The organism is Pseudomonas sp. PDM02 (assembly GCF_014852285.1).
Classification (GTDB): Bacteria; Pseudomonadota; Gammaproteobacteria; order Pseudomonadales; family Pseudomonadaceae; genus Aquipseudomonas; species Aquipseudomonas migulae.
Genome location: NZ_JACVBL010000023.1, coordinates 1 through 48779, shown reverse-complemented (window position 1 = coordinate 48779; position 48779 = coordinate 1). Strand labels below are relative to the sequence as shown.

Sequence of the window (48779 nt, the reverse complement as noted above, 5' to 3'; positions counted from 1 at the left end):
CCTCCACTCGGCCTCTCGAGGGGGCGCTCAGATCAAAAGCTGAAGGCGAGCTAACGCTCGGCCTGATGAGTGGTGGAAATCAAAAGCAAACGCGATTCCCTGTAGGAGCGAGGCTTGCCCGCGAAAAGCGTCGGGACAACGCGTTCATTCAGACAGCCCGCGTTATCGTTGGCGCCCATCGCCAGCAAGCTGGCTCCTACAATTTTGAATCGTGTGAACCCAATCCATTGTAGGAGCCGGCTTGCTGGCGACAGCGGTGGGTCAGTCGACGCATTTATTATTGGCGGGACGGACGCCATCGCCAGCAAGCCGGCTCCTACAGGGGTTTGGTGTACATGTCCGAAATGAGTGAACGCATCAGAGAAGGACAACGCGGACAGCTGAAGAGCCAGGTCGGCTTTCAGGCCGCCTCGGCGGCTGTGGCGGTAGTCGCCCCCTCGAGAGGCCGAGTGGAGGTTCTGCGCAGTGGGCAACCCGGCCAAGGATGGCCGATGGCGGCGGGCCCACGGAGCAGGACCGGAGCGAGGGCATGGCGAGCATTAGCGAGCCACCGAACGAAAGGGGCAAAAGCGCTTGGTTACTTGGCGCTTTTCCAAGTGACTCGCCGTAAGGGCGAAACCAATAGCCGCCATCACCGCAGAAACGGATACACACACGCCCCTAAAACAATACCTATCAGCGAGCACCCTGCGGCTTATACCCCAACCGCAAACCACCCCAATGCCGCCCCTTGAGCATGATCGGCACCGAAAGATCGTGCATCAACTCCCCCGTGTCCCGCGTATAGGTTTGCAACAAAACAGCCTGTTGATGGCTGCCACAACGAATCCCGGTACGGTCGGCAAATTTGCGTTTGGTGCGGTTTTGCAGCGTATCGACCTGCGCATCACCAGTCAGTGGCTGACTGAAAACCTTGTTATGGGTCGGCACATAACCTTGCTGCGTGCAGGCGATGGCAAACACCAGGCCTTCATGGCGCGGCAGCAACGGTTCCTGAATCGCCGGCAAAACCTTATCGGTGTAGCGGTCGAAACGGGTCTGGTACTTGGCCGGACTGGTGTCAGGAATGGCCTGATAACCGCGGTCGAACAAGTCATCGAGACTGACAAGCCCCTGGTCGATATCCGCCTCAAAGCGTGCCGTAATCTGACGCGCGCCTTCGCGGGCCAGGTCATAAATCCGCTGGTGATAGTCATCCAGTCCGACCTCGGCCAGACGCTCGCTGATGGTTTCGGCCTGACCTTCCATTTGCACCGCGGCTTGCGCCAGACGCTGAGTCTGTTGATCGCTGATCGCCAGATCGCTGCGCATCTGCTCGATGGCGTGAAACAGGCTGTCGAGTTGTTCGCGGTTGGTGTCGGCGCCCTTGGCAATATCGCCGACCTGACTTTCGACGCCTGCCGCCAGGCGGGCAATGTTTTCCAGGTGCTGGCCGGTGTGTTCCACCTGCTGGACACCGATGTCGAGGTCGCTGGACAGCTGCCGGATCTGCTCCACCACTTGCGCGGTGCGTTGCTGGATATCGGCGACCATCTCGCCGACTTCGCCGGTCGCCGTCGCTGTGCGCGCAGCCAGGCCGCGGACCTCGTCGGCGACCACCGCGAACCCGCGACCGTGCTCCCCGGCCCGGGCCGCTTCGATGGCCGCGTTCAATGCCAGCAGATTGGTCTGGCTGGCAATGGACTGGATCACCAGCGTGACCCGCTGGATATCGTCGCTGCGCAGGCTCAGGGCTTCGATCAGCTCACGGCTGTTGCTGGCGCGCTGACTGAGTTGATGCATGCGGGTGATGGATTCGACCAGCTCCGTGCGCCCTGCCGCGCTGCTCTGATGCGCTTCGCTGGCGGCACTGAGGGCCGTTCGACTGAGTGTCGAGGTGGCTTGTTCGGTGGCGATCATCACTTCAGCGTTGCTGACAATCTGTGCCGCGGCACCGAGTTGCGATTGCAGTTTGTCGGCCAGTTGCTTGACCGAAAAGGCCACGCCGGCGGCCGACAAGGCGTTGTGACTGGTGGTGTAGGAAAGATCGCGAGTCAGTTCGGCGATGGCGCTGGAGTTGTCGGCAGATGGTTCTAAGGGAATGGCACGAGAACGTAGCCGAGGTAGCCAGATAATCAGGACGGCCAACGGCAAGCCAACGTAAAGCGGCCAGCCACCCAGCGTCATGCCGCACAGCAAGAGCATCAGGGCGATGCTTTGCAGCGTCGGCGTCAGCCAGCGGGTCTTCGGTGCAAACACTGGTGCAGGCAATGCCCCAACCAGAGATCCGTCTCTCGTCATCTTCGTCACCCCATGCGTCTTCTAATTGTTGTGACTGCATTAAACGCCACTAGAGGGCGATTATCCATGGTCCATTAGTAGTGGTCGTTGCAGCAGATCAATAGAAGTGCGCGAGGTTTTTCGCAGACGAAAAAAAGCATCGCGGGCAAGCCTTGCTCCTTCAGGAGTGAGGCTTGCCCGCGATGCGGGGCGCTACGAAATCAGGCCTGACGCTGGTGCTTGTCGATCTGTTCGTGACGCTCTTGCGCTTCGATGCAGTACTTGGTGGTCGGACTGATCAGCAGACGCTTCAGGCCAATGGCCTCGCCGCTGTCGTCGCACCAGCCGAAGCTGTCTTCCTTGATGCGCTCCAGCGCCTGTTCCAACTGAGGCAGCATGCGCTGGTCGCGATCGATCGCGTTCACCAGCCAGGTGCGCTCTTCTTCGACAGAAGCTGCGTCAGCCGGATCGGCCGGGGTGTCCAGGCTCTCGATGGCGATGCGATTCTGTTCGATGCGCTCATGGGTTTCGACTTTCATGTTCTGCAACAGCTCAGAGAAAAAAGCATGTTGCTCGGCATTCATGTAGTCATCCGCCGGCATGGCCAGCAACTTGTCCTTTGTCATTGATATCTCTATAAAAAAACGTGCATTAAGGCGAATTAGGGAGCGTTCCGGCGGACCTGGTCTGGCCATCGGAAAGGCGCCGTTTATTCCAAGCGCCACCCGGCACTCAATTTACGAGGGGCGGCAGTCTAAGGCCGACTTGAGGCCTCAGCAACTGAAAAGACAGCGAATTTGTCCGACAAAGCCCCGAAAGTGCTCTATGTCAGCCTTTACGGTGGTTATCGGAGTGCGTTTATAGCAAGAAATTCAACCGAGCGGCTGTATATAGAAGACAAATGGCCTCAACGGTGGTGTTTACCGAGCACATTTGCAGGGCAATGAACCTCAGCTAAGGTTGTCCTCCCGAAATGGCAAATCTTGAGGAGAGGTTCAATGAAGCTGATCGGCATGCTGGATTCGCCCTACGTGCGACGCGTTGCCATTTCCGCCAAACGCCTGGGCATCGACCTCGAACATCAGTCGGTTTCGGTGTTTCGGCACTTCGAGCAGTTCCAGCAGATCAACCCGGTGGTCAAGGCGCCGACGCTGGTGCTGGATGACGGCGAGGTGTTGATCGACTCGACGTTGATCATCGATTACCTGGAGGCACTGGCCGGACCGGGTAACAGCCTGATGCCAGAGGACCTGAACCAACGCCTGCGCTCGTTACGCTTGATCGGCCTGGCGTTGGCAGCCTGCGAGAAGTCGGTGCAACTTTATTACGAGCGCAACCTGCGGCCCGCGGAAATTCAGTTCGAGCCGTGGGTGGAACGGGTCGAGGGGCAATTGGCGGCCGCGTATTCGGCACTGGAACGGGAGCTGGAACTGCGACCGTTGAAGACTGACGGTTCGATTGATCAGGACGGGATTACATTGGCGGTGGCCTGGAGCTTTACCCGTCTGGTGGTGCCGGATCAGGTGGATGCCTGGCAGTTTCCGCTGATCAGTGCGTTTACCGACTATGCCGAGGGGCTTGAGGCATTTATGAGTACACCGATTGAATAGTGTTGCACCTGACAGCAGGAGAACGCGGTTTACTGTAGGAGCGAGCCTGCTCGCGATTTTTTATGCATTGCAGATGAGCTACTTGCGCTTGTAGCTCTTGTTGCCGCTGGGTGTCAGGCAATACACCCCGCCTCGTGGGCCGGTGCAAAACGAACCTGAGCCGCAGGTGCAACCATCGGAGCTCTTCAATAAGGTTTGCGGGCGAGCCTGGCTTGAACCGCCATAAAGTGCCGAGCAGCTTTTCTTCGAGGCGCTGATAGAGCCGTCATTACACAGAAACAGGTCGCCATCACAACGATCGATACCGCCCTTCTTCCCCGAACACGGAGTGTTTCCCGCCAAGGCACTCCCGCTGATGACACACAGCAACAACACAACAATCGACATCCCGCCACGGCGAATCAAAGTGCGCACAGTCGAACTCCCTTTCAAGGTTGTGGCCAGATGATATCAATGTTCCGGGCCGCTCCATGAGCCACATGAAAGTTAATTTAAAAAGTCGCCGGCATTTCTTGGCAGAATGCCCACACACTTGCCTTGAACTGACTATCAGGTCCGCCCTATGACCCGCATCTTGACCATCGAAGACGACGCCGTGACCGCCCGGGAGATCGTCGCCGAACTGAGCAGCCACGGCCTCGACGTGGATTGGGTCGACAATGGCCGTGAAGGTCTGGAGCGCGCGGTCAACGGCAACTATGACTTGATCACCCTCGACCGCATGTTGCCCGAGCTCGATGGCCTGGCGATTGTCACGACGCTGCGGACCATGGGCGTGGCGACGCCGATCCTGATGATCAGCGCCCTCTCCGATGTCGATGAACGCGTGCGCGGTTTGCGTGCCGGCGGTGACGATTACCTGACCAAACCGTTTGCCACCGATGAAATGGCCGCCCGTGTCGAAGTGCTGCTGCGCCGGCAGAACACCGTGACCGCCCAGGCCACCACGCTGCGGGTCGCGGACCTGGAACTGAACCTGATCAGCCACGAAGCCAGCCGCGACGGCCAGTTGCTGACGCTGTTGCCCACCGAGTACAAGTTGCTGGAATTCCTGATGCGCAACACCGGGCAGATTCTGTCGCGGATGATGATTTTCGAAGAGGTCTGGGGTTATCACTTCGACCCCGGCACCAACCTGATCGACGTGCACATCGGCCGCCTGCGCAAGAAGATCGACCCGCCCGGCAATGTCCCACTGATTCGGACCGTGCGAGGCTCGGGTTATGTCATTGCCGAACCCCTCTAAAGGCTGGCGCTCTTCCAGCAGCCGGTTGCTGGCGCTCTACAGTTCGCTGTTCGTGCTCTGGAGCGGGATTCTCATGGGGGTCATGTATTACGAGGTGTCCGCCTACCTGGACAACCTGGCCAAGCACTCGCTGATGCAACGTCAGCATTTGTTTTCACGCTTTTCCGGCGAGCAACTGCTGGACGCCCTCGCCGTCAGCATGACCTTCGATATTCGCGGCATCGATGCCTACGGCCTGTTCGATGCCGAGCATCGCTACCTCAACGGTGCCCTGCGCCACATTCCTAAAGGTTTGCCGCTGGACGGCAAGATCCACATGCTCAGCGACTGCGCCGACTCCGATGACCCGACGCTGCCCGCCGACAGTTGCGACGCCGTGGCGACCCAGACACGGGACGGTCGCTGGCTGATTCTGGTGCGCGACAACGGTTCGCTGTTCGCCGTGACCCGCATCATTCTGCACGCGCTTTTCTGGGGTGTGACCCTGACTATTTTGCCGGGCATCGTCGGATGGCACCTGTTGCGCCGTCGACCGTTGCGACGCATTCGTGGGATTCAGGCCAGCGCCGAAGCGATTGTTGCCGGTGACCTGACCCGACGTTTGCCGCTGTCCAATCGCCGCGACGAACTGGACATGCTCGCCGCCATCGTCAACGCCATGCTCGAACGCATCGAGCGTTTGATGAACGAGGTCAAGGGCGTGTGCGACAACATCGCCCACGACTTGCGCACGCCGCTGACCCGCTTGCGGGCGCAGTTGTACCGCATGCAGCAACAGGCTGGCGAAGGGTCGGCAGAAGCGACACAACTCGATTCGGTGCTCGCCGAAGCGGATACGCTGATGGCGCGTTTTCGCGGGTTGCTGCGAATTTCCGAGCTGGAGGATCGCCAGCGGCGTTCCGGTTTTGTGCAGCTGGATCCGGTGCCCTTGTTGCAGGAGCTGCACGACTTTTATCTGCCGTTGGCGGAAGAAGGCGAACTGACGTTCAAGCTGCAATTGCCTGGCACCCTGCCGCCGCTGAACGGCGACCGGGCGTTGTTGTTTGAGGCGGTGGCCAACCTGTTGAGTAACTCGATCAAATTCACGCCGCCGGGGGGCGAGGTGATTTTGCGTGGGATCAACGAAGGTCGGCATACGCGGATCGAAGTGCTCGACTCCGGCCCCGGCATTGCGCTGGCCGAGCGCGAGGCGGTGTTTCAGCGCTTCTATCGCGCCGAGGGCGGCAATCAGCAAAGCGGCTTCGGGCTGGGCTTGTCGATCGTCGCGGCGATTGTCAGCCTGCATGGGTTTACGCTTGAAGTGGCTGACAGCGAATCGGGCGGCGCACGGTTGGTGCTCGATTGCCGACAGAGCCTGATTGCCCAGACTTGACACAGCCCCCCCTGTAGGAGCCGGCTTGCCGGCGATGGCGATCTTGCGGACGCCATCGCCGGCAAGCCTGGCTCCTACAGAATTGGGGGGATGTTCGAGATGTTGGGTTAACACAAAACCTGTAGGAGCCGGCTTGCTGGCGATGGCGATTTTGCGGGCGCTATCGCCAGCAAGCCTGGCTCCTACAGAATTGGGGGGATGTTCGGGATATTGGGTTAACACAAAACCTGTAGGAGCCGGCTCGCTGGCGATGGCGATTTTGCGGGCGCTATCGCCAGCAAGCTGGCTCCTACAGGATCGGGGGATGTTCGGGATGTTGGGTTAACACAAAACCTGTAGGAGCCGGCTTGCCGGCGATGGCGATTTTGCAGACGCCATCGTCGGAACGCCGCCCGCAGCAAGCCGGCTCCTACAGGGGATCGGGTTTACACGGGGTAGTTGGCCCGCAGGGCTTGGAGGCCACCCTGGTAAATTCCGGCAAACAACGCCGCCACTTCATCTTCGGTCACACCGACCGGTGCAAACCGCCCCGACCAGGTCACCCGGGCGCCCTCGCCCTGCGCTTCAACGCGGATCGTCGCCAGGTAATCCGTCGCCGGAAACGGTGCCTGCAAAATCGAGTAGCTATACGTCTTCCCGGCGTTATCAAACGACTCAAGCCGTTCCACCACTACCGCGCCATCGGCGGTTTGCAGACTGCGCACCCGCCCGCCTTCGCTCAGTTCGCTTTTGGGAATAAACGGCAGCCAGTCCGGCAACGAGTTGAAGCCGCCGATCAATTGCCAAACCTTGTCGGCCGAAGCCGGGATGTCGATAAACGCTGATGCAGTTGCCATGCAGTCCTCTCTCCTCAATAAAAAAATTCAGATCGCCAGGCTGTCGACGACACCGCCGTCGACTCGAAGGGCGGCACCGGTCGTGGCCGATGACAGCGGTGAAGCGATGTAAGCCACCAGGTTGGCGACTTCCTCGACGTCTGCCACGCGCTGGATGATCGACGTCGGCCGGGCCTTGCGCACGAACGCATCGGCTTCTTCGCGCACACTGCGCCCCGATTCAGCCGTGGCTTCCTTGAGCATCTGCTCCAGGCCATCGGTCAACGTCGGGCCTGGCAGGATCGCATTCACCGTCACGCCCGTGCCCGCCAGCCGTTTGGCCAGGCCATGAGACACCGCGAGGTTGGCGCTTTTGGTCACGCCGTAGTTGAGCATGTCCGCCGGGATTGCAATCCCGGATTCCGAGGACAGGAAAATCACCCGGCCCCAGCCCTGCTTGACCATGTCCGGCACGTAATGCCGCGACAGGCGCACACCGGAGATCACGTTGACCTCATAGAACCGCGTCCACTCGCTGTCCGGCGTGTCGAAGAAATCCACCTCGTTAAAGATCCCGAGGTTGTTCACCAGAATGTCTGCTCGCGGCTCGGCGGCGAACAACTGCTCGGCACCTTCGGCGGTGCCGAGGTCGGCGGTCAGGCCACGCAGTTGCGCGCCCGGCACACTCTGGCGGATGCTCGCCAGCGCCTGCTCGACCTTGGCCGTCTCGCGGCCGATCACCACCACCGTCGCACCGGACTCGGCCAGTGCCTTGCTGATGCCCAGGCCAATGCCGGCGGTGCTGCCGCTGACGATGGCGAGTTTTCCAGTCAGATCGATCTTCATGCTCAAACTCCTGCGAGGGGTAATGGAGCGCGTTCGGACACCAGTTTCGCGTCGCGCATGGCTTGCCAGAATGCAGCGGGAATGGCGGCTGACAACGCAGCCACATCTTCAGCAATCCGGTCCGGACGGCTGGAACCTGGAATCACGGCGGCAACGGCCGGGTTAGCGAGGGAGAACTGCAATGCAGCGGCCTTGATGTCGACGCCATGAGCCGCCGCGATACGTTTGATCTGCTCGACTTTATGGATGATCGCCGGGCTGGCCTTCTGGTATTCGAAGTGCGCGCCGCCGGCCAGAATCCCCGAGCTGTAGGGACCACCGACCACGATCTCGACGTTCTGCGCCAGCGCGGCATCCATCAGGCGTTGCAGGGCACGGTCGTGATCAAGCAGCGTGTAGCGGCCCGCCAACAGAAAACCGTCCGGCTGGGCTTCGGTCAAGTCGAGGGTCAGCTCACACGGTTCGACCTTGTTCACGCCCAGGCCCCACCCCTTGATCACGCCTTCTTCGCGCAAACGGGTCAACACTTTGAACGCGCCGGTGCGGGCCTGGTTGAAGTATTCCAGCCATTGATCACCGTAGAAGTCCTGCGCGATGTCGTGGACCCAGACGATGTCCAGACGATCGGTTTGCAGGCGCTTGAGGCTGTCTTCGATGGAACGCATCGTCGCGTCGGCGCTGTAATCGTTGACGATCTTGTTCGGGCGGCCGTGTTCGAACACGCCGCTCTTCTCACCCAGATCACGGGCGGCTGCGTCTTCGACTTCATCCAGAATCACCCGCCCGACCTTGCTGCTCAGCACATAATCGTCGCGGTTGTATTGGGACAGCGCGGCGCCCAAGCGAATTTCCGACAGGCCCGAACCGTAAAACGGTGCGGTGTCGAAGTAACGCACGCCGGCATCCCAGGCCGCGTGCACGGTGGCCAGCGCTTCTTCTTCAGGGATGGCGCGGAACATATTGCCCAATGGGGCGGTACCGAAACCCAGCGCGCCGGACAGTTTGTCTTTCAAACTCATGAAAAAATCCTCTCGAATGTCTCGTAAACCTGTAGGAGCCGGCTTGCTGCGGGCGGCGTTCCGACGATGGCGTCCTGTCAGGCACACCTCGTCGCTTCAATCGCCAGCAAGCCGGCTCCTACAAAGAGCGGTGTTTGCTTTACCGTTGAGCCAATCCTAGATTGCGAGGATCGGACCGTCCAAGACATAATGCGCAGCACTTGAGTCCCTATAGGTCTGACATGATCGACATCCGCCAATTGCGCTACTTCGTCGCCGTCGCCGAAGAAGAACACGTCGGTCGCGCCGCCGAACGCCTGCATATTTCCCAATCGCCCCTGAGCCGGCAGATCGCCCAGCTTGAGGAACGCCTGGGCCTGACCCTGTTCGAGCGCAGCCAGCAACGCATCCGCCTGACCCGCGACGGCCAGACCTTTCTCGCCGAAACCCGCGCCCTGCTGACCCACGCCAATCGCCTGGAATCCCTCGGCAAACGCCTGGGTCGCGGTGAAGAAGGCGGCCTGTGCATCGGCTACATCGAAAACGCCATGCACGCCGGCGTCTTGCCCAATGCCCTGCGCGTGCTGCGGGTCGACCGGCCGAACGTGCACGTCGCGCTGTACAACCTCAGCTCCGCCGAACAACTCGAAGGCCTGCGTCAGCGTAGTCTCGATATCGCACTGGTCAGCGAACCACCCGTCGCCGACGATCCGGACCTGCTGGGTTTTCAGGTGCTGGACGACCCGATGCTGCTGGCGCTGCCCGAGCATCATCCGCTGGCCTTGCAAGCGGAACTGACCCCCGCAGATCTAGCCGATCAGGAGTGGATCGGCGTGCAACACCGTCAGAACTGCGCGAGCCGCGACGACTTCGTCAGCGCCTGCATCCGCGCCGGTTTCACCCCGGACATCCGCATGGAGGCGACTGAGCCGTTCACTGCGCTGGGGCTGGTGGCGTCGGGGCTGGGGATCGCGATGATTCAGAAAGGCTTGAGCCGCAATGCGCCGCCGGGTGTGGTGCTGAGAGAGGTGCCGTGGATTTCATTTACCACGCCGCTGTGGGCGGCGTGGCATCGGGTGAATTTGCGGCCGTTGGTGGAGACGTTCAGGAAGGTGCTGACTGAGCCATAAGCAAGGGGGGATGATCAGAATACCCGTCCGCCAAACGCGACCCATGTAGGAGCCAGGCTTGCCGGCGAAGGCGATCTCATGAACGCCTTCGCCGGCAAGCCTGGCTCCTACAGAATCGCGGGATGTTCAGGTATGGGGGCTCACTCAAACCTGTAGGAGCCGGCTTTCCGGCGATGGCGATTTCACGAACGCCTTCGCCGGCAAGCCTGGCTCCTACAGAATTGCGGGATGTTCAGGTATGTGGGGTTCACACCAAACCTGTAGGAGCCGGCTTGCCGGCGATGGCGATTTCACGGACGCCATCGCTGGCAAAGGTTTGGTGCTTTACTGGAAAGACCCCGCCCCCTGCGAGTAGCCCCGCCATGAACCGCAACGACCTGCGCCGCGTGGACATGAACCTGCTGGTGATTTTCGAAACCCTGATGTTCGAAAAGAACCTGACCCGGGCCGGGGAAAAGCTGTTCCTCGGCCAGCCTGCCGTCAGCGCTTCGCTGGCCAAGTTGCGTGATCTGTTCGATGACCCGCTGCTGGTGCGCAACGGTCGTGTGCTGGAGCCGACCCAGCGCGCTCTGCAGATTCTCAAGGAGTTGCAGCCGGCGATGGACACCATTTCCGGGGCGGTCAGCCGGGCCAAGGATTTCGACCCGGCCACCAGCCGCGACGTGTTCCGCATCGGCCTGTCCGACGACGCCGAGTTCGGCCTGTTTCCGCCGCTGCTCAAGCAGATCCGCGAAGAGGCGCAGAACGTCGTGGTAGTGGTGCGGCGGGTGAATTTCCTGCTGATGTCGTCGATGCTCGCCAGCGGCGAAATTTCCGTCGGGATCAGCTACACCACCGAATTGCCGGCCAACGCCAAGCGCAAGAAACTGCGCGACCTGAGCGTGAAGATCCTGCGCGGTGACAGTCGACCCGGTGTCCTGACGCTGGATGATTACTGCGAGCGGCCGCACGCGCTGGTGTCGTTTTCCGGGGACCTGACCGGGGCCATCGACAATGACCTGGCGCGCATCGGCCGTTCACGCCGCGTGGTGTTGGCGGTGCCGCAGTTTGCCGGGCTGCGCGCCTTGCTGGCCGGCACCGACATGCTCGCCACGGTACCGGATTACGCCGCGTGTGCGCTGATCGAAGGCAGCAGCCAGTTACGCGCCGACGACCCGCCGTTTGACATCAACCTGTCCGAACTGTCGATGGTCTGGAACGGGGTCAACGATAACGATCCGGCAGAACGTTGGTTGCGCGCGCGAATTGCCCAACACATGTCGGCGCCACTGCCGGGGGGGTGAGCGAATTGAAATCCGGATCGGTCTCGCGCAGGAAGATCGGCAGGTCCGTCATCGGCGGCATGGCCGGAATGTCGAAGTACATCTGGATCACCCAGCCACGGTGATAACTGGCGTGGTTGACCACGTGCAGCAGCATCGCGCCGGCGCTCATGGTCCCGCTTTCGCCCGAGACGAACGTGAACTCCAGGGGTTTATCCAGCGAGGCGTCGGTCTGGCGTTCGCTCCAGTCGCAGTACCAGTGATCGATGTCTTTTTGTGCCATGCGCAGATCGGCGAGATCGGGATGCAGCAGATCGTGCGAAGTCTTGAAGCCGTGCCCCCGGCCTTCGAGGTGGGCCTGCCAGATGCAGTCCACGACGTAGATGTGGTTCAGCGTGCCAATCATGTTCTTGAACACCGAGACCCGTTCTTTGTTGACCTCGCCCGGTGGCAAATCGGCCAGGCTGTCAAAGAGACGTTGATCGGCCCAGCGTTTGTAATCGGCCAGCATGCGGGCTGTGCGTACGTTAATCATCAGAGGTCTCCCATTGTGATGGGCGCACTGCAAAGCATAGTCCTCGTGAGGCGTGGCAGCTCAAACGCTGATCATCGGTCGCCCAGTGCCTGCGCTACCCGCTCGGCCAGCGCCAGGCAACTGGTCAGCCCCGGCGATTCGATGCCGAACAGATTGACCAGCCCGGGCACGCCATGCGTGGCGGGGTCGCTGATGATGAAGTCGGCGGCGGGTTCTGTCGGGCCGGTGATTTTCGGGCGGACACCGCTGTAGGCCGGTTGCAGGCTGTCATCGGGCAAGGCGGGCCAGTAACGCCGAATGGCCTCGTAGAAACCATCGGCACGGCGCGGATCGACGCGGTAATCGATGTGATCAACCCACTCGACATCCGGTCCGAAACGCGCCTGACCACCCAGATCGAGGGTCATGTGCACCCCCAGCCCCGCGCTCTCCGGTGCCGGATAAACCAGGTGCCGGAACGGCGCGCGGCCGCTGAAACTGAAATAGCTGCCCTTGCACAAACGAGCCGTTGGCACGTGCTGCGACGACAGGCCCTGAATGCGGCTCGCCACCTGCGGGGCGGACAACCCGGCGCAATTGATCAACTCGCGGCAGCTCAGGGTCATCGGCTGGACGCCGCCCATCTGCAATTCGAAACCGCGTTCACTGCATCGGGCCGACATCAGTGGCGTATGAAACGCCATCGACGCTCCGGCGGCCTCGGCATCCGCCTGAAGCGCCAACATCAGGGCATGGGAATCGACAATCCCGGTGGAAGGCGACCAGAGCGCGGCGACGCAGGACAGCGCCGGTTCAAGGTCACGGGCCTGGTTGGCGTCCAGCCATTGCAAGTCTTCGACACCGTTGCGGGCGCCCTGCTCCAACAACTTCTGCAACGCCCCGCGCTGGACATCATCAGTGGCGACGATGAGCTTGCCCAGTCGCTGATATCCGACGCCACGCTCATCACAAAAGGCGTAAAGGCGCTGTTTGCCCTCCACGCATAATTTCGCCTTGAGGCTGCCGCTCGGGTAATAGATGCCGGCGTGGATCACTTCCGAGTTGCGCGAACTGATGCCCACGCCAATGCCCTCGCCGGCTTCGACCAGAATCACTTCGCGCCCGCTGCGGGCCAAAGCTCTGGCCACCGCCAGCCCGACCACGCCGGCCCCGACCACCACGCATTCGATATCGACACTCACCTGCCCTGCGCTCCTTTTAAACGATCAAAACGTGCCGGGATAACTGCCGCCGTCCAGCAACAGATTTTGCCCTGTCAGGAAACCAGCGTGGGCGCTGCAGATGAATGCGCAATAGGCGCCGAACTCATCGGGCTGGCCAAAACGCTGGGCCGGCACATTTTTGCGCCGCTGTGCGCTGATGCTCTCAACGCTGGCACCATTGGCCTCGGCGGCGGCGCTCAGGGTTTTGTGCAGACGCTCGGTCTCGAACGGGCCGGGCAACAGATTGTTGATCGTGACGTTGTGCCCGGCCAGCCGCGACTGCCGCGCGAGCCCGGCGATAAAACCGGTCAGGCCGCTGCGGGCGCCGTTGGACAGGCCCAGCACATCGATCGGCGCCTTCACCGCACCGGAGGTGATGTTGACGACGCGTCCAAAACCACGCTCGGCCATGCCATCGACACAGGCCTTGATCAACTCGATGGGCGTGAGCATGTTGGCATCCAGCGCCTTCAACCAGTCTTCGCGTTGCCAGTCGCGGAAGTCTCCCGGCGGCGGGCCACCGGCGTTATTGATCAGGATGTCCACCTGCGGGCAGGCCGCCAATACTTGTTCGCGGACCGCCGGTTCGCTGATGTCGCCGGCCACCGTGCGCACTTCGATGCTCGGCGCCAGGCCACGTAATTCTGTGGCGGCAGCTTGCAACGTTTCGTCGCCACGGGCGTTGATCACCAGGTTCACGCCCTCCTTCGCCAAGGCTCGCGCACAGGCCAGCCCCAAGCCTTTGCTGGCGGCGCAGACAATCGCCCAGCGACCCGATATGCCCAATTCCATGACGATGCTCCCGACGGTTCGAAAACCTAACGTTACCACCGTGCGCCGTCGGGATACTCCAGGGAATCGGGCTTGTTCGGCAATTCAATTGTTCCGGATTATCACGAGTGGATCGCCCAGAACCTCAACCACGACAACCTCACGGTTGAAGTAGTGGCCCAACAGGTGCAAATGAACCCGCGAAACTTTGCCAGGGTCTACACACCCAAGACCGGTCGCACCCCGGCCAAAGCGGTTGAAGTGCTGAGGCTGGAAGCGGCCCGGCGGTTGCTGGAAGAGTCAGAGCGCAATATTGAGCAGATTGCCCGGGGGGCGGGTTGGGGATGAGGAGCGGATGCGGTTTACGTTTCAGTGCAATTTGGGGGTTTCACCTAGGGAGTATCGGAGGCGGCTTTCGCGGTGATGAGGGAAGTCTGGGGCAAATCCCTTTCGTACCGGCACGGCTATCCCCCGGGGTGAAAGCGTCGCTGATGTCGACGCATATTGCCGAGATCCGCAAAACGAATGTTGCAAATCGAGCAGTCATAAGGCTTTTCTCCGGTGTGGGTTCGCTCGTGGATCGTCAAAGGACCCCTTTGCGCAAAACTTTTGCCGCAAAAGTCGCAGGCGTACGGCTTTTCTCCGGTGTGGATTCGTTCGTGGAGCGTCAAAACACTGCTTTGCACAAAACCGATGCCGCAAAAGTCGCAGACGTACGGCTTTTCTCCGGCGTGGGTTCGTTCGTGCGGCGTCAAATGAGATCTTTGCGTAAACCTTTGTCCGCAAGTCTTGCATTGGTACGGCTTTTCTTCGGTGTGGGTTAGCACATGTACCTTTAAAACGTATTTGCGCGCAAAACCTTTGCCGCAGTGCCCACAAAAAAATTTTTGAAGAGTGCGCACTTGCTCCATGCCGGTCCCATAAGCCGCAGCAGAGGTCGAGGGCTGGGGTTCGGCCTGACTCGGGACATGCGCTGGTTGACTGGGGCCGGGAATGGCTGATGCAGAAGTGTAATCCAGGGGCTGAGCAGGCAATGACAAAAACGGGGTTACGGGCCTCGGACCAGGTAGGCCTTCCATCAGCTGAAACAGCGGCGGCAAGAACACATCCGCATCTGGCTCCGACAGGCTCTCCATCAGCTGCAATAGTGTTTGTTCGCTTTGTGGCGCGAACAAATCCGGATCCGGTCCCGGGAGGAACTCCATCAGGTGAAGGAGATCCGGTTCGCCTGCAGAAAGTCGGTTGCCGCGCCGCGTGTGCTGATCGAACGGTTGCCCCTCGTCCCCGACCCGCCCATCCCGATCGAAATACCGCAGCGGCGAATCCCCGACAAACCCATACCGATTCAACCCGTCCACCTCCCCCGCAGGGTCCGGGTTGAGCCAGCCGTGTTGCCACGGCGCGTAATACCGATAACCGTAGTAATACAACCCAGTGGCGTCACGCCCCTTGCCCGAGTAACCCTTGGTTTTATACGACGCCTTGGCGGCGTGATGCGCCACCCACCACGCCCGGCCACCAAACGGCAGATAGCCTTCTTCACTGATCACCGCGCCCTGCTCGTCCAGCTCCAGTTGGCTGGAGCGCAGGTGATCGGTGACGCTGTAACTCAAATGATCGTTGTCCACCCCGGTCGGCGGTGAGCCGACCCAATGCCGCAGCCGCACCGTGTTGCGCCCGGCTTCGATCTCCAGCACATGCCGCTCGGCGCCATCGGCGGTGCGGTGGATTTCCAGACCCGGCAGGTAGCGGACGTCGGCGATCAAGGTGCGGCGTGAGGTCAGTGCGCAGCGTACTTTGCGCAGGCGTTTGCCACCGCCGCCGTAGCGATAGAGTTCACGGTCATCCGGGACGTCTTTGCGCACCACCGGGGACACCATCGCCAGTTGATTGCGCGCATCCCAGCGTAGCGTTTGCCCGCGCAGCAGGTGCAGCTGATTGCCGTTGCCGTCGAACTCACGGGTGAAATCCGGCGGTGGATCACCGTCGTGCTGGATCACGCGACGGTTGCTGCTCACATCCACGGCCCAACGCCGGGTGAACGGTTGCGCGCCAAGGTGCCGCAATTCCAGGGGGTTACCGCCAGCGTCGTAATCGTATTCTTCGCGGTAGTTCACCAGCGCGTTCGGGTCGTTGGCGGCGCGGTAGACCTCGCGGCCAGTGGCGCAAATCAACCGGTACAGACTGTCGTAGGCGTAGGTGCTGACAGGGTCGACGCGTTGGTTTTTGAAGTAGGTGGTGGTTTTGGCCTGGTCATCGATCCGCACCGGATTGCCGACCGGATCGTAGGTGTAATGCAGCTTTTGCAGCGGCGGTTGATTGGGCAGGCCGGAACTCAAGTCCACCAGCCGCGCGTCTTCCGGGCGGAATTCGGCACGGGTGACCACGCCGTTGCCCGCCGTTTCCTGCTCGACCAGCCGGCCAGCGTTGTAGCGGATCTCGCTGACCAGCGTCACCTCGGCCTCGCCCTGACGCTGCAAGGAAACCGCGCGCAATTGCCCGGCGCAGGTGCGGCTGAACCGTCGGCGGTTGAGCATGGCATCGGTTTGCGTCGCGACCTCGCCCAAGGCGTCGTAGGTCCAACGACTGTCGAAGCCGGATGTGGGTTCGAGTAAGGCATTGCGCGCTTCAATTTCCAGCGGCCAGTGCACGGGATCGAGCGACGCCAGAAAGTGGCTGCTTTCCAGCAACGGCAGGCCGCGCAGGTTGTAGTCGGGCATGTACCGGGTGGTGCTCGGGTCGTCGTGGCGGATCAGTTGTCCGCATTGATTTTTGGGACTGCCGCTGGGACCGCCGTATTGAAAACGTTCGACCACCCGTGGTACGTCGTCCTCAAGTTGCTCGGTCACCGCGATAGGGCGCAATTGTTGGTCATAGGCCCGTTGCCCGGTGCTGCGACTGTCCCAGCGTTGCAGCATTTGCCCCGCCGGGCCGTGCAGCAACAGGGTCCAACCTGAATCGACGCTGACGCTCAGTAACTCGGTGCCGGACAACCCACGGAGGGAACTTCGATTCGGTCCACGCCCCGCAGCCCCCAATCGCGGATCCACACGCGCCACTTCCCGCCCCAACGGATCAAACACCTGCCGGGTGATCTGCGGCTGCGCCGGTTGCCCTACCGCAGAACGGCAATAAGCCACCGCGCGCACCGCCAGACGTCGCGGGTCAATGACCGCGAGATCGGGAGTGTGGGTGTCCACGTCAAGGCTGTTCATTCAGGTTGAATACCATGCGACGCAAACGGCGACTACTGACAGAAACAACAGGTCAATCCATGCCGATGCCAACAGCGGAGCGGATCCAAACCCGCGCATTGAAGTGTTTGTGTGTGCGGCAAGGAACTCCTGACGGCCGCCGCGCATCCTAAATTATGTGGTACTTCCATTACGCTTTCAGAGGACACCGTCATGCGCCGTCTGATCATCATTTCTTCCCTTGTGTTGTGCGTACCCTTCGGCTCGGCTTTCGCGGATGTGGATGCGGGCGATGTGGCCACCTCGGCCGGGGTTTCCGCTTCGCTGTACTCGACGTTCAAGGACGACAAACTCATGATTCCCGCCCGGGATGATGCCTCCAGCTTCGTGGCCAGTGGCGGTGCGATTCGTGGGGTGTATCTGGAGTCGGTCATGCAGCAGATCCGCCAGGACAATCCCGGACTGAACGCCAGCGATGAAGACCTGGCCAGAGCGATTCTGATCCAGGACGGTGCCGCTGCCGGGCAATGAAGGCTGAAACATTCGCGGTGGGGCTTGTGACACCTGACCAGGCGTTTACGGCCCTGCTTCGCTTGCCGGCTACTTTGCGCTTTCAGCGGATGAACGCGCCCATCCGGCAACGAGTTGTGCGTTGATGCTGACGCCACCGCACACCACGATCACCACGTCATGGGCATCGGCAATTGCCGGGTGGTCCAGATAGCCGATTGCCAACGAAACACCGCACGCCGGTTCAACCAGCTGGCGCAAATCGTTGGCGTAACGCACCACGCCCATGATCGCTTCGTCATCGCCGAGCACCACGCATTGGTGAGGAAAATCGAGGATGTGTTGCACCGGCCAGGCGGCCACTTGAGCCGCGCCGAGCGAGGTGGCAACGGTGTCGATGCGCGAAAGCCTGACCGGATGCCCGGCCTTGATCGCGGCCGAAAAAGACGCCGCACCCATGGTTTCGCAGGCGATGATGCGGCAATCCATACGGCCATGCCGAATCAATCCCGTAAGAATACCTGCCAGCAAACCACCGCCCCCCACCGACGTCACCAGCGTATCGACTTGAGGGCAGTCCTCGAGAATCTCATCGATCATCGTGCTGTGCCCTTCCCACAACACCGGATGATCGAAGGCCGGCACGTATTCGGTGTCTGCCCCTTTAGAAAGTTCCTTCGCCCGCTGATTGGCGTCGTCCCAGACCTTGCCGTGAACGATCACTTCGGCACCGGTTTTGCGAATCCTCGCGCGCGTGCTTTCCGGGGTGGTGTGTGGCACCACGATGCAGGCTTGCAACCCCAGGCTGGCCGCCGCCACAGCGGTGGCGAAACCGGCGTTGCCACCGGAAGGACAGACCACCTTGCGCTTGCCCTCGGCCTTTGCCTGGCTGCACAACAGCCCCATGCCGCGCAGTTTGAACGAGCCGCTGGGTTGCAGGTTTTCCAGCTTGAGCCAGATCCGCCGAGTGGGGGTCGACAAACCCGGGTGCAGGATCAGGGGTGTTCTGATGTGAAGCATGTTGGGTTCCTCGGGCGCACACCGACGGGTCGAGTTCTTCAACCAACCGGTGTTGCACGGTCCTTATCCAAGCTTAGATCACCCTGGCCCGAGCTTGCTGTTTCAACGATAACGCGGTGCCGCCGTGGAGTTGCCGAACAAGCCCGACAAGGTTTTGCGCTGGGCTTCGTAACGATCCCACTGCTCGCCATCGTGCAGGCCCGGAATGGTCACCACTTCCCCGCTCGCAAGCCCCACCAATGCGGCGTCGACCATGTCCTCAGCGGACATCACGATCTCCTGCGGCAGGTTTTCCACCGGGTTGCCGGCCTCGCTCCAGAAGTCAGTCGCAGTGGCGCCGGGCAGCACGGCCTGAATACGGATGCCTTTATCCGCCAATTCGTGGTGCAGCGATTGGCTCAGGCCCAACACAAATGCCTTGGTCCCGCCGTACACGCCGTTGAGGATTTCCGGCGCAATTGCGACGATCGAGGAGATGTTGATCACGGTTCCAGTGCCACGGGCGACGAAGCCTGGCACAACCGCGTAGGCCAGGCGCATCAGCGCGGTGACGTTGAGGGTGATCATGTCTTCCATGTCATCCACCGGGCTGCCCAGCAGCGGCATCACGGCGCCGACCCCGGCGTTGTTGACCAGCAATGTAATGCTGGCGTCGTTACGCAGAATGCCTTCAACCCGGCGCAGATCGGCCCGGTTTTTCAGGTCGGCGGCGACCACCTCCACGGCGCGCCCGGTTTCGTTGCTCAGGTGATTGGCCAAGGCGTTCAGTTTGGCCTGGCTGCGGGCGACCAGAATCAAGTCATACCCCTGACGGGCGAGACGGTCGGCGTAGACCGCGCCGATGCCGGAAGAAGCGCCTGTGATCAGGGCGGTGCCTTTGGACGAGAGAGCCATGTTCAGTTTCCTTCACAGTGAGGCGAGGTGTTCGCCGGGTGTGAACAGTTATAAATTGACTGACACTTGTCTCAAATGACGTTTAAAGTACGTTTTCAGGACATATCCTTTTGAGGAGCCGGCAATGACTTCCGTAGCGTTTGTGGTGTTTGAAGGCTTCCAGTCCATGGCGCTGGCGGCGATGCCGGTGTTCGAATACGCCAACTTCAGCGCTGGCGAGACGCTTTATACGGTGAGTGTGGTGTCCGAAGACGGCCGCCCCCTGCGCGCCTCCGGTGGTTTGAGCGTTGGCACCGAAGCGTTTGGTGAACGGGTGTTCGACACGGTGATCGTGGTCGGCGGCGATGCCATTCTCGAGCAGGCGCCCGAGGGGGTATTGAATTACCTGCGCGGCAGCATCAAGACCGCACGGCGCACGGCGTCGATCTGTTCCGGTGCCTTCGTGTTGGCCCAGGCGGGTTTGCTTGAAGGACGGCGGGCGACCACGCATTGGGCGTACGCACGGGAACTGCAGGCGCGGTTTCCGTCGATCAAAGTGGAAGAGGATCGCATCTACGTGGTCGACGGTTCGATCTGGACGTCCGCCGGGATGACCGCCGGTATCGACCTGGCGCTGGCCATGGTTGAAAAGGATCACGGCGCCGAACTCGCCCGCGCCGTGGCGCAGAAACTGGTGATGTACCACCGGCGCGCGGGCGGCCAGTCCCAGCACTCGGCGCTGCTGGAACTGGAGCCGAAATCCGACCGCATCCAGACCGTACTCGGTTATGCCCGCGAACACCTTGCCGAAGCGTTGTCGGTGGAACACCTGGCGGACGTGGCGAGCCTCAGTCCGCGCCAGTTCAGCCGGGCGTTTCGCGCCGAAACCGGGCAGTCGCCAGCCAAAGCCATCGAAAACCTGCGCCTGGAAGCCGCTCGACAGATGCTGGAACGCGGACGGTTGACCCTCGATCAGATCGCCACCGAAACCGGTTTTAGCGACCGCCGGCGCATGCGTGAAGCCTTCCTCAGAGCCTTCGGCCAACCGCCGCAAGTAATTCGCCGCAACGCCCGAGCCGAGGTTCTGTAGGAGTCGGCTTGCTGGCGATTGGCCCTTGAGGCAGATGGTGATTTTGAAAATGCCATCGCCAGCAAGCCGGCTCCTACAGGGTCCGGGACAATCCCCGTGTCCTCCGTCATATGCACCATTTGTAGGAGCCAGCTTGCTGGCGATTGGCTCTTGAGGCAGGTGGTAATTTTGAAAATGCCATCGCCGGCAAGCCGGCTCCTACAGGGTCCGGGACAATCCCCGTGTCCTCCGTTATATGCACCATTTGTAGGAGCCGGCTTGCTGGCGATTGGCCTTTGAGGCAGGTGGTGATTTTAAGAACGCCATCGCCAGCAAGCCGGCTCCTACAATGAATGGTGTATTCGTTCAATGTGCGGGGTGACTATGAAGATCTCGGCCAGACTGGCGTTTTTCGCCATTGTCAGCACCCTCGCCTACCTCGGGCTCGCCGTATGGGGGCTCGGCGGGTGGGCCGCTTTTTTTTCTCACGGGGCGCTGCTGGTGGTTGTGTTGGCGACGCTGCTGATGACGGTCGCAGTGCTGTTCACCGAGGTCAACCTCAGCTCCGGCGAACGTGAAGACCGGGCCAATCGCTGGGTGCTGCCGGCCTTCGGGGTGATCGGGATAGCGAGCGGTTTTCTACCCGCCTACACCGACCGGATCGACTTCTGGACCTTCGGCGGTGAAGGCGTGCGTTGGCTCGGGGCGTTGGTGTTCATCATCGGCGGTGCGTTGCGCATGTGGCCGGTGTTTGTGTTGGGCAAGCGTTTCAGCGGACTGGTGGCGATTCAGCCGGGGCATAGCCTTGTGACAGAGGGGATTTATCGCCGTTTGCGTAACCCCAGCTATTTGGGGATGTTGGTGATTGCGGTGGGTTGGGCGCTGGCGTTTCGTTCGGGCGTTGGCCTGTTGCTGGCAGCGTTGACGGTGATCCCGCTGATTGCCCGCATCCACGCGGAAGAGGCGCTGCTGCGGGCGCAGTTTGGCAGTGAATATGAGGCGTATTGCAGCCGTAGCTGGCGGTTGATTCCCGGCCTCTATTAACGACATCGTTCCTGTAGGAGCCAGCTTGCTGGCGATGGTGTGTCAGTCGACATCGATGTGGCGGATAGACCATCGCCAGCAAGCCGGCTCCTACAGGGGAGGTGTTGTTACAAAGGAAGCAGGCGGAGATGGCCGTCGGGGTCAACCTGGACGGTGACCGAGTCATAATCGACCATCGTCGCATGCGGCGTTTCGATCGGATGGTCGTGAGTCGAGGTAATGATCATAAGGTCTGCCCCAGCGGCTTGCGCGGCGAGAATGCCGACCGTGGCATCTTCGAAAATCAGGCAATCAGTCACTTCGACTCCTAAGCGCCTGGCCGCCAATCGATAACCCGCCGGATCGGGTTTGCCGGCGCTGACGTCTTCCGCCGTGACCATCACCGCAGGCTCGGGAATCCCCGCCGCCGCCATCCTTCGCAGCGCGAGCGCTTTGGGCGCAGAGGTCACGATGGCCCACTGGCTGGCTGGCAGCGACGTCAGGAAGCCCGCCGCTCTGCGCACCTCGACAATTCCCTCGACATCATCGATTTCCGCTTGGGTAATCCACGCTGCTTCAGCCTCGGCATCGACGCCCGGCAATGCCTGACGGTTGATGGTGTCGATGGCCCGGACGCCGTGAATGGTCGGCAGAAAAGACTCCACATCCACGCCATGGCGCAAGGCCCAGACGGTCCAGATGCGCTCGGCGGCGGCGATGGAATTGAGGACGGTGCCGTCCATATCGAACAGAAAAGCGCGATAAGGCTTGTTGAAAACCGATGGTTGAGCTGACAAGGATGAGCGTCCTTTTGCAAGAGCCGGGCGAGTTTTGCCGAGCAATGTAGCATTGGCTTGTCCGCCGCGTGTTGTTTCAGCCAACCGTCTTCGACTTCAACGCACCTTCCACGCAATCGAGCAACTGCCCCAGCGCCCAGGGTTTCTTGATGAACGACACCTCATGCCGCACGCCGGAAGTCTGCGGCGTTTCGAAGCCGGACATGATCATGATCGGCTTGCCCGGCCAGCGGTCGCCGAACTGATTGGCCAGATCGGCACCGTTGAGTTTTCCGGGCATGGTGATGTCCGTCAGCAGCAACACCACCTTGTCTGCGTGCTGCTCCAGGTAGCCCGCCGCAGCATCCGCACTGATCTGAGGTTCGACGGTGAAACCCTCCTCCTGAAGAACTTCGCAGAGAAACTCCAGGATCAGCGGGTCATCTTCAACCACAAGAATCAACCCGCCTGGAAGGTTCCCGCCCGCCGTCGATACTGGACACATGACTTTGCCACTCCCTGATTACCGAATGAATTCGCGGGCTCAAATCCGCTGCCTACAGGTATGAGCAGCGGACTCGGCGGAAATTCATTTTTGATACAGGGAGTCGACGAAATCAGGCGTCCTGCAAAATCAGATCGGCGCCTTTCTGGAATGCAAAAACCTGTAGGAGCGAGCCTGCTCGCGAAGACGGCTTAAAATTCAACATCACTGTTGACTGACCTGACGCCTTCGCGAGCAGGCTCGCTCCTACAGGGGATCGGGTTGTTTTGGCTTACTGCGACATGTTGTCCTTTTTCATGGCGTCCTTGGACATCTCGTCTTTTTTCATCCCGTCCTTGGACATGGCATCTTTTTTCATCGCGTCCTTGGACATGGAATCCTTTTTCATCGCGTCCTTGGACATGGAATCCTTTTTCATCATCGAGTCTTTTTTCATGGCGTCCTTGGACATCGAATCTTTGCTCATGCTGTCCTTGCTCATGCCATCACTGGTTGTCGTCTCGGCGGCAAACACGCTGGCGGCGCCTACGGCGAGGCACATGGACAATACGACGGTGGTCAACTTTTTCATGATGAAACTCCTTGAAGCACAGGTTGCGATTGAACGCAGCGTGAGCCGCGCTGTGAAGTTGGCGGGTGCCGTCAGCTGCCACCGAACCAGTTGTAGCCCTGGTCTTCCCAGTAGCCACCGCTGTAGGTGTTGCTGACGAAAATCGCCTGAATATGTTTGGGGTTTTTGTAGCCGAGCTTGGTGGGCATGCGCAGCTTCATCGGAAAGCCGTATTCGCGCGGCAGCACCGCGCCGTCATAGGTCAGCGCCAGCAACGTCTGTGAGTGCAGCGCGGTGGCCATGTCGATGCTGGTGTAGTAATCGTCGGCGCATTTGAAACCGACATATTTGGCATCGGTGTCGGCTCCGACCCGCTTGAGGAAATCGCTGAACCGCACGCCGCCCCAGCGCCCGATCGCGCTCCAGCCTTCGACGCAGATATGCCGGGTGATCTGCTCGTTCTGCGCCATCGCGCGCAGCTCTTCGAGGCGCCAGCTGCGCTTGTCGGCGACCAGGCCGGTGACTTCCAGTCGATAGCTTTCTTCCTCAACGATGGGTGCCTCGTCGATGCCATAGAAAGCGTTAAAGGGAAACGGCCGGGTGATCATCGACGCCGGATAGGTCGGTGCCAGTGCATCGGGATTGAACAGCCAGCCCTGCACCCGATCGTTGAACCGCGACATGGATGACAACGCGGTCTCGACGCTTTCGTTGTCGGTCAGGTTGCAGCCCGACAACATGGCCACGCCGCCGAGGGTCAGCCCACGCATCAGGAACGAACGGCGCGAGCGGTCTTCGATCTGTGGCGCAATGATTTTCCGGGCGTCTTTGAGGATGGATGACTCATCTAGGCCTGCGATGGGCTTTTTCATACGGGCTCCTTGCGACCGATAATCATGGCCAGCAGCGTTTTGGGAACGAGTGCGACCATCACCAGATGCACCGCGACAAACGCCACCAACAGCGCCATCGCGATGAAATGCACATGCCGCGCGGCTTCGTAACCGCCGAGTAATTCACGCAACAGCGGAAACTGGACTGACTTCCACAACACCAGCCCGGAGACCACCAACAGCGTGATATCGAGCATCACGAACAGGTAAGCCAGCCGCTGCACCTGGTTGTAATGACTCAGCTCGGCATGCCCCAGCCGCCCGCGCAATGCGGCCCACAGGTCCTGCAGAACACCTTTGGGCGACACCGGGAAAAAGCGTCGAGAAAGACGACCGCTGACGAGGTTGATGATCAGGTAGACAAGGCCATTGATGGCGAGGAACCACATCGCCGCGAAATGCCATTGCAACGCCCCGCCGAGCCAGCCGCCCAGCGTGATGCCTTTCGGGAAACTGAAGTCGTAAAGCGGCGATGCGTTGTAGATGCGCCAACCGCTGGTGACCATGACCAGCACCGCCAGGGCGTTCAGCCAATGGGTCAGGCGCAGCCAGCGCGGATGGGATGAAGCAGGAATCGGCGACATGATCGGCTCCCGGCGGTTGTTGTTATTCGTTGGAGCCGAGTATGGGAGCCGACAGATCGCCAAATCCTCACGTAAAGTTAAATTAACCGTGATAACTCAGGCCCCTGCTCCTACAGGGAATTGGGTTGTCAGCCCAAGGAGTGCATTTGTGGTTAAAATGCCGCCCCCTCAAATGACCGACACCGCCCGATGAACTCAGACGCGCTCACCACCCTCCACGACCATCTGCTGACCGCCCTGGCCGCGGCACCCGCAGAAACCCGCCGACTGTTCCACGGTCGCGGACGGTGCTGGCCGGGGCTGGAGCAATTGACCGTCGACTGGCTGCAAGGCGTGGTGCTCGTGTCATTGTTCAAGGAACCGGAAGCGGCGCAGCTGGAAGCGCTGAAACAGGGGTTGATGGCGCTCACTCAATCGCCGGCGTGGGCGACATCCGGCGCGCATACGTTGGCGCTGCAACATCGCTACCTGCTGCAAAGCACCACCGAATGGCTGGTCGGGGAAGTCATCGATGACATGACCATCACCGAAGGCGGCCTGCGTTATCGCGTGGACCTTGGGCGCAAGCAGAACACCGGGCTGTTCCTCGACATGCGTTACGGCCGCGATTGGGTGCGCGCCAATGCCGAGGGCAAGCGCGTGTTGAACCTGTTTGCCTACACCTGCGGTTTTTCCGTGGCGGCCATCGAGGGCGGTGCCGAACATGTGGTCAACCTGGACATGTCCAGCCCGGCCCTGAACCGTGGTCGCGACAATCACCGGCTCAACGGCCACGACATGAGCAAGGTGAGTTTCCTCGGCCACGACCTGTTCAAGTCCTGGGGCAAAGTGATCGGTAAAGGCCCTTATGACCTGGTGATCATCGATCCGCCGTCCTTCCAGAAAGGCAGTTTTCTGCTGACCAAGGATTACCAGCGCGTGTTGCGTCGGTTGCCGGAGTTGCTCACGCCACAGGGCACGGTGCTGGCCTGCATGAACGACCCGGCGTTTGGCGCGGATTTCCTGATTGATGGCGTCATGCGCGAGGCACCGAGCCTGCGGTTCGAGCAACGGCTGGAGAATCCGCCGGAGTTTCCGGATGCGGATGTCGAGTGCGGGTTGAAGGCGTTGGTGTTTCGGCAGTAACACCGAGTTGCTTCCATCGCGAGCAGGCTCACTCCCACATTGGAATGCGGTCAAATGTGGGAGTGACGGTGCGACGATTCGACCTGCTCGCGATGGGGGCCTGACAGGCAACAAATCTCTTTGATTGGCCAGTCAACGCGGCTGCAACACCAACGCAAACAACTCTCCATGCCCGTTCACGTTGAGCTTGTGATAGACGTTGCGCCGATGCACTTTCACCGTTTCCGGCGAGATCCCCAATTGCTGGGCAATCGCCTTGCTTGAAAAGCCCTGAAGAATCAGGCGCGCCGTTTCGATTTCGCGCACCGTCAAACGCGCATCGAAGCGATCCAGCAACGTCGCCAGATCCCCGGCCACGGCTTCGGCAACCGGGCCTTCTGGCGGCATCAATTGCAGGTGACGGCGCATCGCCGCCAGCACCCAGTCACGCACACAAAGCAGACGGCCCTGCTCTTCCAGGGTAAAACGCGTCGAACGGCCGAGTGACAAACCGAGCACGGAATCTTCGACGTTGATCATGAACTGCAACTCGTCGTCGCCCACCACCGAGCGGAAGTAACTCAGGTAGTACTCGCTTTGCTGAAACTGGTCTGGCGCCAGCGACTCTAGGCTGTGCAAGCCATCGGCAATGCCTGCACACGCGGCCTGATAAAACGGATCGAGCAGGTACATGCCGGCGCTGTAACCGGCCAGTTCCTCATGCTCGTCGGCGCTGCCCTTGGCGTCGAAATCGATCAGCAGGCGCGGCACTCGCCCCGGCCGCAACACCGCAACCAATGCGTTGTCCAGCGGCACCAGCAACCGCAGCGTGTCGACCAGTGCGCGCCAGAAACTGTCCCGGCCCAACGCGCCAAACACCCGCGCCAGGCCCTGGTGCACCGGCAACTCTTTCAGCAACGCGTCCACGCTCTACCCCTTTCGAGTAACCCATGATGGGAATGGGTGAGTCCCCGGCCTGCCGATACGCTGCAAGCACCTGTTCATCACCGGCCTGCAGCAGGCCAGGAGTGCCGCATCATGAGTCGTCGCCTTCAACAGATCAATCTCGGGTTGAGCGCCTGTTTGTGCGTTTCGCTGTCGGCGTTGGCTGCCGAAAGCCCGACGGTTCACGTTTACAACTGGTACGACTACATCGGACCCAACACCCTGCACGACTTCAAGCGCGACACCGGGATCGAGCCGGTTTACGACACTTTCGACAGCGCCGAAGTGCTGGAAGGCAAACTGCTCACCAGCCGCAGCGGTTACGACGTGGTGGTGGCCAGCAACTTCAGCCTGCCGACCCTGATCAAGGCCGGCGCCCTGGCACCATTGCCCCACGCGCAGATGCCTGACTTCAAAAACATGGATGCTGACCTGCTGGCGAAACTGGCCAACAACGATCCGGGCAATCAGTACGCCGTGCCGTACCTGTGGGGCACCAACGGCATTGGCTACAACGTCGATAAAGTCCGCGCCGCGCTGGGCGACAAGGCACCGGTGGACTCCTGGGAGCTGGTGTTCAACGAAGCCAACCTGGCCAAGCTCGGCCAGTGCGGCGTGGCCATGCTTGACTCGCCGTCGGAGATGCTGCCGGTCGCCCTGCACTACCTCGGCCTGCCGCCCAACAGTACCAATCCCGAGGACTACAAGAAGGCCGAAGCGCTGCTGCTCAAACTGCGTCCGCACATCGCCTATTTCAACTCGTCGAAATTCATCAGCGACCTGGCCAACGGCAACATCTGCGTCGCGGTGGGTTGGTCCGGCGCGATGCTGGAAGCCAAGACCAACGCCGAGCAGGCCAACAACGGCGTGAAGATCGCCTACTACCTGCCGAAGGAAGGCGCGCCGGTGTGGTTCGACACCCTCGTGTTGCTCAAGGACGCACCGCACCCGCAGCAGGGTCTGGCCTTCATCGACTACCTGATGCGCCCTGAAGTGATTGCCCCGGTCAGTGATCACCTCAACTACCCCAACGGCAACCGTAGCGCCACGTCGCTGGTGGCCGAAGCGACTCGCAATAACCCGGCGGTGTACCCGTCCGCGCAAGCCTTGGCCACGTTATTCACCCTCCAGCCGCTGCCGCCGGCTACCGAACGCGTGCGCACGCGGATCTGGAGCAAGGTCAAAAACGGGCAGTGAACCCGCTTTTGTAGGAGCCGGCTTGCTGGCGATGGCGTCCTCAAGAGCGCTTCGCCAGCAAGCCGGCTCCTACAGGTTCGAATGCCTCCAGTTATTTTTCTGCCAGGAATTGAAGATGAGAGAAACAATGAAACCACGTGCCCGCGACCTGAACCTCCAGTTCGGCCAACTGCAACCCGGCCCGCTCAATGCCATCACCGATGTGCCCGGCGTGCGGGTCGGCCACAGTGATGTGCGAGGTCGCACCGCCAACGGTCGCGACATCCTGACCGGCGTCACCGTGATCGAGCCGCGTGCCGGTTCCACCAGTCAGCAACCGTGTTTTGCCGGCGTCCATGTGCTCAACGGCAACGGCGATGCCACAGGCCTGGAATGGATCCGCGAAGCGGGCCTGCTCACCAGCCCGATCGCCTTCACCAACACCCACAGCCTGGGCGTGGTGCGCGATGCGTTGATTGTGCTGGACCGCGAACAGCAACCGGATGACGGGCGACTTTACTGGAACATGCCGGTGGTGCTGGAAACCTTCGACGGCTTGCTCAACGACATCAACGGTTTCCACGTCAAACCCGAGCACGTGGCCCAAGCCCTGCGCACGGCGACAAGCGGGCCGGTGAAAGAAGGTGCGGTGGGAGGCGGCAGCGGCATGATCTGTCACGAATTCAAAGGTGGCATCGGCACCGCTTCGCGACGTTTGAATGCAGTCCAGGGTGGTTGGACAGTGGGCGCCATCGTCCAGGCCAACCACGGCATCCGTAACGAATTACGCGTCGACGGTTACCCGGTCGGGCGCTATATGGAAAAGGCTGACTCGCCATTCCTCAAGGCATCGTTGCCGCATCCGGGCATGGGTTCGATTGTGGTGTGCCTGGCCACCGATGCACCGTTGCTGCCACATCAATGCACCCGCCTCGCCCAGCGCGCCAGCCTCGGTCTGGCGCGGACCGGTGGCGGTAACGAAGACCACAGCGGCGATATTTTCATTGCCTTTGCGACCGGCAACGATGTGCCACCCGCTGCTTATGAGAGCAAGAAGGCGCCGACAACCGAGAACCTGAGCATGGTCAACAACGACCACATCAGCGAGTTGTTCCTTGCCGCTACCGAAGCCGTGGAAGAAGCAATCATCAACGCTCTGCTGGCCTGCGACACCGCCGAGGGCAATGGCCATGCGGTGCCGGGGCTGGACGCCGAAACGCTGCTCAACGCCTTGCGTCGTGCGGGCTGGCCGGGACGCGACTAGCGGTACTTGAGTGCCAAACTCCATCTTCCTACGATGATTCTACGCAGCCGTTTGTTTGCTCAACTCGAGCGGTTGCGTAGGTGGTGAGTGATCTGAACCCCTACCAAGCTCACCGCCTGTTTCACGTGCATCTTGAGCCTCAAGGGCTCTACTTTTTCCCCATCAAAGAGCCTTGAGGCTCTTTTTTTTTGCATGGGTGACAGACCAGAAAAAGCCCGGCATCTGATCGTAGTCATGCTGTTTAATTGTGATTTTTTGGATTGGGTGGGGGGCATATCCGTTGCTGCGGTGATGCTGCTATTGGTTTCGCTTTTACAGCGAGTCACTTTCGAAAAGCCTGCGCGGCCCGGCGGAAAGTAACCAAAGCGCTTTTGCCCCTTTCGTTCGGTGCCTCGCTGTGGCTCGGCATACCCTCGCTCCGGTCCTGCTCCGTGGGCCCGCCGCCATCGGCCATCCATGGCCGGGGGCGGCTAACCCGGCATCCTTGCCGGGTTGCCCACTACGCAGAACCTCCACTCGGCCTCTCGAGGGGGCGACTACCGCCACAGCCGCCGAGGCGGCCTGAAAGCCGACCTGGCTCTTCAATCCTGCGTGCACTCCTACACTGTGCTGGCCCCGCTAATTTTGGATGTTTGCACATTCCCCCTGTAGGAGCCGGCTTGCTGGCGATGGCGTCCTTTCAGGCGATAAATGCGCGACTGACCCACCGCTATCGCCAGCAAGCCGGCTCCTACAAGGGATTGGGTTCACACGATTCAAAATTGTAGGAGCCAGCTTGCTGGCGATGGACGTCAACGATAACGCGTACTGTCTGAATGAACGCGGTGTCCAGACGATTTTCGCCGGCAAGCCGGCTCCTACAGGGATCTGCGTACGCTTTTGATTTCCACCACTCATCAGGCCGAGCGTTAGCTCGCCTTCCGCTTTTGATCTGAGCGCCCCCTCGAGAGGCCGAGCGCAGGTTCTGCGTAGTGGGCAACCCGGCATGGATGCCGGGTTAGCCGCCCCCGGCCAGGGATGGCCGATGGCGGCGGGCCCACGGAGCAGGACCGGAGCGAGGGCATGCCGAGCCACAGCGAGGCACCGAACGAAAGGGGCAAAAGCCCTTGGTTACTTGGGGCTCTTCCAAGTGACTCGCTGTAAAAGCGAAACCAATAGCCGCCGTTACCGCAGCAACGGATATGCCCCCATTCAAAACCTCCCGTTAGCGCATGCCCTCCGAACAGCATTGCGCAATCAGGCCAGGCTTTTTTGCAGGTCAACCGCCGGAAATCGACCGCCACGCCGCCTGTGCAAGCTCGTCCCTGTACACCTTCGGACTGCCCTTCACCCGGCCCGACAACCACGTCCTGCAATAGTTGTCTGCCTGACCAATAATCAGCGACAGCATCAATTCAGCCGGAAAACATTTCAACTCATCGCCTCTGGCCGAATCCGACAGCCATTCCAGCAATTGCTTGTTGCGCATCTTGTTACGGGTAGCCAGTTCGTCCTTCAAAGGCCCCTTGGTGACAGCAAATCGCGCGTGGTACTGGAACCGCGCCCATTCGGGTTGGCTGTCGACCCAATCCACGTAACTGTGCACCAGCGCATACACACCCTCTTGCGTGGTTTTCGCCTCGCTCAAATAGCTGTCGCGCAGCCTGGCCTGATCATCCAGGGCGGTGAAAAACAGCGCGGCCACCAACCCTTCCTTGTTCCCGAAGTGGTGATAAATCGCACCCACGCTGGTGTCGCATTCGGCGCGGATCATTTCAATGGTCGTGGCCTCGATCCCCTGCTCGTTGAACAGGGCGAGGGCCTTTCGAAAAATATCGCGCTTGAGTTCGGCACGTCTTCCGGGGTAGCAGCGCTCGAGTAAATCTGACGTTTCCATGCTCAACACAGTCCCAAAAAATCGATGGTGAAGGCAGATGACTGCCATCGGACACGTGGCGACAGGTTGACAGATTTCCCGCCGACAGAATACTGTTCCGTTACAGAACATTATTCTGTAACGGAACACCATTCTGTTTTAAGCCCCTCAGCGAGGTTTCAAATGAGTCAGTTTCTCAGCATGTTCAACAGCGTGGGCCCGCAAGCATTCAGCAAAATGGCCTGTCAGGTTGCGCCCTACTTCAGCACCATCAACCCGCTGGTCACGGAGTTGCGCAAAGGCTGCGCGACGGTGCAGGTGCCGTTCGCCAAGGAAATCACCAACCACTTGGGCACCGTGCACGCGATCGCGATGTGCAATGCGGCTGAACTGGCGGCGGGAATGATGACCGACGTGTCGATTCCCGAAGGCGCACGCTGGATTCCAAAAGGCATGACGGTGGAGTACCTGGCGAAGGCAAAAACCGACGTGACGGCGGTGGCCGATGGGGGTTCCGTGGACTGGACCACGGAAGGCGACAAACTCGTGCCGGTGGACATTCACGACGTCGAGGGGAAGAAGGTGTTCACGGCGCGGATCACCATGAACGTGAAGCTTTCCTGAATTTTGCCATGGCCCAATGTGGGAGCGGGCTTGCTCCCACAGTTGATCGATTTGACTGGTGGGGCGCAGTCAGCGCGGCGACTCGCCCAACCGCTCGCGGACAAATTCATTGGCCTTGTGCGTCAATTGATCCAGATGCCGGTCACGCTGCTTTTCCGCATCGAGCATCGCCCGCTTGCCGTGCTTTTGCAGCAGGTACGTATGAATCTGCCGCACCTCCAGCGAGCTGTAGATCGACGCCACGTCGAGCAGCCCCATCAACCCGTCAGAGCGATGATCGCGGGTGTTCATCAACACCTGCGTGCCGCGCGTGCCCAGCACCTGAAAGCCCATCGATTCAAACCACGGCACCTTGGCCACCGCGCAGGTCAGCTCGGCATGCGGATAGCGGCCGACCATTTCCCGCAGCATCCGCCGCGCCACGCCCTGACGCCGATGGCCGGCCTGCACCGCCATGTATGCGACGCCGCACGCCTCGGGATCGTCCTTGATCGGCAGGTACAGCAAGAAGCCGATGACCTGTTCCGGATCGTCCACATCGGTCGCGACCAGCAACTCCACCGCCACCCCTTTCGCCCCGTTCAGCGCCTCCAGATAGAGGTGAACCTCATAGCCGATCGCGTACTGGTAAACGTTGTACAACAGGTTGCTCGGCGGGATGGCGACTATGCTGATGTCGGTCAGGTTATCGACCACCATCTGCAGAATCTGGCTGGTGAGGTGCTCGGGGCACGAGGTTTTGAAATGGGTAATCTGGGGCATTGAGGCTCTGCTCTGACTCTGGCGGCGGACGCGCCTATCATAACGCGCCGACGAGACCGGGGTGGCGTGTCAGTTGGCAGTCATGTCGAGTGACTATGGAAATCAACTGCAGGAGCCGGCTTGCCGGCGATGGGGCCAGCGGCAACACCTCCTCACCGGGCGGGGCAATGGGGAATAACACCCTCCCCAAGACTGAGGAATATCCCCCAACTGTTAACTCTCGTTAACACTTCCCACGCATATCACTGAACCTAACGCGATGATTTATCTGACAATCTCGTTAGTGGCTCAGCTTTTGCGTCGATTTTTGCGCATGTGCCGACACCACGACACGCCCCCAGAGAACCACCATGAAAAGCTCAGCTCCTGTGAACAAGTCGCCCGGCTTTTTCCGGACGCCGGGCATTACTCTGGTGATGCTGATGACTTTCAGCCTGTCTGCGGTGAATGCCGCTCCGCTCGATGATTTCGGGCCACCGCCTCCGACCGATCCGTCAGCCTTCCATAACCCGCCTGCCGACCCTAAGGCAGCCCTGGAAGCACTGAAAAATCTTCCCCCGGCCAATCAAGGTGCCCTGGCCTTGCCCAACGGCGAGTTCGGCGACCGAAACACGCCGCGTGCCGACAACGTACTGCCGCCCGCCGCGCAGACGTCGTTCAACTACCCCACCAACGGCAAGCCCAGCCCCTTGTTCGGAGCCGAACCATTCACTCAACAACTGCTGCTGTTCGAAGAGTTCGGCTCGGAAACACTCGACCCGACTACCCCGCCGCAGACGATAACATTCCCCGTGCCAACCCTCGGCCCGGCGCCCCAGCAGGATCCGAACAACGTCGCCCGCAGCGGCCCGTCGAGTGCAGCGCTCGAAGCCTTCCTGCGCCAGCCGGGGTTGTCCCCGTTTCCTTCGCAGTTTTCCAATGTACTGGACCGCAATCCGTGGAAAGCGCAGATCGAAGCCTTCCTCAACCGGCATCCGGTAGGCTCGCCGGCGGAGGGTCGGCCACCGGGAAAAGGCCGGTCGCATCAACGCTGGAACGAGTTCTTCCCGCAGGTTCAGTTCAAGACTGTTCAAGCCGGTGCCAGAACCAACCAAGGCCTGCGTGACGCCCAACAATTGCACCACTACAACAAGGGTGAATTCGCCCCCGGCGGGCTCTACTACCAAACCTCGGACATCCCGGCGACAGCGGGCACCACTCGCGGTATCGACGTGCGTTTTCATTCAAGAATGCCGGTGCAGAATCACAACTCGCTGTGGACGTTCGACGGCACCGTGCCGGCCAAACTGCTAATGGTCCGCTACGGTCAAGCGTTGCTGATGCGCCATTACAACGCCCTGCCAATCGACCCCGCAGCCAACGCCGGTTTTGGCCTGCACACCCTGAGCACCCACGAACACAATGGGCACTCGCCGGCTGAAAGCGATGGCTTTACCAATGCATTTTTCTTTCCGGGGCAGTTCTACGATTATCGCTGGCCGCTGCAACTGGCCGGCTACGACACGATCAACACCAAGGCGCAGGATCCGCGTGCAGCCTTCCCCTGCTCACCGGGCGAAAAACTCTTCGTCAACGATGTCAGTCCGGGCCTCAAGACCTGCGAAAACGGCAGCATAAAAATCCGTGGCGACTGGCGCGAGACCATGAGCACCCACTGGTTCCACGACCACATGCTCGATTTCACCGCGCAGAATGTCTACAAGGGCAATGCGGCAATGATGAATTACTACAGCGCTGTGGATCGCGGCAACGAAGCGATCGAGGACGGCGTCAACCTGCGTTTTCCCAGCGGTTCGGCGATGCCTTGGGGCAACCGCGACTACGACGTGAACCTGCTGATCTCCGATAAGGCCTGGGACGAGAACGGCCAGTTGTGGTTCAACCCGTTCAACACCGACGGCTTTCTCGGGGATCAGATGCTGGTCAACTGGCAGTACCAGCCGAGCCTGAAAGTCCGCGCACGCAGCTATCGTTTCCGCATTCTCAACGGCTCGGTGTCGCGCTATTTCAAGCTCGCGCTGGTACGGGAAATCAGCGGCAATGGCGGTGAATTTCCGGGGCCTGCCGGTTCTGGGGTTTCCTATAATCGGGTGCCGCTCCACCTGATTGCCAACGACGGCAATATCATGGAACACGCCGTGCCGTTCGACGGCAGCATGGACCTGGATGGTGACGGCGATAAGACGAATAACAATGCGATCCTGCCAACCATGGGCATCGCCGAACGTTTCGACATCATCGTCAACTTCTCGAAAAACGGGATCAAGGTCGGCGACAAACTGTACTTCGTCAACCTGCTGGTGCACGAAGACGGCAAGGGCCCGGAAGAACCCGCCCCCCTGGCTGACGTGCTGTCCGAGAAGTACAAGGCCGTCCTCAAGCAAACCAGCAAAGGCCCGAAATGGGACAGGGGCGACCCGGTGGTTGGCAAATTCCTGCAACTGTTGGTTCAGCCCTACAGCGGTCAGGACGTGGCCATGGACCCGGCAGCCTTTGTGCCTGGCGGCAAGACGATGATCCCGTTGCCCATCGATCGCGACAACCCGAATGACCAGGCCAGGCTCAACGTGGCGCGGCATCGTGAGTTCATTTTCGGTCGCTCCGATGGCACCGATGAAGCACCGTGGACGATCAAGACCGATGGCGGCCCCGGCTTTCCCATGGACCCGCGCCGCATCAGTGCCGCACCGCAACTGGCCAGCGGCCCCACGGACGCCGGGTTCTCCGGCGACGGCACCCTCGAAGTGTGGAAAATCAAGAACGGCGGCAATGGCTGGAACCACCCGGTGCATGTGCATTTCGAAGAAGGCGTCATTCTCAGTCGCGACGGCAAGGCACCGCCGGAATGGGAAAAATGGGCACGCAAGGACGTCTTTCGCATCGGCGAAGGCGTCGACAGTTCAGTGGATGTCGACGTGGCGCTCCACTTCCGCGAGTTTGCCGGCACCTACATGGAGCACTGCCACAACACTCAGCACGAGGACACGTCGATGCTGCTGCGCTGGGATTCCGAGCATCCGGGGCAGTTCCAGTTGATGCCAACGCCGATACCGGGTTGGGACGGCGTCACCTTCGTCAACTCCGTGGCACTGCCGACTTTCCGCACTGGCGTTGACGGCGATGATAATGAAGGCCCGAACAAAAAACCCGTGGCCAACAATGACAGCGCCACGAGCAGTAACGGCCTGCCAGTGACCATCAGCGTGCTGGCCAACGACACCGACCCGGACGGTAACCTGCCGCTCAAGGTTGTCGGCCTGACCCAGCCGGATTCGGGTCAGGGCTCCGTGAGCACCGACGGCATTCGAGTGTTCTATATGCCACCGGCCATTGTTGCGGCGCCGTTCACTGCGGTGTTTACCTACGAAGCCAGTGACAACCTTGGCGCCGTCTCGGACAAACCGGCGACGGTGTCCGTGGCGGTCAGCGCTGCGGCGGCGGTGAATGAAACGTTGTTGGTCACCCGCGCTTCCGTCAACGTGCGCAGCAACAATCGCTATACCTGGGACGTGACCGGGACGACCTCGCGGGCGGCGGGCAACAGCATCACCGTCAGTGCGTCGACCACGGGCGGCCAGCTCAATCTGGGAACCGCGACGCTCACGCCGAACGGTACGGGTGCACGCTGGAGACTGTCCGTTACCACCACCGGCAACGGCCCGACACCGAGCCCGACCATCACCGTTCGCTCAGCGCTCGGGAAGACCGTTACAGCGCCAATTGCCGTGCATTAAAACGGCCACGCCTTGACGTCTGGCCAGCCACACCGCGTCGCCTGAATCGCCAGCAAGCCGGCTCCTACAGGTTCGGTGGTGTGTCAGGTGAATACAGATCCTTGTAGGAGCCGGCTTGCTGGCAATGGGGCTTGCGCGGTGTATCAGATACACCGCCATCGCTGGCAAGCCAGCTCCTACAGGTTCGGTGGTGTGTCAGGTGAATACAGATCCTTGTAGGAGCCAGCTTGCTGGCGATGGGGCTTGCGCGGTGTATCAGATACACCGCCATCGCTGGCAAGCCAGCTCCTACAGGTTCGGTGGTGTGTCAGGTGAATACTGATCCTTGTAGGAGCCGGCTTGCTGGCGATGGGGCTTGCGCGGTGTATCAGATACACCGCCATCGCTGGCAAGCCAGCTCCTACAGGTTCGGTGGTGTGTAGGAGCCGGCTTGCTGGCGATTCAGGCGACGTGGTGTGTCAGCTCAGCGTGGTGTTACCACTGATACGTCGCGCTCGCCTGAACGGTGCGCTGTGCGCCATACCAGCACCACGAATAGGAATAGCACGACGCCACGTACTCTTTGTTGGCCAGGTTGCTGGCGTTCACCGCCAGGCGCAGGTTGTCCTTGAGGCTGTTGATGTGCGGGATGTCGTAGTGCACTGCCGCATCCAGCAGCGTGTAACCCGGCACCTTCAGCGTGTTGGCAGTGTCGCCCCAGGAGGAACCGACGTAACGCGCCCCGCCGCCGACACCGAAGCCTTTGGCAACGCCGTCGTGGAAGGTGTAATCCGCCCAGACCGAGGCCGTATGACGCGGCACGCCATAGTTGGTGGTGCCTTTCGCCGGCACTGCCGGGCCGACGGCGATGTCGGTCAGCGGCGCGTAGCTCACGGTGCTGTTGGACTTGGTGATGCGGTTGTCCAGATAAGCGTACGCGGCGGTGATGTCCAGGTTGTCATTCAGGCTGGCCTTGCCTTCGAGTTCGAAACCACGGGAGCGCACTTCACCACTCTGTTCCTGGCAACGCCCGGTGCCGCACAGGTGCGTCGGATCCGGATCAAGCGTCGGCACGTTGCTTTGGCGCAGGTCGAAGACCGACGCAGTGATAAAGCTGTTGCTGCCCGGTGGCTGGTACTTGATCCCCACTTCGTATTGCTGGCCCTCGGTCGGCTTGAACACCGAACCACCGTAGCCGGTGCCCGACTGCGGTTCGAAGGATTCGGCGTAGCTGATGTACGGCGACAGGCCGTTATCGAACAGATAGACCAGCCCCACGCGACCGGTGAACGCCTCGCTGTCCAGAGAGGTTTTGGTCTTTACGTTGTTGCGCAAGTTCATCGAGCTGTTGTTGTTGGTCGCCCAGTCGTAGCGCCCCCCCATCAGCAACACCCACTTGTCCCATTTGATCTGGTCTTGCAGGTACAAGCCCTTCTGCTGGTTACGCTGCGTCGCGTCGGTGGTGAACGCCGGTGTGACGACCGGAACACCATAGACCGGGTCAAAGATATCCAGCGTCGGCCCCGTGCCGAAACCGGACTTGGTATCCGTGCTGGTGTTCTGATAATCGCCACCCAACAGCACCGTGTGTTGCACCGGTCCGGTGTCGAATCTGGCCTGTACCTGGTTATCCAGGGTGTAGGCATCCAGGTCGACGTCTGTGGCAATGGTCGACCGGTTGGAGGTGCGGTAATCGGCGCGCAGGTTGCTGTTGTAGAGGCTGCGATAAACGCCCTCGCTGCGCAGGTAACGCGCGTTCTGACGCAAGGTCCAGACGTCGTTGAGGTGATGTTCGAACAAATAACCGATGGAGAAATACTCGCGGTCACTCTTCTCGAAATCCTTGTCGCCGTCATAGAAATCGACATCGATGTCACGCCCGGTCGGGCTGTGCAACACCGAGCCCCACGCCGGTGTCGAACCGTACGAAGCCGCCTTCGGGTCTTTCTGGAAATGCCCCAGCAGCGTCAGCGACGTGTCATCGCTCGGGCGCCAGGTGAATGCCGACGAAATGGACTGACGTTGGGTTTCGGTGTGTTCCAGTTGACCATCGGCCTCGTCGTACAGACCGGCCAGGCGATAGGAGTAAACGCCCTGGTCGTCGAGCGGGCCGCTCAAATCGAAGGTCGTGCGTTTCTTGTCGAAGGTGCCGTACTCGACGCCGATTTCATGGAACGGCGTATCCAGCGGCCGCTTGCTGACCATGTTCACCACACCGCTGGGGCTGGCCTGCCCGTACAGCACCGACGACGGCCCGCGCAAAACGTCCACGCGCTCCAGATCAAACGAGTCTTTTTGCGGCGAGGCATCGCGACTGCCCGGCATGCGCAAGCCGTCCAGATACACGGCCGGGGAAAAACCACGGATGGTCATCTGATCCAGTCGCGAGGCGGTAGAGCCACGGGTTTCGGGAATCACACCGGCGGTGTAACGCAAAATCTGGTTGAGGTTCTCCGCGCCCTGGGCCCGCATCTGGTCCTTGGTGACCACGGAAATCGACTGCGGTGTTTCGTTCAGCGCCGTATCGGTCTTGGTCGCCGACAGCGCGCGTGTCGCGACATAACCCGCCACCGGGCCGGTCGGACTTTCGCTCGCATACGCGCCGTTGATGTTCGTGGCCTGCAACTCCAGAGAACCTTCGACCGCCTCAGGTGCAGGTTCGATGCGATAACGCGTGGCCGACAGCGCGATGGCGTTGAGGCCGCTGCCCTGGAGCAATTGGGCAAGTGCGTCGCCGGTGCTGAATGGTCCGCTCAGGCCATTGCTGCGTTTACCGCGCGTCAAGGCCGGGTCGAAGGCCAACACCAGGTCTGCCTGCTCGGCCAGGCTGTTCAGCGCCTGACTCAAATCCCCGGCCGGGATCGAAAAACTGCGGACAGCACTGGTGTGTGAACCCGCGACCGGTGATTCGGCAGCCAGCAGCGGCGCCGCGACAAAAGCCATCGCCACTGAAAGCGCCAGTGGGTGCAACGGACGAGCAAAGCGAGACATGAGAAATCCTGCGAAATGGAAGGCGTTACTAACCATGACGGCCATGTCGGAAAAACAGACAATGAATGCGAGCGATTTGCATTAATATTTTTTTGGATAACCCAAAACCCTGTAGGAGCGAGCCTGCTCGCGATGGCGGTGGGTCAGACAGACCGTATCGTCTGGATCGCCAGCAAGCCGGCTCCTACAGGTTGGGGTGAAACGGTATTGATGCCTTCCTCAACCTTGTAGGAGCTGGCTTGCCAGCGATGGCGGTGGGTCAGACAGACCGTGTCGTCTGGATCGCCAGCAAGCCGGCTCCTACAGGGTTGGGGGGTTAGAGGGGTTTGATCACCACCAGCAGATCGGTGAAGTGCTCGACCTGGATCGGCAGGTTGTCCGCCAGTGTCGCGAGCGCAGCATCGGTGTCGTCGAGGCGGAACACGCCGGAGACGCGCAGCCCTTGCAGCGCCTGTTCGTCGTAGCGCACCAGGCCCCGTCGGTAACCGGCGAGGGCCTGAAGCACTTCGCTCAAGGGGCGGTCATCGACTTTGAGCAGGCCCCGGGTCCAGGCATCCGGGTGGGCGTTGCCGATAGGTTGCGGTGCTTGCGCCCGGCCCTCTCTGAGGGTGGTTTGCTCGCCCGCCGCGACGTTCACCGCCTCGGCGCCGTTGGCTTTGGCGGCAACGACAGACTCCAGCACACTGACCACGGTCGAACCATCGGCTGCGCGTTTCACCAGATAGCGCGTGCCCAGTGCCGTCGCCGTCCCCTGATCAGTGCGCACCACAAACGGACGCCGGGCGTCCTTGGCCACCTCGACCCACATCTCCCCTTCCAACAACTCGATGACGCGCTGCTGGCCGTCGAACTTCACGTCCAGCGCCGAATGACTGTTGAGCTGAATATGGCTGCCGTCCGAAAGCACCACCTCGCGCCGCTCGCCCACGCCGGTACGTTGATCGGCGAGCCAGACCGGCATGTTGTCCAGGCCGATCCAGCCACAGACCAACACACCCAGCAGCGCAATCGCCTGGGCGCCACGGCCCGACACTCTCGGGCCCGGCCGGGCAAAGGCATGCTTGAGGGCAACGCGTGCGGGGGCGGCAGGCAGCTCATCAAAACCGCCCCACAAAGCCCGCATGCGCTCCAGGGCGAGCGCGTGTCGCGGGTCGGCTTCGCACCAGACATCGAAAGCCACGCGTTCGGCGTCGGTAGCCAAATCGTCGTGCAACAACGTCAGCCAGTAAGCCGCCTCAAGAATCATCTGCTCGGAGGGTGGTTGGATGTTCGTCACGACGGCTGTTCCGCCCCGTACAAGGTGTTGTAGCAATGGACGAGCGCACCAGCGACGTAGTTTTTGACCGTGCTGGCGGACACTTTCAGTTCAATCGCGATCTCGCTGTAGGTAAGGCCGTCGAGCCGGCTGAGCAGGAACGCCTCGCGGTTCTTGTCTGGCAACCCGGCGAGCATCACGGCGATTTTTTCCAGCGCTTCAAGCGCCACATGGATCGCTTCGGGGTCAGGCATGCCGGCGTCATGCGCCTGGATCGCCAGCGCCTCAAGGTACGCCTGCTCGATCCGCCGGCGTCGGGCGCCATCAATCAACAAGCGCCCCGCCATGGTCGCCAGAAACGCGCGCGGCTCTTTGATGGTGTGAGGCTCGGCGAGGGTGAGCACGCGAATGAACGCGTCATGGGCCAGATCGGCCGCACGTTGCGAACAGCCGAGTTTTTTCCGTAGCCAGCCATGCAACCAGGAATGGTGATCGCTATAGAGGTCGGTGAACGTCCGCTGACGACGGGCAACGTCGTCATCAGCCACGGAAAAATCGCGCATACGCAAAAATTTCTCAAATAAGAAAGATTACCAGTAGCGCGAACGATGACAGCAAAACCATGGCAGAGCAAGCGACGAAAAGTCGCTGTGATTCAGAACACTGCGCAGCACGCTGAACAGCTATTGCTCCGGCGCAACCATCCGGAACCTGATGTTGATATCGTCGGAAACCACCGTATCCGCCCACTCGCCTTCACCGATTTTGAAGTCGCTGCGCTTGAGCGTCAGCTGGCCATCGAATATGCCGATGGCTTTCTGGGACTTCAGCAGGACCGGCACTTGCACCGTGCGCGTTATTTTCTTGAGGGTGAGATTGCCGGTGATCAAGTAACGGTTGTTGCTCAACGCTTTTACAGCGGTCGATTCAAACGTTGCCTGCGGATAAGTGGCCGTGTCGAACCACGCGGGCTTTTTCAGCTCTTCGTTGGCGTCACTGCTTCCGGCATCGATGCTGTCGAGTTCGATCGTGAGCACAGCGTGGGCTGCCGAGGGGTTCGCCGTGTCGAAATCCAGCTTGCCTTCGAACTTGCCGAACGTGCCGTAGACCCGTGAGCTGAACTGTTTGTAGGTGAAAGAGATCGTGCTGGCGGTCTCATTCACCTGTTTGTATTCGATGGCATCGGCGCACGGCAACACGCCGAGCGTGAGCGCGACAAGCACGGCGGCGGAACGCGGGAAACGAAGGTTCATGGGATTCTCCGGCAGGACGCCCTGGTGCAGTGAGGTGCTGCACACAAAGGCCAGCCATAGGTGGACTAAAGCAAAAAATCGCCGTTTGTGCCATGGGTGCACCGGCGGCCCGACCACCTGTCGCGCAACCTCGTTACCCGCCGGATGCCTGAGTCATGCAGGTGTTTAATGAGTGTTCCATTCACCGCAACGGGAGGCGGGTCATGAAAATCGTCGTCATCGGAGGGACTGGACTGATCGGCAGTCAACTGTGCAAAAACCTGCGGGCACTGGGGCATGAAGCGCTGGCAGCGTCACCGAGTACCGGCGTCAACGTCATCAGTGGCGAAGGACTGAAGGAAGCCTTGAAAGGCGCAGACGTGGTGGTGGACGTGGCGAACTCGCCCTCATTCGAGGATCACGCGGCGTTGCACTTTTTCGAAACGGCCGGGAAAAACCTGTTCGCGGCGGAGAAAATCGACGGCGTCAAACACCATGTTGCACTGTCGGTGGTCGGCACCGAGCGCATGCTCGAAAGTGGTTACTTCCGGGCGAAAATGGCTCAGGAAAAACTCATCAAACACTCGGGCATTCCCTACACGATCCTGCGCGCCACGCAGTTCTTCGAGTTCATCGGGGCCATTGCCTACTCGGGTCGCGAAGACGGCAACACCATCCACCTGCCCCCTGCCGCACTGCAACCGATTGCCTCGCTCGATGTCGCCACGGCGCTGACCGATATTGCCTTGAAAGCGCCAGACAACCGAACCCTGGAAGTCGCCGGGCCGGATCGCAAGCCAATCGTTGAATTCGTGAGCCAATACCTGCGGCACATCAAAGATCCGCGCGAGGTCGTCGCGGATGACACGGTTCCTTACTTCGGTGCGCCCATCAACGATCAGTCACTGACGCCGGGAGCGAATCCGATCGTGGGCGCGACACGTTTTGAACACTGGCTGAAGAGCACATTGGCGCCCAATTGACGCTTATCGATGTTGCCCGGGCCGGCGGCCGGTTCGACTCGCCTGGCGAAGTCGAACCGGTCGTGCGGTGCATCACTCGGTGATGACGTTCAACGTCACGTCGATGTTGCCGCGGGTGGCTTTGGAGTACGGGCAGATCTCGTGGGCGCCATGCGCCAGTTTCGTTGCGACCTCGTTCGACAGGCCCGGTACGCGCAGGGTCAATCGCCCCTGAATGAAGTACGCCTGGCCGGTCTGGCCCAAATCAACTTCGATGTCTACCGCTGTGTCGGCCGGCAGTGTCACGTTCAACTCCTTGGCCACCAGGCCGACGGCGGCGCTATAGCAGGCCGACCAGGCGCCGGAGAACAATTGCTCGGCGGTCGGGTGCGGCAGAATGTTCGAAAACTGGTGCGCCGGTTTTGCGCTGCCGGGCGAGGACAGCACGATGTCGAGGTTGCCGTTGTGGCCGCGCGACGTGTTGCCGGCTGCGCTAGGGGTGGTGTGGGTTTTGCCGGTTGCCAGGACTTTTTCGATCTTGCTCATGATGAATGCTCTCAATTGGGGATTTGTTTTTCGCGTGCGCTTTTATCGCACGCGATGTTTTAACAATAATTAAGCGGTGAGTACGTTCAGTGCCACATCAATATTGCCGCGTGTTGCTTTCGAGTACGGGCAGATCTGATCAGCGGTGTGCGCCAGCGTAGTGGCGATGTCGTGCGGCAGGCCAGGTACGCGCAGGGTCAAACGAGCCTGAAGGAAGTAGGCCGGGCCGGTTTGCCCCAGATCGACTTCGATGTCGACGGAGAAGTCCGCTGGCAGCACCACGTTCAAATCATTGGCCACCAGACCGACGGCAGCGGTGTAGCACGCCGACCATGCACCGGCGAACAATTGCTCGGCAGCCGGGTGCGGCTGGGTGCCGGCAAACACATGAGCAGGTTTGGCGCTGCCGGGTGTCGACAGGGTGATGTCGAGGCTGCCGTTGTGGCCGCCGGATGTATTGCCGGCAGTGCTGGCGGTGGTGTGGGTTTTGCCGGTGGCCAGGACTTTTTCGATCTTGCTCATGGGGTGAATCCTCGATGTTGCTATAGGTTTTATTTAGTGTCGCATTCGATTGTGTCGCATGCGATGGATGAATATTCACGCAGATGCCGGTGGGTGTCAATAGGTGGTTAGCGAGTTCTGCGACGAACGGTGTAAACCGTGAGGCCGCTATCGCCGGCAAGCCGGCTCCTACAATGTGCGCGTGCAAATCCGATCCTTGTAGGAGCCGGCTTGCCGGCGATAGCGATCTCAAGATCAACGCAACTTCCAGCCAAAAAAATGGGCCACCCTGCAACGGATGACCCATTTCTCAAACCCCAAATGTTTACGCCGCCCCACTCCCCTGCCGCTGCCACGCCCGCGTCAACAAACCGATGACCTCGGCATCCGCAGTCTGGGAAAAATCCATGTACCAATGCCCGATCGACATAAACCAATCAGCAGTGATCGGGCACACCAATTCATCCACCTCACCGCGCAGCGCCTCCGCCGTTTCAACCGGCGCCACCGGCACCGCGACGACAACGCGCGCCGGCGCCTGTGCGCGCACCGCGTCAATCGCCGCCCTCATCGAAGCGCCCGTCGCCAGGCCATCGTCAATCAGAATCACCACCTGATCCTTGAGCTGCACCGGCGCGCGCGTTCCGCGATACGCCTGCTCACGCCGCAGCAGTTCGCGGGTTTCCCGTGCGACCACGGCCTCGAACGTTGCCTGATCAATCGGGTGTGCCCGCAGCGTATGCTCATTGAGGATTTGAATACCGCCGCTGGCAATCGCGCCCATCGCCAGCTCCTGATGGGTCGGAACGCCCAGTTTGCGCACCAGCATCAGGTCGAGGCGAACGTCCAGCGCGGTCGCCACTTCATACGCCACCGGCACACCGCCACGGGGCAAGGCGAGGACGATGACATCGGGGCGATGCGCGTACTTGAGCAACGGCGCCACCAATCGCCGACCGGCATCGGCGCGGTCTTGCAGAATGGTTGTCGATGAAGGACTCATGTGGAAAACCTCCCCAGGCGATCACGCCTGTCGGTTTACATCACCGTCACTCTGGATTGTCAGTCCGAAGGTGGACGACAGCAAGCCCACCGGCCTACAACCACCACTCGACTTTCTGGAGCAACTTTTAACGCAAAAAAAAGAGCCACCCTGTTACGGGTGGCCCTCTTTTTAAAACCGGAGGTATCCGGGAAGTTCAGCGAACGTTACAACTTAGCAAGCACTCGCAACAGCCCGCTGCGGCACCACATCGTCGTTCTGTTTTATCACTCGTTGAGTCAATGCCAGCATTGCCAGGAAACCCAGTGCAATCAACAGCGGATACGCCATCAACAGTTCAGAGAGTGAATACTTCCAGGCCAACGGGCGTCCGACACCCAGCAGGGCCGCATACATCCAGGACACCGCTGACAGCGAGCCGCAGAACAGCGCCAGCATCCGCGCACTAAACTCGAGCTTGAGCAGCGATCCGGCCTTCTGCATAGCCGGCAACACCAGGCGATGCAACAAGATGCCGTTGTACGTCAGCAACATGACAATGATCACTTTGGCTTGAAGTTTCGGGTTCATGAAGTACTCGACTCCCTTCTCCAGATAATCAATACCCACAATTGCAATACCGGTGACCCACAAAGCAATCAATGCAACAACGACAGACGTCTGGAGACTTTCCAGATGCGCATTATCGTGCTCCGACAACACCTTGCCCTTCAACAAGTTCTTAACCATGGCTACATCACTGGTCAACACCAAACCAATGGCAACACAACAGGCGACCAAGTGAGCATAAACAACACCCAACCGCACAAATTCCATACACTCTTTGTTTTCGACCAGACTCATAATTGTATTTATAGACACGGTACTTCTCCAACTGATTATACAGTGCGAATCATTAGTTCAGCGGGGCTCTAATCGAGTTACAGGCCCTACGAGATCCGACTGATAAAAGACAAGCCAAATCAGTGATTTGGCGCGGCTGAACCGATTAATTTGCCCGGCAAATCAAGTTCGGCTATTTGTTGGCTCCTGAATTTCAGGTAAAAAAATCCTCATTTGCATTCAATGCATATGAGGTTCGGGATCCACTTCTCTTTCTGCAGCTGCAGGGGCAGGTCATGGCGACGTGCTGAAGTATCAGAGGGCATTAAAGCAAAAATGTTCATTTTTCGTGCAAACCACCGACAAACGGTTAGTTCAGAAGAAACAACTCGCCTCGATGGATAATACCCAACTTCCCTGAAAGCCACGTGATAACTGGCCTGGTAAATTACATGGAGCCTTAGATTCTTCTATTGGATCCATTAGTTGTTACCTCACTAACGATATCTGCAATAGAGACCAACTCGCATTCAAGGCCCCTCCAACTAAAACAGTCATACTTATTAGGGCCAGGATTGAAATAAAGGATCCAATCTACACCAGCCGTTCAATCTTCTGATGTTGCCACACTAGTTTGTAATACAGCGTCTGCAACATCAACATCCCCAAATACGCCACCGGAAACGCCATCCACACACCCTGCAATCCGAACTGCCCGTCCAGCACATACGCCATCGGCAACTGCACGCCAAGCACGCACACAATCGAAATCGCCATCGGCACCAACACCGTGCCGCTGGCCCGCATGATCCCGCCGACAATCGCCTGAAAGCCAAACACCAACAGGCTCCAGAGCATGATGTGCAACAAGTGCTCGGCCTTCGCCCGAGTCAAATCGTCCGTCAGAAACAACCCCAGCAACCAGTGCGACAACAGGTAACCCAACACCACCAAACCACCGGTCAGGCACACATTGATCAACAACCCCGTGCGCAGAATCGGCCCCATCCGCTCAATGCGCCCTGCCCCAATCGCCTGCGCCCCGAGAATCGACGCCGTGATCGCAATCGACAACGCTGGAAACTGCACATAATTGACGATCTGCGTCACCGCCCCATACGCCGCCGTCGCCTGAGAACCGTGCTGATTCACCAGCGCCAGAATCACCAACTCCGACACCGACAACACCACCATCTGCAACCCGGTCGGCAAACCGATGCGCAACACCTTGCCGAGAATCACCCGATCCAGGCGCATCGCCGCGAACATCTCCCGATCCGGCGCCAACGGATGCCCCCGCCGAATCAACCGCCACGCCAACCACCCCATCGCCGACAAATTCCCCACCAACCCCGCATACGCCGCACTCTGAATCCCCAACATCGGCAACCCGAACCAACCGCGAATCAATGCGGGCGTCAGCGCCAACCCGATACACGTCGACACCACCAATGCGATCAGCGGCGACACCGTATCGCTCACCCCGCGCAGCAGTTGGGTGAACAGGACATAGACCAACAGCGACGGCATGATCCACATCATCACGTGGGCGTAGGACACGGCGTCGTCCAGCACGTCAGCCGGAGTACCCAAGCCTTGCAAGGCTGGCCTTGCGAATACGCTGCCCAGCACCGCCGCTGTCAGGCCGATGATTGCTCCCAACAGCAACGTGGTAGCGGCAATAGTTTTCACCAGATGCGGTTCACGTGCACCCCAGGCTTGTCCGATGAGCACGCTCGCACCTGCGCCGAGGCCGATGACCAGGGCGATGAAGAAGAACACGATGGGGAACATGCCGGAGACGGCGGCCAGGGCTTGGGTGCCGAGCATTTGGCCGATGTAGATGCTGTTGACGGTGCCCGACATGGATTGGAGGAAGTTGGAGAGGACCATGGGGGTGAGGAAAAGGAGGTAGGTTTTCCAGAGGGGGTTTGGGGTGGTCGGGGTTTGCATTGAGGGTCCGTCTCGGGTGTGGGCTCGTGTTTTGGAAATTCTACGCTAGGGGGCTGGGTACCTTCCGATTCGATTTCGCAGATTTGGATAGGATGAGTAATGTCTGCTATCGGCCAAAAGCAGTCTGTCACGAACGGCAGTCACCGACCCGTTGCGGGCATTGGCTAACGTAGAGCTAACGGACCCGCCAAAGCGTAGCTTTGGCGGGTACAGCGACCGACGGGTGCGAGTTGAGCGCAATGTGAGATGTGGTTTTAGCGCGACTGATAATCACCGCTTAAGGAGACGCTGCAAAAATAGCCAACCGTCCCCACCCTTGGCGCACTGAACACCTTCAACCAACCACCATCTCCGTGAGCCTTGTTACGCGCGTGCAGAAGACCTTTTCTGAACTTAACGCTAAGTTGAGTGGACGCGTTTAGCGCCCCCTCTCGAATACGCCATATCAGGCATGGTTTTCAGATTGAAACCAGCTCTCATTTTTTCTTTTTCGCAATAGCCTTTTTGCCGCTAGGGCTCTTTTTACTGCCCGATGCTTTTTGACTTCCAGAGGTTTTAAGTCCGAATGAGGCGACAAGCGGGCCATCAAGTGCGGCTTTAAGTACATCTCCTTTGGTTGGCTTCTCCCAGAACAACACATAGATACCAAGTGGCCTGAAATCAACAACCAATGCATGGGTTGATTTAATACTTGAGTGGTCATGACCGCCTTTGTCACCTTCAACGCCAATTTTATTGATGGTCGTTGTATCTGTTATGTCTTTAAACTCTTCGAGAGTCTTAAGGGTTTCCACGGGGTATAGCGAAAAAATGGCAAGTTCACCTTGAGTATGGTCGAACTCCAGCATGTATATCTTGTGGGGTGCATGTTCCATTTGTGGAACGATATTATTAAGGCACAGTATGTAGTGGTCAACTAATCCCGGACACGACGTTAAGTTTTTCCTCGGCCCGCGCTGGTGCCAACCCATCGTTGAATTGATGAGGCCGAATCCAGTTGTAGCGATGCATCAAAAAATGGCTTATAT

Annotated in this window: 45 protein-coding genes and 1 pseudogene; 16 read left to right on the top strand and 30 right to left on the bottom strand. The window is 60.1% G+C overall.

Going from position 1 to position 48779, the window contains the following annotated elements; genetic code table 11:
• The coding region (locus IB245_RS29160; RefSeq protein WP_225610019.1) for a hypothetical protein at positions 1 to 233 on the top strand (233 nt) is incomplete at its 5' end.
• Positions 234 to 675: 442 nt separating this feature from the next.
• Here the strand turns inward: IB245_RS29160 and IB245_RS28285 are convergent.
• Positions 676 to 1899, bottom strand: a complete 1224-nt coding sequence (locus IB245_RS28285) for a methyl-accepting chemotaxis protein (RefSeq protein ID WP_412548050.1) — start codon at positions 1897 to 1899, stop codon at positions 676 to 678.
• A gap of 581 nt (positions 1900 to 2480) precedes the next feature.
• Positions 2481 to 2885, bottom strand: a complete 405-nt coding sequence (locus tag IB245_RS28280; RefSeq protein WP_007907888.1) for a TraR/DksA family transcriptional regulator — start codon at positions 2883 to 2885, stop codon at positions 2481 to 2483.
• 372 nt (positions 2886 to 3257) lie between these two features.
• Between IB245_RS28280 and IB245_RS28275 the strand changes: the two genes are divergently transcribed.
• Complete coding sequence (locus IB245_RS28275) at positions 3258 to 3869, top strand: glutathione S-transferase (protein ID WP_192496282.1); 612 nt, start codon at positions 3258 to 3260, stop codon at positions 3867 to 3869.
• 78 nt (positions 3870 to 3947) lie between these two features.
• On the opposite strand, the gene IB245_RS28270 is transcribed toward IB245_RS28275, so the two are convergent.
• Positions 3948 to 4283, bottom strand: coding sequence for a hypothetical protein (locus IB245_RS28270; RefSeq protein WP_318652988.1), 336 nt, complete (start codon positions 4281 to 4283; stop codon positions 3948 to 3950).
• A 148-nt stretch (positions 4284 to 4431) separates the two neighbouring features.
• Between IB245_RS28270 and IB245_RS28265 the strand changes: the two genes are divergently transcribed.
• On the top strand, positions 4432 to 5115 hold the full coding sequence (locus IB245_RS28265; protein ID WP_008028105.1) for a response regulator transcription factor: 684 nt from the start codon (positions 4432 to 4434) through the stop codon (positions 5113 to 5115).
• Positions 5093 to 6487, top strand: a complete 1395-nt coding sequence (locus IB245_RS28260) for a sensor histidine kinase (protein ID WP_192496281.1) — start codon at positions 5093 to 5095, stop codon at positions 6485 to 6487. Before IB245_RS28265 ends, IB245_RS28260 begins: the two co-directional genes overlap by 23 nt.
• Positions 6488 to 6912: 425 nt before the next feature.
• On the opposite strand, the gene IB245_RS28255 is transcribed toward IB245_RS28260, so the two are convergent.
• The 3 genes from IB245_RS28255 to IB245_RS28245 are packed head-to-tail and all read right to left on the bottom strand — an operon-like array spanning position 6913 to position 9167.
• Positions 6913 to 7323, bottom strand: a complete 411-nt coding sequence (locus IB245_RS28255; RefSeq protein WP_192496280.1) for an SRPBCC family protein — start codon at positions 7321 to 7323, stop codon at positions 6913 to 6915.
• Positions 7324 to 7350: 27 nt separating this feature from the next.
• Complete coding sequence (locus IB245_RS28250; RefSeq protein ID WP_192496279.1) at positions 7351 to 8148, bottom strand: SDR family NAD(P)-dependent oxidoreductase; 798 nt, start codon at positions 8146 to 8148, stop codon at positions 7351 to 7353.
• Positions 8149 to 8150: 2 nt separating this feature from the next.
• Entirely contained in the window at positions 8151 to 9167 is a 1017-nt protein-coding gene (locus IB245_RS28245) for an aldo/keto reductase (protein WP_192496278.1), read from the bottom strand.
• 221 nt (positions 9168 to 9388) lie between these two features.
• On the opposite strand from IB245_RS28245, the gene IB245_RS28240 reads away from it, so the two are divergent.
• Positions 9389 to 10276, top strand: a complete 888-nt coding sequence (locus IB245_RS28240) for a LysR substrate-binding domain-containing protein (protein ID WP_008043535.1) — start codon at positions 9389 to 9391, stop codon at positions 10274 to 10276.
• A 362-nt stretch (positions 10277 to 10638) separates the two neighbouring features.
• Entirely contained in the window at positions 10639 to 11559 is a 921-nt protein-coding gene (locus IB245_RS28235; RefSeq protein ID WP_008043533.1) for a LysR substrate-binding domain-containing protein, read from the top strand.
• Here IB245_RS28235 and IB245_RS28230 read toward each other — a convergent pair.
• From IB245_RS28230 to IB245_RS28220, 3 genes are all read right to left on the bottom strand, one after another.
• Positions 11480 to 12073 (bottom strand): DinB family protein, encoded by a 594-nt coding sequence (locus tag IB245_RS28230; protein WP_192496277.1) that lies wholly within the window; start codon positions 12071 to 12073, stop codon positions 11480 to 11482. The two genes, IB245_RS28235 and IB245_RS28230, sit on opposite strands and share 80 nt — an antisense overlap.
• Positions 12074 to 12144: 71 nt before the next feature.
• Complete coding sequence (locus IB245_RS28225; protein WP_192496276.1) at positions 12145 to 13254, bottom strand: NAD(P)/FAD-dependent oxidoreductase; 1110 nt, start codon at positions 13252 to 13254, stop codon at positions 12145 to 12147.
• 24 nt (positions 13255 to 13278) lie between these two features.
• Positions 13279 to 14067, bottom strand: a complete 789-nt coding sequence (locus IB245_RS28220) for an SDR family oxidoreductase (RefSeq protein ID WP_008043517.1) — start codon at positions 14065 to 14067, stop codon at positions 13279 to 13281.
• Between the two features lie 96 nt (positions 14068 to 14163).
• On the opposite strand from IB245_RS28220, the pseudogene IB245_RS28215 reads away from it, so the two are divergent.
• Positions 14164 to 14470 (top strand): annotated as a pseudogene (locus tag IB245_RS28215) (helix-turn-helix domain-containing protein); the annotation flags it as partial.
• 40 nt (positions 14471 to 14510) lie between these two features.
• Here the strand turns inward: IB245_RS28215 and IB245_RS28210 are convergent.
• Complete coding sequence (locus IB245_RS28210; protein ID WP_192496275.1) at positions 14511 to 17261, bottom strand: C2H2-type zinc finger protein; 2751 nt, start codon at positions 17259 to 17261, stop codon at positions 14511 to 14513.
• Positions 17262 to 17453: 192 nt separating this feature from the next.
• Between IB245_RS28210 and IB245_RS28205 the strand changes: the two genes are divergently transcribed.
• Positions 17454 to 17771 carry a DUF2388 domain-containing protein gene (locus IB245_RS28205; RefSeq protein ID WP_008043507.1) on the top strand — a complete coding sequence of 106 codons (318 nt, stop codon included), beginning with the start codon at positions 17454 to 17456 and terminating at the stop codon, positions 17769 to 17771.
• Positions 17772 to 17840: 69 nt separating this feature from the next.
• Here IB245_RS28205 and IB245_RS28200 read toward each other — a convergent pair whose 3' ends face one another.
• On the bottom strand, positions 17841 to 18770 hold the full coding sequence (locus IB245_RS28200) for a pyridoxal-phosphate dependent enzyme (RefSeq protein ID WP_008034623.1): 930 nt from the start codon (positions 18768 to 18770) through the stop codon (positions 17841 to 17843).
• 102 nt (positions 18771 to 18872) lie between these two features.
• The gene (locus IB245_RS28195) at positions 18873 to 19664 is read right to left on the bottom strand and encodes an SDR family NAD(P)-dependent oxidoreductase (protein ID WP_192496274.1); all 792 of its coding nucleotides are present in this window, start codon (positions 19662 to 19664) and stop codon (positions 18873 to 18875) included.
• A gap of 124 nt (positions 19665 to 19788) precedes the next feature.
• Between IB245_RS28195 and IB245_RS28190 the strand changes: the two genes are divergently transcribed.
• Positions 19789 to 20733, top strand: a complete 945-nt coding sequence (locus tag IB245_RS28190) for a GlxA family transcriptional regulator (protein ID WP_192496273.1) — start codon at positions 19789 to 19791, stop codon at positions 20731 to 20733.
• Between the two features lie 363 nt (positions 20734 to 21096).
• Positions 21097 to 21756: a methyltransferase family protein gene (locus tag IB245_RS28185; RefSeq protein WP_192496286.1), complete on the top strand. Its 660-nt coding sequence runs from the start codon at positions 21097 to 21099 to the stop codon at positions 21754 to 21756.
• Positions 21757 to 21863: 107 nt separating this feature from the next.
• On the opposite strand, the gene IB245_RS28180 is transcribed toward IB245_RS28185, so the two are convergent.
• The 5 genes from IB245_RS28180 to IB245_RS28160 all read right to left on the bottom strand — a co-directional run bounded on the left by IB245_RS28180 (position 21864) and on the right by IB245_RS28160 (position 25043).
• A complete protein-coding gene (locus IB245_RS28180) occupies positions 21864 to 22532 on the bottom strand; it encodes an HAD-IA family hydrolase (protein ID WP_192496272.1) in 669 nt (222 codons plus the stop codon).
• Between the two features lie 76 nt (positions 22533 to 22608).
• The gene (locus IB245_RS28175) at positions 22609 to 23016 is read right to left on the bottom strand and encodes a response regulator (protein WP_192496271.1); all 408 of its coding nucleotides are present in this window, start codon (positions 23014 to 23016) and stop codon (positions 22609 to 22611) included.
• A 271-nt stretch (positions 23017 to 23287) separates the two neighbouring features.
• Positions 23288 to 23587 (bottom strand): pentapeptide MXKDX repeat protein, encoded by a 300-nt coding sequence (locus IB245_RS28170; RefSeq protein WP_192496270.1) that lies wholly within the window; start codon positions 23585 to 23587, stop codon positions 23288 to 23290.
• 71 nt (positions 23588 to 23658) lie between these two features.
• Positions 23659 to 24438, bottom strand: coding sequence for a molybdopterin-dependent oxidoreductase (locus IB245_RS28165; protein ID WP_192496269.1), 780 nt, complete (start codon positions 24436 to 24438; stop codon positions 23659 to 23661).
• The gene (locus IB245_RS28160; RefSeq protein WP_192496268.1) at positions 24435 to 25043 is read right to left on the bottom strand and encodes a cytochrome b/b6 domain-containing protein; all 609 of its coding nucleotides are present in this window, start codon (positions 25041 to 25043) and stop codon (positions 24435 to 24437) included. The genes IB245_RS28165 and IB245_RS28160 overlap by 4 nt, the downstream gene beginning before the upstream one ends.
• Before the next feature lie 189 nt (positions 25044 to 25232).
• On the opposite strand from IB245_RS28160, the gene IB245_RS28155 reads away from it, so the two are divergent.
• Positions 25233 to 26168 carry a class I SAM-dependent methyltransferase gene (locus tag IB245_RS28155; protein ID WP_192496267.1) on the top strand — a complete coding sequence of 312 codons (936 nt, stop codon included), beginning with the start codon at positions 25233 to 25235 and terminating at the stop codon, positions 26166 to 26168.
• Positions 26169 to 26300: 132 nt separating this feature from the next.
• Here the strand turns inward: IB245_RS28155 and IB245_RS28150 are convergent, their stop codons facing one another.
• On the bottom strand, positions 26301 to 27074 hold the full coding sequence (locus tag IB245_RS28150) for a helix-turn-helix transcriptional regulator (RefSeq protein ID WP_192496266.1): 774 nt from the start codon (positions 27072 to 27074) through the stop codon (positions 26301 to 26303).
• A 111-nt stretch (positions 27075 to 27185) separates the two neighbouring features.
• Between IB245_RS28150 and IB245_RS28145 the strand changes: the two genes are divergently transcribed.
• A complete protein-coding gene (locus IB245_RS28145; protein ID WP_192496265.1) occupies positions 27186 to 28289 on the top strand; it encodes a polyamine ABC transporter substrate-binding protein in 1104 nt (367 codons plus the stop codon).
• 127 nt (positions 28290 to 28416) lie between these two features.
• Positions 28417 to 29532 (top strand): P1 family peptidase, encoded by a 1116-nt coding sequence (locus tag IB245_RS28140; RefSeq protein WP_192496264.1) that lies wholly within the window; start codon positions 28417 to 28419, stop codon positions 29530 to 29532.
• A 1258-nt stretch (positions 29533 to 30790) separates the two neighbouring features.
• Here the strand turns inward: IB245_RS28140 and IB245_RS28135 are convergent.
• Positions 30791 to 31408 (bottom strand): TetR/AcrR family transcriptional regulator, encoded by a 618-nt coding sequence (locus tag IB245_RS28135; protein ID WP_192496285.1) that lies wholly within the window; start codon positions 31406 to 31408, stop codon positions 30791 to 30793.
• A 162-nt stretch (positions 31409 to 31570) separates the two neighbouring features.
• Here IB245_RS28135 and IB245_RS28130 point away from each other — a divergent pair, with 162 nt between their 5' ends.
• Entirely contained in the window at positions 31571 to 32011 is a 441-nt protein-coding gene (locus tag IB245_RS28130) for a hotdog fold domain-containing protein (protein ID WP_008034574.1), read from the top strand.
• A 69-nt stretch (positions 32012 to 32080) separates the two neighbouring features.
• Here the strand turns inward: IB245_RS28130 and IB245_RS28125 are convergent, their stop codons facing one another.
• The gene (locus IB245_RS28125; RefSeq protein WP_192496263.1) at positions 32081 to 32773 is read right to left on the bottom strand and encodes a GNAT family N-acetyltransferase; all 693 of its coding nucleotides are present in this window, start codon (positions 32771 to 32773) and stop codon (positions 32081 to 32083) included.
• 350 nt (positions 32774 to 33123) lie between these two features.
• On the opposite strand from IB245_RS28125, the gene IB245_RS28120 reads away from it, so the two are divergent.
• Positions 33124 to 36507 carry an Ig-like domain-containing protein gene (locus IB245_RS28120; RefSeq protein WP_192496262.1) on the top strand — a complete coding sequence of 1128 codons (3384 nt, stop codon included), beginning with the start codon at positions 33124 to 33126 and terminating at the stop codon, positions 36505 to 36507.
• Between the two features lie 474 nt (positions 36508 to 36981).
• Here the strand turns inward: IB245_RS28120 and IB245_RS28115 are convergent, their stop codons facing one another.
• From IB245_RS28115 to IB245_RS28100, 4 genes are all read right to left on the bottom strand, one after another.
• Positions 36982 to 39477, bottom strand: a complete 2496-nt coding sequence (locus IB245_RS28115) for a TonB-dependent siderophore receptor (RefSeq protein WP_008030862.1) — start codon at positions 39475 to 39477, stop codon at positions 36982 to 36984.
• A 316-nt stretch (positions 39478 to 39793) separates the two neighbouring features.
• On the bottom strand, positions 39794 to 40723 hold the full coding sequence (locus IB245_RS28110; RefSeq protein WP_192496284.1) for a FecR family protein: 930 nt from the start codon (positions 40721 to 40723) through the stop codon (positions 39794 to 39796).
• Positions 40724 to 40749: 26 nt separating this feature from the next.
• The gene (locus IB245_RS28105; RefSeq protein ID WP_192496261.1) at positions 40750 to 41295 is read right to left on the bottom strand and encodes a sigma-70 family RNA polymerase sigma factor; all 546 of its coding nucleotides are present in this window, start codon (positions 41293 to 41295) and stop codon (positions 40750 to 40752) included.
• Between the two features lie 120 nt (positions 41296 to 41415).
• Complete coding sequence (locus IB245_RS28100; protein ID WP_192496260.1) at positions 41416 to 41985, bottom strand: YceI family protein; 570 nt, start codon at positions 41983 to 41985, stop codon at positions 41416 to 41418.
• 203 nt (positions 41986 to 42188) lie between these two features.
• Here IB245_RS28100 and IB245_RS28095 point away from each other — a divergent pair, with 203 nt between their 5' ends.
• The gene (locus tag IB245_RS28095; RefSeq protein WP_192496259.1) at positions 42189 to 42947 is read left to right on the top strand and encodes an SDR family oxidoreductase; all 759 of its coding nucleotides are present in this window, start codon (positions 42189 to 42191) and stop codon (positions 42945 to 42947) included.
• 72 nt (positions 42948 to 43019) lie between these two features.
• On the opposite strand, the gene IB245_RS28090 is transcribed toward IB245_RS28095, so the two are convergent.
• The 6 genes from IB245_RS28090 to IB245_RS28065 form a co-directional block, all read right to left on the bottom strand.
• On the bottom strand, positions 43020 to 43472 hold the full coding sequence (locus IB245_RS28090; RefSeq protein WP_008040597.1) for an Ohr family peroxiredoxin: 453 nt from the start codon (positions 43470 to 43472) through the stop codon (positions 43020 to 43022).
• A gap of 69 nt (positions 43473 to 43541) precedes the next feature.
• On the bottom strand, positions 43542 to 43994 hold the full coding sequence (locus IB245_RS28085) for an Ohr family peroxiredoxin (protein ID WP_192496258.1): 453 nt from the start codon (positions 43992 to 43994) through the stop codon (positions 43542 to 43544).
• A gap of 304 nt (positions 43995 to 44298) precedes the next feature.
• Positions 44299 to 44976 carry a phosphoribosyltransferase gene (locus IB245_RS28080; RefSeq protein ID WP_192496257.1) on the bottom strand — a complete coding sequence of 226 codons (678 nt, stop codon included), beginning with the start codon at positions 44974 to 44976 and terminating at the stop codon, positions 44299 to 44301.
• 213 nt (positions 44977 to 45189) lie between these two features.
• Positions 45190 to 45837: a hypothetical protein gene (locus tag IB245_RS28075; protein ID WP_192496256.1), complete on the bottom strand. Its 648-nt coding sequence runs from the start codon at positions 45835 to 45837 to the stop codon at positions 45190 to 45192.
• A gap of 555 nt (positions 45838 to 46392) precedes the next feature.
• Positions 46393 to 47751 carry an MATE family efflux transporter gene (locus IB245_RS28070; protein WP_192496255.1) on the bottom strand — a complete coding sequence of 453 codons (1359 nt, stop codon included), beginning with the start codon at positions 47749 to 47751 and terminating at the stop codon, positions 46393 to 46395.
• 476 nt (positions 47752 to 48227) lie between these two features.
• Positions 48228 to 48599: a hypothetical protein gene (locus tag IB245_RS28065; protein WP_192496254.1), complete on the bottom strand. Its 372-nt coding sequence runs from the start codon at positions 48597 to 48599 to the stop codon at positions 48228 to 48230.
• Positions 48600 to 48779 lie beyond the last annotated feature (180 nt).

Bases quoted from the DNA above. Each gene is read 5' to 3' on its own strand.
- IB245_RS28285 (WP_412548050.1), bottom strand. From the start codon at position 1,899: ATGATCGCCACCGAACAAGCCACCTCGACACTCAGTCGAACGGCCCTC.
- IB245_RS28280 (WP_007907888.1), bottom strand. From the start codon at position 2,885: ATGACAAAGGACAAGTTGCTGGCCATGCCGGCGGATGACTACATGAAT.
- IB245_RS28275 (WP_192496282.1), top strand. From the start codon at position 3,258: ATGAAGCTGATCGGCATGCTGGATTCGCCCTACGTGCGACGCGTTGCC.
- IB245_RS28265 (WP_008028105.1), top strand. From the start codon at position 4,432: ATGACCCGCATCTTGACCATCGAAGACGACGCCGTGACCGCCCGGGAG.
- IB245_RS28260 (WP_192496281.1), top strand. From the start codon at position 5,093: ATGTCATTGCCGAACCCCTCTAAAGGCTGGCGCTCTTCCAGCAGCCGG.
- IB245_RS28255 (WP_192496280.1), bottom strand. From the start codon at position 7,323: ATGGCAACTGCATCAGCGTTTATCGACATCCCGGCTTCGGCCGACAAG.
- IB245_RS28250 (WP_192496279.1), bottom strand. From the start codon at position 8,148: ATGAAGATCGATCTGACTGGAAAACTCGCCATCGTCAGCGGCAGCACC.
- IB245_RS28245 (WP_192496278.1), bottom strand. From the start codon at position 9,167: ATGAGTTTGAAAGACAAACTGTCCGGCGCGCTGGGTTTCGGTACCGCC.
- IB245_RS28240 (WP_008043535.1), top strand. From the start codon at position 9,389: ATGATCGACATCCGCCAATTGCGCTACTTCGTCGCCGTCGCCGAAGAA.
- IB245_RS28235 (WP_008043533.1), top strand. From the start codon at position 10,639: ATGAACCGCAACGACCTGCGCCGCGTGGACATGAACCTGCTGGTGATT.
- IB245_RS28230 (WP_192496277.1), bottom strand. From the start codon at position 12,073: ATGATTAACGTACGCACAGCCCGCATGCTGGCCGATTACAAACGCTGG.
- IB245_RS28220 (WP_008043517.1), bottom strand. From the start codon at position 14,067: ATGGAATTGGGCATATCGGGTCGCTGGGCGATTGTCTGCGCCGCCAGC.
- IB245_RS28210 (WP_192496275.1), bottom strand. From the start codon at position 17,261: ATGAACAGCCTTGACGTGGACACCCACACTCCCGATCTCGCGGTCATT.
- IB245_RS28205 (WP_008043507.1), top strand. From the start codon at position 17,454: ATGCGCCGTCTGATCATCATTTCTTCCCTTGTGTTGTGCGTACCCTTC.
- IB245_RS28200 (WP_008034623.1), bottom strand. From the start codon at position 18,770: ATGCTTCACATCAGAACACCCCTGATCCTGCACCCGGGTTTGTCGACC.
- IB245_RS28195 (WP_192496274.1), bottom strand. From the start codon at position 19,664: ATGGCTCTCTCGTCCAAAGGCACCGCCCTGATCACAGGCGCTTCTTCC.
- IB245_RS28190 (WP_192496273.1), top strand. From the start codon at position 19,789: ATGACTTCCGTAGCGTTTGTGGTGTTTGAAGGCTTCCAGTCCATGGCG.
- IB245_RS28185 (WP_192496286.1), top strand. From the start codon at position 21,097: ATGAAGATCTCGGCCAGACTGGCGTTTTTCGCCATTGTCAGCACCCTC.
- IB245_RS28175 (WP_192496271.1), bottom strand. From the start codon at position 23,016: ATGTGTCCAGTATCGACGGCGGGCGGGAACCTTCCAGGCGGGTTGATT.
- IB245_RS28170 (WP_192496270.1), bottom strand. From the start codon at position 23,587: ATGAAAAAGTTGACCACCGTCGTATTGTCCATGTGCCTCGCCGTAGGC.
- IB245_RS28165 (WP_192496269.1), bottom strand. From the start codon at position 24,438: ATGAAAAAGCCCATCGCAGGCCTAGATGAGTCATCCATCCTCAAAGAC.
- IB245_RS28160 (WP_192496268.1), bottom strand. From the start codon at position 25,043: ATGTCGCCGATTCCTGCTTCATCCCATCCGCGCTGGCTGCGCCTGACC.
- IB245_RS28155 (WP_192496267.1), top strand. From the start codon at position 25,233: ATGAACTCAGACGCGCTCACCACCCTCCACGACCATCTGCTGACCGCC.
- IB245_RS28145 (WP_192496265.1), top strand. From the start codon at position 27,186: ATGAGTCGTCGCCTTCAACAGATCAATCTCGGGTTGAGCGCCTGTTTG.
- IB245_RS28140 (WP_192496264.1), top strand. From the start codon at position 28,417: ATGAAACCACGTGCCCGCGACCTGAACCTCCAGTTCGGCCAACTGCAA.
- IB245_RS28135 (WP_192496285.1), bottom strand. From the start codon at position 31,408: ATGGAAACGTCAGATTTACTCGAGCGCTGCTACCCCGGAAGACGTGCC.
- IB245_RS28130 (WP_008034574.1), top strand. From the start codon at position 31,571: ATGAGTCAGTTTCTCAGCATGTTCAACAGCGTGGGCCCGCAAGCATTC.
- IB245_RS28125 (WP_192496263.1), bottom strand. From the start codon at position 32,773: ATGCCCCAGATTACCCATTTCAAAACCTCGTGCCCCGAGCACCTCACC.
- IB245_RS28120 (WP_192496262.1), top strand. From the start codon at position 33,124: ATGAAAAGCTCAGCTCCTGTGAACAAGTCGCCCGGCTTTTTCCGGACG.
- IB245_RS28115 (WP_008030862.1), bottom strand. From the start codon at position 39,477: ATGTCTCGCTTTGCTCGTCCGTTGCACCCACTGGCGCTTTCAGTGGCG.
- IB245_RS28110 (WP_192496284.1), bottom strand. From the start codon at position 40,723: ATGATTCTTGAGGCGGCTTACTGGCTGACGTTGTTGCACGACGATTTG.
- IB245_RS28105 (WP_192496261.1), bottom strand. From the start codon at position 41,295: ATGCGCGATTTTTCCGTGGCTGATGACGACGTTGCCCGTCGTCAGCGG.
- IB245_RS28100 (WP_192496260.1), bottom strand. From the start codon at position 41,985: ATGAACCTTCGTTTCCCGCGTTCCGCCGCCGTGCTTGTCGCGCTCACG.
- IB245_RS28095 (WP_192496259.1), top strand. From the start codon at position 42,189: ATGAAAATCGTCGTCATCGGAGGGACTGGACTGATCGGCAGTCAACTG.
- IB245_RS28090 (WP_008040597.1), bottom strand. From the start codon at position 43,472: ATGAGCAAGATCGAAAAAGTCCTGGCAACCGGCAAAACCCACACCACC.
- IB245_RS28085 (WP_192496258.1), bottom strand. From the start codon at position 43,994: ATGAGCAAGATCGAAAAAGTCCTGGCCACCGGCAAAACCCACACCACC.
- IB245_RS28080 (WP_192496257.1), bottom strand. From the start codon at position 44,976: ATGAGTCCTTCATCGACAACCATTCTGCAAGACCGCGCCGATGCCGGT.
- IB245_RS28070 (WP_192496255.1), bottom strand. From the start codon at position 47,751: ATGCAAACCCCGACCACCCCAAACCCCCTCTGGAAAACCTACCTCCTT.
- IB245_RS28065 (WP_192496254.1), bottom strand. From the start codon at position 48,599: ATGCTGGAGTTCGACCATACTCAAGGTGAACTTGCCATTTTTTCGCTA.